Genomic DNA, 56,671 nt, shown 5'->3' with positions numbered 1-56,671 from the left:
AACAGAATGTCAGGTAATAAAAAGGGCCGACACATGTCGGCCCTTGATCTATTTGGCGTAGGTGCCTGACGATCAGAACGGGATTTCGTCGTCGTCGATGTTTTGCGAGGGGCCACCGCCACCAAAGCCACCGCCTTGGTTGCCGCCGCCACCGCCGCCGCCGTAGCTGCCACCACCACCGTAGCCGCCACCGCCGCCACCGTAATCGCCGCCGCCTTGACCACCGCCAAAGCCACCGCCGCCACCACCTTCGCCGCGACCATCAAGCATGGTGAGCGTCGAGCCAAAGCCTTGCAGCACGACTTCGGTAGAATACCGGTCCTGACCGCTCTGGTCCTGCCATTTGCGGGTTTGCAGTTGGCCTTCAATATAGACCTTGGACCCTTTGCGCAGAAATTGCTCTGCGACACGCACCAGACCTTCGTTGAAGATCGCAACAGAGTGCCATTCGGTTTTTTCACGGCGCTCACCGGTGTTACGGTCCTTCCACGTCTCCGACGTCGCGATCCGCAGGTTGCAGACCTTGCCGCCGTTCTGGAAGCTACGCACTTCCGGATCGCGGCCAAGGTTGCCGATGAGCATTACTTTGTTCAGGGATCCGGCCATGTGGGTCCTGTCCTTTGTTTCTTATCTATTCGTGAGCGATTGCGGCGCATCGCCAGAGCGGCATGTCGAATCCCGCCCATTGTCTGCAGGGCAGAGTAACGAGCCTGACCGTGCGATGAAAGAGCATCAGGCGCGGGATTGACGGTCAAACACCAGATTTACGCTGTTGGCAGGGCCGTACAGCGGCAAGGTGGTGCTGTTACCTTTCATTTTACGGACCGGGCCGCTATATTGTCGCCAGCTAAACCGACGAGTTTTCGATTTATCACATGCAACGTATTTCGACTGCTGCCCTCATCGTGACGGTTCTGGCCACACCTGCTGTGGCCGCTGATCTGTTCAACAACAATACCAAGCGCAAAGTATTTGCGGCACAGACCAAATTTTTGGACACCCGCGGCGCCAGCCAGTATCGCGGCTCAGAACGACTGAAACCAGACAGTCTCAAGGACGATGTCTTGCCCATTTACCGTGGCAGTTATCGTGGCGAGTATCTTGAGGTGGCCCGCAGTGCGGCGCGTGCAAATGGTGTTCCTGAGGATCTTTTCCTGCGTTTGGTGCAGCAAGAGAGCAATTGGAACCCTGCCGCCCAGTCGCACAAAGGGGCCTTGGGACTGGCCCAGTTGATGCCGCAGACCGCTCGTATACTGGGGGTCGACCCATTGGTGCCCGCAGAGAACCTGCGCGGCGGCGCCAAATACCTCGCGCAACAATATCGCAAGTTCGGCTCATGGCGGCTTGCACTGGCGGCATATAATGCGGGACCGGAGGCTGTGACGCGCCACGGAGGCGTGCCGCCTTACAAGGAAACCCAAAACTACGTGCGCAAAATTCTCGGCAGCTAATCGGCAAACAACCGCAAAACGCTGGCGGGATTCTGCCGAAGTTCGGGCGCTGGAAGTCAAAAAGTTACGACGCGTTAACCATTTGCCCCGCGACCTTCGTTAACGGGTCATTAATCTGCCTTAATCAGACGTAAATCTCTCCTCAACACGGAGGGAAGTGCAGTGAGTGGGAAATCGTTTGAAGGTCAGGTGTCACGCATGGGTTGGGAACCCGGCGCAAGACCGCGTCCTGAACTGATCGACAGAATTCTTGATCATCACGGTCATGATGCAGGCCGCGACATTGGCCCGTCTCTGCTTGGGGTCGCGCTGGGAGCGCTGCTTGGACTTCTCTTAAAAGGGATGGGGCTTGATGGCTCACCTTGGGGCGCAGGCACGGGCTTCTTTGGCGATCTGATCGGCGCGCTGGCGCTCGGCGGATTTGCAGCCGCTGTGTTGGCGGCGGTTCTGGGTGCCATGCGGGCAAAGTCCAATCCTGAACTTTTGCAATTTGCGTCGATCAACCTGCTGACCGTGTTGATTGTTTATCTGGTCTGAGCACCAGAGAGTGAGAATACCCGCGGGTGGGACTGTGGGAGTGAGAAAGGGCGCAGCTCTCTGAGGGCTGCGTCCTTTCTACATCTGGAATTTGGCCCGGAGCTGCGCTAGACCGCCTAGGCGATCCCGGAGACTACGATGTTCAAGCTTCTGTCCCAAACCACGTGCCTGTTGCTGAGCGCTGTTCCTTTGGCTGCGGCCCCCTTTAAGACGGCCGAGGAGTTGGGGGAGGCACTGTTTTTTGAAACAGACCTCTCACTTAATCGCACCCAATCCTGTGCCAGCTGTCATGATCCAAATGCGGGTTTTGCTGATCCGCGCCGGGACGCTGAGGGCGCGTTTTCGCGTGGGGACGACGGCCAGTCGCTCGGTGCGCGCCATGCGCCGACTGCGGCCTATGCAATGCTGTCGCCGGCATTCCATCAAAACGCAGATGGTGAATGGGTCGGTGGGCAGTTCTGGGATGGGCGGGCCGCTGACCTTGCGGCGCAAGCCGGAGGGCCGATCCTCAACCCGATTGAACTCGGGCTTGCAACAGAGGCGGATGCGATGGCCCGTCTGGCCGAGCAGGAAGATTATGTCACCGCCTTTCAAACCCTCTATGACGTCGACATTACAAAGGATGTAGAGGCAGGGTTTGAGGCGCTCACCGCAGCGCTTGCACGTTTCGAGAGCACTGAGACCTTTCAGAGCTTTGACAGCAAATATGACCGTTTTCTTCGCGGCGCGGCGGAACTGACAAAAGAAGAAGAATTAGGACGGCTGTTGTTCTTCTCGCAGCAGTTCACCAACTGCAATCAATGTCACCAGTTGCGCCGGAGTGCGATGGACCCGGCTGAGCCTTTCACTGATTTCCGCTATCACAATATCGGCGTGCCTGCGAACCTTGCTGGGCGATCCGAAAACGGGGTCGCTGCGGATTGGGTCGACAACGGGTTGCTCGATAATCCTTTGGTGAATGATCCAAAGGAGCGCGGCAAGTTCAAGACGCCGACCCTGCGCAATGTGGCGGTGACCGGTCCTTATATGCATAATGGGGTCTTTCAGGATCTGCGCACTGTTGTTGCGTTTTACAATCGCTACAACAGCAAAGCCGAGAGCGCGCAGATCAACCCGGAAACCGGCGCGCCTTGGGGCGATATTCCGGTGGCAGAGACACTCTCCGAAACAGAGCTGACGCATGGGCCTGCGTTGGATGACCGACGGATAGATGCGCTGGTTGCCTTTCTAAAAACGCTCACTGATTCCCGCTATGAGGCGCTCCTGAAAGAGTAGGTCACCTCTCATCAACGAATTGGGCGTTAAATTCCAAGAAAAAGACACATTTTCGAACCAAGCGCTTTACCGGGGATTCACTTCTGTCCAGCAATTTCGGCCCATCGTTACAGAAGGGCGAACAACACATGCTGGTAGAAAACAGCCACACTCCTGATGCCTTGACCGAGGCATTTGCAACAGTCGACGGTCTGATGGCCACGGGCAAATATGCGCGCTCTCTCAGCGTGATGCTGCCCTTTGTTCAATCAGGTGAGCTGGATGCTGGCCTGCTTGATCGCACCGCCGATTGCTTTTTTGAGATGCGTGATTACGACAACGCTGTCAACGTCATGCGCCACATCACCGAAAACGCGCCTGATGATACATCCGCCTGGGGTAAACTCGGACTGATGTTGCAGACCAAGGGCGATCTGCTGGGCGCAGAACAGGCCTTTGAAGAGGTGCTGAAACGCGATCCCAATTCTATTCCGGCGCTGACTGCGCTCAACGGGATTGAGACATTCTCTGTCGATAGCCTCTACGCGCAGCGCATGATTTCTCTGTCCGAGCGTGAAAACCTCGACAGCAAGCACCGCGCACTGATCCATTATGCGCTGGCGCAAATTGCCCATTCCGCGGGCGAGGTGGATGCTGCGTTCACCCTGTTCCAATCCGCGCGTCAAGAAGTCGCTGGTCCCTTCGCTCCGGCCATCTTTGACGAAATGGTCGCTGAACAGGAACAGATGTTTGAGCCGCGCCCGGCCTCTGAGGACGCCTCTCTTCTGCCAAAGCTGGTCTTTGTCGGCGGTATGCCGATGGCGGGCACCGGTCTGGTTGACCGCATCATGGCGCAGCATCCGGGCGTCTTTAGCGTTGGGGAAAACACGGCTCTGTCGCGCACCCATGGTGCCATCCGTATGCATCTGGCAAAAACCGGTCGTCCCTGTAACTACTGGGATTGGTTGGAGCAACTGAGTGCCGAAGAAATCGACATCTTCCGCCAGTACTATCTGGAGCGTGCTCTGGGTGGTCAGGTTGCCGGTGGCAAGACCATTGTTGACGCACACCCGCTGGGGTGTCTGGAGTTTGGTCTGGCGCAGTTCCTGTTCCCGGAGGCGAAGTTCGTCTTTATGTCGCGCCATCCGATGGAGACGGCGCTCGCCAATATCGCGTCTAACGTGCTGAACGGAAACGCGCTTGCGTCACGTCCGGAATGGATCGCGCAGGTGATGCGGACTGTCTATTCCTCCGCGACCAACTATGCCGCGAAACTTGGCGACACCATGCGTCTTCAGTCCTACGAGGCGCTGGTGCAGAACTCTGAGCGCGAAATCAGTCTGCTGCTGGAGCATGCAGGTCTGGAGTTCAACGCAGCATGTCTGAAGCCAAATGCACTGTGTGATGTGGACAATATCGCCACCATGCTGGGTCAGGAGGAACTTTCCACTGAGACCCAAAACCAGTGGCAGCCCTATGAGGCCCAGCTAAAGCCTGTCTTTGATGAGCTTGGCGGCGAGCGCTGGGTGTCGGCATGGGAAACCTTCGACGCAACGCTGCGCTGATCCTGTGACGGCTTGGCAGGCCGCGTATAGATACGCCCCTGCCGCATTCACCGGAGTGTAAGAAAATAAAAAGGCCTCACCCGAACAGGTGAGGCCTTTTCACGTCGCGATTTACCCTGCAAGGGCAGGTGCGGAGCCAAATCACTCGGCAGCGATTTTAATCACCGGCTCCATGCTCTCGAGCGTTTCATCGCTCAGGTGGCATTTGATTTGATGCCCACCGGCAAGTGTTTGAATCGGCGGCACCTCAACCTCGCAAAGCCCGCCGGGCACCTTTGATTTCCAGCGGCATCGGGTCTGAAACGGGCAACCCGATGGCGGGTTCATGGCCGACGGGATATCGCCTTCCAGCACGATATGGGTTTTCTCGACCGAGGTGTCGGCGATGGGAACCGCCGACAACAGCGCCTCGGTATAAGGATGATAAGGGGGCGAGAACACTTGTTCGGTGTCGCCCAGTTCAACCACATGGCCGAGATACATCACCATAACCCGGTCGCTTAGGTAGCGTACAATCGACAGATCATGGCTGATGAACAGCAGCGTTGTCTTCTCATTGCGCTGAATTTCCATCAACAGATCAGTGACGGCGGCCTGAACCGAAACATCCAGTGCCGAGACAGGTTCATCTGCGACAACAATCCGTGCCCCACCGGCGAAAGCGCGGGCAATACCCACCCGCTGTTTTTGCCCGCCTGAAAGCTGCCGGGGCATCCGGTCGGCAAAGGCACGTGGCAGTTTTACCAGATCCAACAACTCCAGCATCCGCTGCTTGCGCGCCGCATCATTTTCTCCGATGCCAAAGATCTCCAGTGCCCGGATGATCTGACGCCCCACGGTCATTGACGGGTTGAGCGTGTCAAACGGGTTTTGAAACACCATCTGTACATCGGAAATCGTCTTGGGATCGCGCGCCTCAATCGGGATATCCTCGATATTGCGGTTGTCCAGAAGGATTTCGCCGTCGGTGGCGGTCTCCAGCCCCATCAGCACTTTGGCAAAAGTCGATTTGCCGCAACCCGATTCACCGACAATCGCCAAGGTTTCGGATTCGCGCGCCTCGAAACTCAGCGTTTCATTGGCCTTGACCACCTTCTTGGCGCCACCGCCGAACAGCGCATTGGCGGTAACCTCATAATATTTCTTGAGCTTGTCCATTTTGAGCACAACGCGCCCCGGCTCATTCTTGGCCTTTTGCTCGCCCAGAGCGATGGGCGCGTCCCAGTCGATCTCCTGAAAGCGCAGACAGCGCGTATGGTGGCGCTCATTGCCGGGTACGGGTTCCATCAGGATGTCGCCTGCATCACAGCGCCCGGCCTCAAAGTAATCGCAGCGCGGCCCAAAATTGCAGCCTTTTGGGCGCTCGTGGGGCAGGGGAAAGTTGCCGGGAATTGCTACCAGTGGGCGTGCGTTCTTATCTGCACCGGGCAGCGGGATCGACCGAAACAGCGCCTGCGTGTAGGGGTGACGCATGTGATCAAACACATCCTCAATCGAGCCACGCTCCACCGCCTCGCCCGAATACATCACGCAAATCCGGTCACAGGTCTCCAGCACCAGCCCGAGGTTGTGAGAGATAAACAGCATCGAGGTGCCGTATTTCTTGCCCAGATCTTTGACCAGTTCCACTACAGCCGCTTCCACCGTCACGTCCAGTGCGGTGGTCGGCTCATCGAGGATCAGCAGCGACGGTTTCGACATCAACGCCATCGCAATAACGATCCGCTGCTGCTGACCGCCAGAGAGCTGATGCGGATAGGAATTCAGCATCCGCTTGGGGTCCGGTAGTTTAACGTCGGTTACCACTTCCAGGGCGCGGGCGTAGGCCTCTTTTTCGCCAACACCTTCGTGGATCATCGGCACTTCCATCAACTGTTTGCCGATCTTCATCGCCGGGTTGAGCGAGGCCATCGGCTCCTGATAGATCATCGCAATCTCATTGCCGCGTACATCGCGCAGCTCATCGGCACTCATCTGGGCCAGATCGCGCCCTTTGAATTTGATCGACCCGCCAACGATGCGCCCGTTCTTGCCAAGATCCTGCATCACGCCCAGCGCCACAGTGGATTTCCCGCAACCCGATTCTCCCACCAGCCCCACGGCTTCCCCCGGCTGCACCGCGACAGAGAAATCCATCACCGCCGGAATTTCGCGCAGGCGGGTGAAGAAGGAGATCGACAGCTTGTCAATCTCAAGGATCGGGCCGTCATAATCTGCAAGTTTGCTCATTTTTGTCTCCCTGGTGGGCGGAATGAGGCGTGATCAACCTCTTCTAACCCAAAATATCTCGGGGGTCCGGGGGCAGCGCCCCCGGCAGTGCTTTCATCAGTCCCGGAGGCTCTCTTCTCGCAGGCCGTCCGCCAGCAAATTGAGCCCCAGCACCAAACTCATCAATGCCACCGCAGGCGGCAAGGCCGGGTGCAGGTAGATCGACAGGAGTTTGCGCCCATCATTGATGGTGGACCCCCAGTCCGGGCTTTCCGGGGGCAGGCCAAGACCGAAAAATCCCAACGTTCCCAATAGGATGGTGGTGTATCCGATGCGCAAACAGAAATCGACAATCAGCGGCCCACGCACATTGGGTAGGATCTCCCAGAGCATGATATACCACGGGCGCTCGCCACGGGTTTGTGCCGCTGCCACATAATCTCGGGTCTTGATGTCCATCGCAAGGCCACGCACGATCCGAAACACTGTGGGTGAGTTCACAAAAACCACCGACACAAAAACCACCAACACGCCGCCCGGAATGTCAAAGAAGTCCAGGGGCCAGAAGTCGATCTTGGAGCCTTGGGCGTTGATCAGAGACATATAGAGAAGAAAGATTGGCCCCAGAACCAGCAGCAGCCAGAAGGTGTTTTTCGCCGGTTGCGTGCGAAATCTCGAATGGATCAGCACGCCGCAAAACACCATCGGAAAGGCAAAAAGCACAACCGCCATAAACTGTGGCAAGCCGGTTGCGACAATCTCAGGTGTGACCAGCAGGTAGAACAGCAAGATCACCGGAAAAGCCAGAATGAGGTTGGCGAGGAAGGACAAGAAGGTGTCGAGTTTTCCGCCGTAATACCCCGCAGGCAGGCCCAGCGTGATCCCGACCATAAAGGCAAAGAGCGTTGCAAGCGGGGCGTATTTCAGAACCTCCCAAGCGCCCTTGACCATACGCGAGAACACATCTCGTGCGAGATTGTCGCCGCCCAAGAGATACCACGCATATTCGCCTGCCTCCGCGCCACGCAATGGCGTGCCGGGTACTTTGTTTTTCATGCCAGAGGCTTGCGCCAGCGGATCGTGCGTGGCGATCAGATCCATCGCCGCAAACACACCGGTAAAGACCCAGAACATCACAAGGGTAAAACCGACCATGCCAATGGGGCTGTCAAACAGCTTTCCATAAAGACCCAAGCGACGTTTAAAGAGGATCGACAGGCTAAACAGCGTTACGAGCGCGAGCCATGTGGGCCACATCTGTCGCGACATGGCCCCAACAATTCCGGCCTCGGTGCCCATGATCAGGCCCATGACCAGATAGGCCAACCCAAGCGCCGCGACGGCGAGAAAGGCCAGACGCACCCCCAGTGCCGCCATCGCCTGCGGATTGCCCGCAAGCGACATGGTGCCATCGGCATTCGCCACATGACGGGTGCCAGCGCTGAAGATCGAAACAACAACCCAGATGGCGATGGTAGCTGCCAATAAAAGCAGTGCGATCATAAAGATCGGAGTGATGAAGGCGAGAGAGCCTGTCCAAGTCAAAGGGTCCATGAGATGCCTCCTGCCTTATGAGATGCGAATGCGAGGGTTCAGGAAGATGTAGCCGATGTCAGAAATCAGCTGCGTCAGCAGAACCACGACGACAGAGACAACGGAGATCGCCAGTAGCAGCTCAATATCATTGTTGCTAGCAGCCTCTACCAGCGACCAGCCGAAACCTTTGTAATTGAACAGGCTTTCGACGATCACCACACCGTTCAGCAGCCAGGGGAACTGCAACATGATGACCGTAAAGGGGGCAATCAACGCGTTGCGCAGGGCGTGCTTCAGGACGATATTGGGAAAGCTCACCCCCTTAAGGCGCGCGGTACGGATATATTGCGCGGTCATCACCTCGGTCATCGAGGCGCGTGTCATGCGCGCGATATACCCCATGCCATAAAGTGCAATGGTCAGAACCGGCAGGAAGAAGTTCTCAAACGTCGGGTTTTCCATCGCAGAGGTGGCAGTGCCTTTAAACCATTTGAGCCCCACGGTGGAGGAGGTGAACACCGCAATGAAGATCACGCCAGAGACATATTCCGGCGTTGCGGTGGTCATGATGGACAGCGTTGACAGCGACCGATCGGTGGCAGAGCCTTCGCGCATGCCCGCCAGCACACCAATAATGAGCGCCGAAGGCACCATCAGGATCAAAACCCACATCATCAGATAGCCAGTGTTGCCAAGCCGGGTCTGGATGATCTCGCTCACATCAGTCTTAAATCGGGTGGAGTACCCCCAATCGCCCTGCAGGATACCGCAGAAACGCGGGGCTTGCGCGGCCTCATCTTCTGAAACGGCACCATCAATACAGCGCCCGGTGACTCCCTCATCGCTCAGGCGTTGCCACCCCGGCACCACACCAAGCCATTGACCATATTTGACCAGCATCGGCTGGCCGTAGCCATTCTTGTCCAGCCAGCTTGCAACGGCTTCGTCCGACATTCGGAAGTTACCCTCGGTTTTGGCGAGCTTTTCGAGGTTCGGGTAGAGGTTGGTCATCACGAACACGATGAACGTCAGGCACAACGCCGTAATGATCATCACGCCCGAGCGGCGCAATATGAATAGTCCCATGTGTTCCCCTGCAGACTGGCGGTCAGCTGGCCCTGAGGTCGTTCGGTGCTGGGCGCACAGAACCGTGGGGGCCTCGTTGTCGTGAGCTTATTCTTGTTCTTGTTGGCCTGCTCCCGGTGAGGGACACCGAGAGCGGCCTTTTTGAATTGCGGTTCAGGCGGTCAGGCCGCCCAACCCCATTTGTAATGGTGGTGCTCATAGCCGATGTGCATATCGGCACCCTTCACACCTTCGCGCATATGGCGGAAGAGTGACTTCCAGTAAGGTTGGATCGTAACGCCTTCGTCCTGAATGAGCTTTTCGCCCTTGGCGACGACTTCACGACGTTTGTCGACATCCGCGATGGCAAGTGCCTCGGTGAGGATGGCGTCAAACTCCGGGTTGGACCAGCCAAACTCGTTCCATGCCTCGCCGGAACGATAGGCCAGCGCCCAGATCTGAACGCCAAGCGGGCGGTGGTTCCAGTTGGTGGAGCTGAACGGATATTTGGTCCAGTCGTTCCAGAAGGTAGAGCCGGGCAGAACCGTGCGCTTTACCTTAAAGCCGGCATCCCGCAGCTGTGCAGCCACCGCATCGGTGGTGTTCTTGCGCCAGTCATCGTCAATGGAGATCAGCTCATGCTCGAAATCCATCATCCCAGCTTCTTCCATCAGGGCGCGGGCGCCTTCGGGATCCGCTTCTTGTTTGGGCAGTTCGGCATATTCAGGATGTGCCGGACCCACGTGGTGGTTTTCGGCGGTGACACCGCGGTTGCCATAGCCAAGTTCAAGGCAGATGTCGTTATTGACGGCCATCTGCAGCGCCTTGCGGACGCGCTGATCCGCGTAAGGGTTCTTGCCGTCCACCTCAGCGAGCTGGTTCGGGCGCACCACGATGGTGGACATGGTAACAACTTCGGATTTCACAAAGCCGAGCGAGTCCATCACGTCGATGAATTCCCCAACGGATTCATAGAGCATGTCAACTTCTTCGGATTCCAGTGCGGCCAGCCACGAGGACGGGTCGGTGCCGAAATCGATATATTCGATGCTGTCGAGCGCAGGTTTGCCAAACACCTCTTCGCCCCACCATGTGTGGTCCTCGTTGCGCGTGAGGGTGCATTTTACGCCGACTTCCAGTTCAGAGATCAGGTAAGGTCCGGTGCCCACCGCATTTTGCGCGTCATCAGCGCTAAAGCTCGCGTGGGTGATTGCCGCCGGATAGTCCGCCATGCCCGGAATGATCGAGATATCGGAATTGGGCAGGTTCAGCTTCACGGTGTGGCTGTCGACGACTTCAATCGCACCTTCCAGCGCTTGATTGGTGTCAGGATCGATCAGGCTGCCAAAACGGCCAGCCATGGAGTTGCCTTCCATGTCCTTGTCGCACCAACCCTTGAGATTGCGCGCCACGTCTTCGGCGGTGAAGTCATCACCGTTATTCCACTTCACACCCTTGCGGACGTTCAGGATATATTCGTCGGCACTGTCGTTCACTTCCCAGCTTTCCAGCAGCATCGGGGTGAAAGAGCCATCGTTGTTGTACTCAACCAGATACTCGAGCGTGCCGCGCATCTCGTTGCCGATTTCGGACCAGTCGAACGTGCGCGGATCTTTCAGGCCACGTACATCCATCTGGACGCGCAGCGTGCCGCCTTCTTTCATGCCTTCTGCGGCGCGGGCCGGGGCACTCAGGCCGATCATACCATAGGCCGCAGTGGCTGAAACGCCCAGCGCAGTGGCGCGGGTCAGGAACTCGCGGCGCGAGATCTTTCCGGCCTTCAACTCCTGCGCATGCATCTCTGCCGCCCAATGGTGGGTCGTCGAGCTCTTGAGTTTGGTGGTGGTCATATATGTCTCCCTGTCTAGAGCGTCGTGGGGCGGCGACCTGTCGCATGACACCATCCTGACGTTCGCAGGCGGGCATCGTGTTGAGGTGTTTGAATTGTCACAAAGTTTCCCCATCCCCACTATACGGCACCAGTTGAGCAGGCAGGTCAATGCACAGTATCGGCATGAAAGTGTATAAAAGCGACATTTTTCCTGTCGCTTTTGACAAAAAGACACTTGTGTCCAGAAATCTGAAAATTTCAGCGAGTCAGTGATGCGTGGAGGCGCTGGTCGCTGGGCGGCGCGCTTTCTTGCGCAAAGCGCTCGGTGTGCTGCCTGTGTGCTGCGTGATGAACCGGGTGAAATAGGCGGCGCTGCCAAAGCCGAGGCTTTGTGCAATGTCACGCATCGGCAGCGAAGTGCGGATCAGAAGGCTTCGGGCGGCGTGCAATTGGCGTTCCGTGAGCAACGCGGCAGCGGTCTTTCCAGTCTCTTGTCGGCAGACACGGGTTAAATGTGTCGGTGTGACGCCCAGTGCCGCTGCGTGCCCGGCCATGTTATAGGCACCTTCGCTATCCTCGGCCAATCGCGCGCAGTAGGCGCGGCAGAGTTTGCGCGCCGCGGAAAGTTTGCTGTTTTCTGGGGCGGTTTGCCACAGACGCTGCATGTGAATCCCAATCAGGTCGGCGTAACTTCTGATTGCCTGAGCGGTATGGTCGTCGTTCACCTGCTGTTCGCGCAGTGCTGCATCAAACAGGGAGTTGATGCGGGCCTGTTCCTGCATATCATTGATACGGATCTGCATGGGCGTATCTGGCAGGCCGCAGGGGATATCCTCGCCGATCTGGAGAACCTGACCGATGCTTTGTCGGCCAAGCTCAAGCGAGAATAAAGTGCGCGCAGGAACGCAGATGGCGGTGTGCGGACCAAACCCCCGGCATTGGCCATCCAGCAGCATACGTCCCTGACCACGTGTCACCCATATCACCAGATGACAGTCGCGCTCATGCGCGAGCTCAATCTGCCAATTGCCAGCCGACATAAGCCGCAGCAGCGGGCTTACATCTAACGGCCCATGGGTGTTTGGATCAAATGGCATCTTGCGGTGAAAAGCTGTTCTTATTCTCGTTGAAATCGAGATTGGCCTGTGCCGGTGATTCGTTCAATTTTTTTGCAAAATTTGTTCAAGAAAGGCGAGTAAGGGCTGATTTTTACGCATCTATCGCGCTGCGCTTATGGCGAAGGGCTGACCCTTTGCCATTTCTTCATGCGTGAACGGAACCATGTGCGTTGACGTTTGGCATATTGGCGGGTGGCGACAGAGGCGCTTTCTTCGGCCTCGGCCAGACTGAGATCGCCGTTGAGATGGGCCATGAGTTCCGGCACGCCAATTGCCTTGCAGGACGGCAGGTTGGGATCATAGCGCCCTAGCATCGAGCGCGCTTCCTCAAGCGCGCCATTGGCGATCATCATCGAAAAGCGGCGTCTGATGCGCGCTTCCAGCCAGTCCCGGTCGGCCTCAACCACCAAGGCGGTGCAACTTTCATAGGGCAAAACCGGTGGCGGGGTGTCATCCTGCCAGTCGGCAAGCGCGCGCCCGGTGGCGCGAAGGACCTCCCATGCGCGCTGCACACGGGCGCGGTTCTTCATATCGATCCGCATACGGGTGGTGTCATCCAAGGCATCACTGAGCGCTTCAAGCGACATCTGGTCCCCTTCTGCCCGTATCGCAGCTGGCGTGGCGGGGATTTCGGCCATGCCTTCGGTTAGCGTCAAAAAGTAAAGCCCGGTGCCGCCAACGATAATTGGGCGTTCGGGGCCGTTGAGCAGGGGCGTCACCTCGCGCAGCCAGTGCCCGGCGGAGTAGGGCGCATCATAGGCCAGATGACCATAGAGCAGATGCGGCGCACGGGATTCGTCCTGGGCGGATGGGCGCGCGGTCACGACGCGCCAGCAGTCATAGACCTGACTGGCATCGGCGTTGATTATGACACCGCCATCTCGCTCCGCGATGCGAAGTGCCAGTTCCGACTTCCCCGACGCGGTGGGTCCGGCGATGAGTACAGGCCTGTCGGCGGGGATATTATCTATGTCCATCAAGGCTTTCCGCTGCGCATATGTAAGCCGGCCTGTGTTTGCGAGAGGCGTTCTGAAGAAGATCGGCAATTATCCGGCAGGTTGGATTGATCCTCGGCGGCTTTTGCTTCATTTTGCCGCGAGTTTTAACCCCGACATATTGCGGAGCGCAACATGCCCCAGAGCCCTGATCAGCCGGACGTCTCAACGGCCGCTAGTTATAAACGTGTGATGCTGAAGATTTCCGGCGAGGCCCTGATGGGAACGCAGGGTTTTGGCCTGCATCCGCCGACCGTTCGCAGAATCGCCGAAGAAGTGAAATCCGTTCACGATCTCGGTGTTGAGATTTGTATGGTGATCGGGGGCGGCAATATCTTTCGTGGGCTGTCGGGTTCTGCGCAGGGTATGGAACGCACCACTGCGGATTACATGGGGATGCTTGCCACGGTGATGAATGCGCTGGGGATGCAATCCGCGCTCGAAGATCTGGGCGTTTATACCCGGGTGATCTCGGCCATTCGCATGGATGAGGTGGCGGAACCCTACATCCGACGCCGGGCCGTGCGCCACCTTGAGAAGAAACGGGTCTGCATCTTTGCCGCGGGCACAGGTAACCCCTATTTCACCACCGATACCGCCGCGACCCTGCGCGCCAATGAAATGAATTGCGAAGCGATCTTCATGGGTAAGAACGGCGTTGATGGGGTGTACGACAAGGATCCCAAAACCAACGACGATGCCAAGCGGTATGACAGCGTGAGCTACGACGATGTTCTGGCCAAACGCCTGAAGGTCATGGATGCTTCGGCCATCGCGCTGGCGCGTGACAACAATCTGCCTCTGATTGTGTTTGGTCTGGATGAACCCGGCGGTTTCCGTGGCGTTCTGGCAGGCGAGGGCACTTATACCAAGGTGCACGGCTAACCCCGCGAGGCTGACACCCTGCGACACGCGTCGGCAATCTGGCGCGTGTTTTGCGTGGGATTTCACCGAGTTCCGAAGGTTTCGCGGGTGTTTGTCCGCCGAGATCGCTATACAATACACATGTGATGGCGTAAGAGCCGTCCTCAAGACCGCCTCAAGCAAGGGGAGAGCAGCATGTCTGAAGAGTTTGAACTGGACACCGACGATCTGAAACGCCGCATGGATGGCGCGATGGCCAACCTGAAAACCGAATTCGCGTCCCTGCGAACCGGTCGTGCCTCCGCTTCGATGCTGGAGCCAGTGATGGTTGACGCGTATGGATCGCAGACTCCGATCAACCAAGTCGGCACCGTGAACGTGCCTGAGCCGCGCATGGTTACCATCAACGTCTGGGACAAGGGTCTCGTCGGTAAGGTGGAAAAAGCCATCCGTGAGTCTGGCCTTGGCATCAACCCTCAGCTCAACGGTACCATCATTATGTTGCCGATTCCGGAGCTCAATGAGGAGCGCCGCCGTGAGCTGACCAAAGTTGCGGGCCAATACGCTGAACACGCACGCGTCTCTGTTCGTAACGTACGCCGTGACGGGATGGATCAAATCAAGAAAGCCAAGTCCGAGGGTATGTCCGAGGATGACCAGAAGTTCTGGGAAGCCGAGGTGCAGGATTTGACCGACAAGATGATCAAGGCCGTGGACGCCGCGCTGGAGACCAAACAAGCCGAAATCATGCAGGTTTGATCAGCGCATATGTCACTCGTCACGGATAGCGAAACCCCGGTTGCGGCTGGTGCGGAGAATGCGGCGCCGGGCATTGGTGACGGGCCTAGACATGTTGCGATCATTATGGACGGCAATGGCCGCTGGGCGCAGGCGCGCGGGCGGCCACGGCTTTTTGGGCATCACGCAGGCGCGCGTCGTGTGCGCGAAGTGGTGGAATGCTGCCCCGCATTGGGCATCAAATATCTGACGATATTTGCGTTCTCGACCGAAAACTGGAAACGCACCCAAGTTGAAGTCGCGGGGCTCATGAGCCTGTTTCGTCGTTATATTTCCAAGGAAATGAAGGCACTGGCGGCCAAGAACGTGCGCGTGCGGTTCATCGGAGACCGGGTGCGGCTGGACACTAAGCTTGTGCAGCTGATGGATGCGTTGGAGCACGAGACCGAAGGCAACGATGGCACCCATCTGACCATTGCGCTGAACTACGGCGGTCGCGATGAGGTGGCCCGTGCCACCCAACGTCTGGCGCAGGATGTGGCCGATGGTAAACTCGATCCTGCTGATGTGGATCAGGAAACACTGCCACGATATCTCGATACACATGTGTTGCCTGACCCGGATCTGGTGATCCGCACATCCGGCGAAGCGCGGATTTCGAACTTTCTGCTCTGGCAGTCGGCCTACTCGGAATATGAGTTTATCGATACGCTCTGGCCGGATTTCTCCTCAGATGAGCTGGCTCGGCTCTGCCAGAATTTTGGCAATCGCGACAGACGCTTCGGGGCTGTAAAGAAATGAAAAACTCCATGTCCTCGCACGCTGTGAAATCCAGTCGTTGGGCGGATCTGGGGCCGCGCACTGCGTCGGCTCTGGTTTTGCTCTTGGTGGGTGGAGGGGCCAGTTACCTGGGCGGGGTGGCCTTTGCGTTGTTTGTATCGCTGAGCGTCGGTGCGGTGTTCTGGGAAGTGACCCGAATGTATCGCAAAGACAACAGCTTGGCCGCTCTTGGATATGGCGTTGCAGCAGCTGCTTTGGTGTTTCTTGCCTGTTTTATGCCGCTGATTGTGGCGGTGCCGGTTCTCGCGCTGCCTCTGTTGCTCGGCATTCGTGTTCTGGAGCAGCGAAAGACATCCTTTCTGATCATTCTCGCATGGGTGCTGCTGGGTGGCTTTGGGCTGGTATGGCTTCGTGATGCCTTCTGGGTCAGTTGGACCGTCTGGTTAATCTGCGTGGTGGTGGCGACCGATGTCGCTGGCTATTTTGCAGGAAAATATTTCGGCGGGCCAAAGTTCTGGCCAGCTGTCAGCCCCAAGAAAACATGGTCCGGCACCGCTGGCGGTTGGGTGGCTGCAGCGGGTGTCGGTTTGATCTTCTCTGTTTTCGCTGGACTGCCTGCAAACCTCATCTGGATTTCAGTCCTCGTGTCGATGGCCAGTCAGGCAGGCGATATCGCCGAAAGCGCTCTGAAGCGGCGCATGGATGTCAAAGACTCCAGCCAGCTTATTCCCGGTCATGGCGGTGTGTTTGATCGCTTTGATGGGATGCTGGGGGCAGGCGCGCTCTGCTTTTTGATCGCTGTCATCTGGGGATGACCTCACCCTCGGGAGACCGGGGAGAGGACGACGACGAATAGGTTCTAGATGAGAAAAATATCCATTTTCGGTGCAACGGGTTCTATTGGTCAGAGCACGATTGACCTGATCCGCCGGGCGCCGGAAGGCTATGATGTCGTGGCATTGAGCGGTGGTCACAATGTGGCGCAACTGGCGCGTGATGCAATCGAGCTGAACGCCGAAATTGCGATCACCGCGCATGAAGCGCGCTTGCCGGAACTGCGCGCTGCGTTGGCCGGAAGCAACGTGGAGGCCGCCGCGGGCGCGCAGGCCTTGGTGGAGGCTGCCAGCCGCCCGGCTGATTGGATCATGTCAGCGATTGTGGGCGCAGCAGGTCTTGCACCGGGCCTAAAGGCGCTGGAGCAAGGAACGACACTGGCGCTTGCCAACAAGGAATCGCTGGTCTGCGCGGGACAGTTGTTGATGCGAACCGCCGCACAGCATGGCGCGCGCATCCTGCCCGTAGATAGCGAGCATTCCGCAGTGTTTCAGGCTCTTGTCGGCGAACAGATCGAGGATGTGGAGCGGATCATCATCACGGCCTCTGGCGGGGCATTTCGGGATTGGCCGCTTGCGGATTTAAAAACCGCAACGCTGGCGCAGGCCTCGTCGCATCCCAACTGGGATATGGGGCAGCGGATCACCATAGATAGCGCGTCTATGTTCAATAAGGCGCTCGAAGTCATTGAAACCAGAGAATTCTTTGGCATCTCGCCCGAGCAGATTGAGGTTCTGGTGCATCCGCAATCGCTGGTGCACGCGCTGGTGGGCTTTCGCGATGGTGCGTTGATGAGCCACCTTGGCGCGCCTGATATGCGCCACGCTATTGGATATGCGCTGCATTGGCCGCATCGCAAGGAACTGCCGGTTGAGAGACTGGATCTCGCGGCTGTCGGGCAGCTTGAATTCCGCGCACCGGACCTGCAGCGCTATCCGGCGCTCCGTCTGGCGCAGGACGTGATGGCGCGCGGCGGGTTGAGCGGCGCGGCCTTTAACGGGGCCAAAGAGCGGGCGCTTGATCACTTTATCGCGGGTCGCATTGGCTTTCTCGATATGGCCACCATAACTGAACAGGTGTTGGAGGCGCTTGAGGCTCAGCCGGGCCTTATTGACGCCTCAATGACACTTGAAAACGTCACCCAAGTTGACGATCTGGCGCGACAGGCGGCGGATCAGGTCGTGACGCAACGAACAGGATAGAGTTTTGGACGCAGTATTTCTGGTCTCGCAACTGGGCGGGTTCCTTTACACGATTGGCAGCTTTGTCGTGGTGCTTTCGATCATCGTGTTCGTACATGAATACGGACACTATATCGTTGGGCGCTGGAGTGGCATTCATCCGGAGGTCTTTTCGCTTGGGTTTGGTCCGGTATTGGCCAGCCGGGTCGATAAGCGCGGCACGCGCTGGCAACTGGCGGCGTTTCCCTTCGGCGGGTTTGTGAAATTCCTTGGCGATGCGGATGCCGCGTCGGGCAAGGATTCCGGTGCGATAACTGCGGCGCAGAGTGACCCGGAAATGCTACGCAAGACCATGCATGGCGCCCCGCTTTGGGCGCGTGCCGCGACAGTTGCTGCGGGTCCGGTGTTCAATTTCATCCTCGCCGCCGTCATCTTTACGGGTGTGAACCTGAGCCGGGGGCAGATGCAGGAGCCACTCGCGGTGGGGGCGGTCAAAGACTTGCCTGCAGCGGGTTATACCTTGCAGCCCGGAGATGAGATTCTTGCAGTGGCAGGGATTGATACGCCTGATTTCGCTGATGGCGTTGCATGGGCCGCCTTTGAAGACAGCATTCCGGTTGAAAAAGTGCTGGAGTACCGCGTGTCTCGCAATGGTCAGGAGACCATCGCGCAGGGGCCATATCTAACGCCCAGCATTGTAACCGGCGTTGCGCCCCGCAGCGCGGCCTCGGACGCCGGATTGCGCGAGGGCGATGTGATTGTTGCGGTCGATGGCGAGGAGATCTTTGCCTTTTCTCATCTCAAGGAACGGGTTGAGACTGGCGCGGGCGAACCGCTGGAGCTGACCGTCTGGAATAACGGGCAAACGCGCGACCTGATCCTAAGCCCACGGCGCACCGATGAGCCCACTGCCGAGGGTGGTTTTCAAACCAATTGGCGGATCGGCATCGCTGGCGGTCTGGCGTTTGATCCGGCCCGCGAATCTGTGTCGCCGCTCGCGGCTGTCGGGCAGGGGGTCACGCAGGTCTGGATCATGATCGAGCAGTCCCTCTCTGGGTTGAAGCACATGATCACCGGGCAGATCAGCACCTGTAATCTCTCCGGTCCAGTGGCGATTGCGGAAATCTCCGGTACGCTGGCAAGTCAGGGCGCGATGAACTTTATCTGGCTAATTGCGGCACTGTCGACGGGCATTGGGCTTTTGAACCTGTTTCCAGTGCCAGTGCTGGACGGCGGGCATCTGGTGTTCTTTGCCTATGAGGCGGTGACCGGAAAGCCCCCCAACGATCGCGCCATGCAGATCCTGATGATGATTGGCCTCACGCTGATCCTTGGTCTGATGATCTTCTCGGTCAGCAACGATCTGTTGTTCTGCTAAATCTGGCGATGTCTCCTTTGCGTATCTGGCGGGTATCTGGGCAGGATGAGGCGGGCTCGCCTTTCTCCTGCCCAGATGTCGCCACAAATCTTGCCTAGACTGACCCACGGGTGAGCGATTCCGATCAAATCGGGATCTAACGTGAATAGTGGGAGCAAGCATGCAATCGCTGCAGCAATCTTATGCAGGGCTGGACCTGTTGGTCCGCCTCAACGCCGACCGTTTCCTGTTCGTAGGGGCGATTTCGGCGGCGATACTGTCAGGTATCTGGATCGCGTCCATTCTTTGATTGACGGGGGTGAAACGCGGATTTCACCGGGCGCAAAACGTGTTACGTGAAACACTAAAGCAGCGGCATGGTGCCCGCTGCTTTTCTTGTTTTTGACAAGCGGGTCCAAACCCGGTACGCAGCTTATCAAGCTGCTATAATAATTGGGTTATAATTGATGGTCTGGGGGAAAAACGCGGCACTTGCCCGCGAAGTGCGCCGGGAGAGTGCTATGTCCGTTTCTTTTAAAGGCTTTCTTGGTTCTACCGCGCTTTCTGCGGTTCTTGCGGTTGGGCTTGGAATAGCGCCTCTGCCGGTTCAGTCCCAAGAGTACCGTTTCACTAACGTGCGCGTCGAAGGGAACCAGAGAATCCAAAGCTCGACCATCGTTGCCTACACCGGGCTGTCGAGTGGCGAGCGGGTGAGCGGTGGTGCGTTGAATGATGCCTATCGCGGCGTGTTCGACAGCGGATTGTTCGAGTCGGTTGAACTGGTTCCGCGTGGCAATACGCTGGTGATCAAAGTGGTCGAATATCCGACCATCAGCCGGATCAATTTTGAAGGCAACAAACGCCTCAAAGATGATGCTTTGGCCGAGGTGATTCAGTCTTCGCCCCGTCGTGTGTTCAGTGCCGATCAGGCGGAGCGCGACGCTGGCGCGATTGCGGAGCTTTATCGCGCACAGGGGCGTTTGGCCTCGCGTGTGACGCCGCGCATCATCCGTCGTAACGACAATCGCGTCGATCTCGTCTTTGAAATTTCCGAAGGTGACACCGTCGAAGTCGAACGCGTGTCCTTTGTGGGGAACCGTGCCTATTCCGACCGCCGTCTGCGCCGCGTGTTGGAAACCAAACAGGCAACCTTCCTTCGTGCATTGATCAACCGCGACACGTTGATCGAAGATCGCATTCAGTTCGACCGCCAGGTCCTGACTGATTTCTATCGCTCACGCGGCTATGTCGATTTCCGAGTCAACAGCGTCAACGCTGAAGTCACCAAGGAACGCGACGCGGCCTTCCTCGTGGTGGATGTCACTGAAGGGCAGAAATTCGAGTTCGGTGATATTACCGTCACCAGCGAATTTGCCGATGCTGATCCGGATGTGTACCGCAGCCAGTTGCGCGTCAAACGGGGTGTAACCTACTCGCCGCTGGTGATTGAGAACGCCATTCAGACGTTGGAACAGTTGGCAGTACGGCAGGGGATCGATTTTCTGCGGGTTGAGCCGCGTGTCACCCGCAATGACCGTGATCTGACACTTGATGTTGAATTCGCGATGGTGCGCGGTCCGCGTATCTTTGTTGAACGCATCGATATCGAGGGCAATACCACCACGCTTGATCGGGTGATCCGCCGTCAGTTCAATATTGTTGAAGGCGATCCGCTCAACCAGCGTGAGATTCGTAACAGTGCTGAACGTATCAAAGCCCTGGGGTTCTTCTCCCAGTCGGAAGTGGACGTGCGTCAGGGCAGCACACCGAGTGAGGTGATTGTTGACGTCGACGTCGAGGAACAGCCAACGGGGTCTTTCACCCTAGGTGGGTCTTACTCGGTTGATGACGGTATCGGTGTCGCCATCGGTATTTCCGAGAACAACTTCTTGGGCCGTGGTCAGCAGTTGTCGTTCAATATCTCGACTGCACAGGACACCGAGGCGTATAACATGCGCTTTGTAGAGCCCAAGCTGTTGGGCCGTGATCTGCAGTTTGCCATCGACTTGGGTCTGAGCGAGACGGAATCGAGTTATTCGGAATATGACACCAAATCGGTGATCTTCCGTCCGTCCATCACCTTTGACGCGAGCGACACTACATCGCTGCAGCTGCGCTATGGTTTCGAACAAAACGAGATGGAAAGCCGCGGGCCAAATAGCAGCGGTCTACCACGTGTCGGGCCTGTTTTGCAGCGAGAGATCGCAGCAGGTAAGCGCACCACCAGTTCGATTGGCGCTACTTTGACCTACGATAGCCGTCGCACCGGTCTTAACCCGACCGCTGGCTTCCTGATCCAAAGTGGCGTCGATTACGCGGGCCTTGGAGGTGACAACGAATATATCCGCGCAACCAGTAAAATCGTCGCGCAGAAGCTCGTGTTTAATGAAGAGGTCACACTGCGGGCCACTGTGGAAGCGGGATACCTTGGATGGCTCGGCGATAACAAAAGCCGCACCGTCGACCGTTTCCTGCTGACATCGGAGACGCTGCGCGGTTTCGAGCCGGGCGGTATCGGCCCACGCGACATGAGCCCCGGTTATGACGACGCTCTGGGCGGGAACCTTTATGCGGTTGCACGTTTTGACGCGGAGTTCCCGTTGGGACTTCCAGAAGAACTCGGTCTGCGTGGCGGTGTCTTTTATGATATTGGCAACCTCTGGGGGCTTGAAGATACGAATGCGGCTGCTGGCGGTGGTAACGTTGTTGGTCGCGATGGCTCTTTCCGCCACGTCGTTGGCTTCTCGCTTTTGTGGACCACGGGTCTTGGCCCACTGCGGTTCAACTTCTCCAAAGCGCTGGTCAAGGAAGACTTTGACAAGGAACGCAACTTCGACCTGACCATTCAGGCGCGGTTCTGACCCTGTTGCGACGCGTTAGACCACTAAAAATCATCTGGACAGCAGGGGTTGTGACCCTGCTGTCCAGCAGCATTTTGCAAGCGCAAGAGGCAGCGCCCAATGTCGGGTTGGGTGGGTTTTCTCTCGAACAGAACCTCGGAATCCCCAAGAGCTTGCTGCTCACAATCCATTCTGATCGCATGTTCTCCGAGAGTGAGTACGGTCAGCGCATCGCGCGCGAAATGGAAGGGCGCAGCGCTGTCCTAATGGCCGAAAACCGTCGTATAGAGGCGGAGTTGCGCGCCGAAGAGCTTGATCTGGCAGAGCGGCGATCCACAACGGATCCGGACGCTTTCAGAGCGCTTGCTCAGTCGTTCGATCAAAAAGTTCAAGAAACGCGCAGCACACAAGAAGCGAAGTTTCTCGAAATCACCAATGCCCGCGATGAGGCACGGCGTGAGTTTCGGCAAACCTCGATCCCGATCCTTGAGCAGATCATGGCGGAGACGGGTGCCGCGGCTATTCTTGAGCAATCTACAGTTCTCTTGAGCGCTGACTCCATTGATGTCACCGACCTCGCCATCGCGCGAATCGATGCTATCCTTGGGGAAGGGCTCGATGAGAACGCTCCCGACAGCAACCAGCCCTGAGCTTGCTCCAAATAGCTGCAATTGCTACGACACACATCTGATGAAACCAACGGAACGTGACCCATGAGTGCTGACGCCAATCCTGACCTCAAAAGTGCCGATATCGGCCTGATCCAACAGATCCTGCCACATCGCTATCCGTTTTTGCTGGTGGACAAGGTGGTTGATATCGACGGCTATCAATCCGCGCGTGGCATCAAGAACGTCACCATGAACGAGCCGCATTTCCAGGGCCATTTCCCGGGCACCCCGATCATGCCGGGTGTCACCATCGTTGAGGCTATGGCGCAGACCTCGGGCGTGATGCTGGGGGTTGGCATGGATCTGATCGGCACCGATATGCTGATCTATTTCATGAATATCGACAAATGCAAATTCCGCCGCAAGGTTGTCCCCGGAGACGTGCTGGAAATGCATGTGGAAACGGTGCGCGGCAAGCCCGGTGGCAAGATCTTCAAATTCTCCGGTCGCGCCACTGTTGATGGTGAACTGGCGGCTGAGGCCGAGTTTACCGCGATGATCGACCGGGACGGAAAGGACGGCTGATGAACACTATTCACCCCAGCGCCATTATCGAGGATGGCGCCAAAATCGGCGAAGGCTGCGAAATCGGCCCCTTTTGCATCGTCGGCGCTGAGGTGGTGTTGGGCGACCGCGTGATCCTGAAATCCCACGTGGTGGTCACCGGCGACACCGAGATCGGCGATGACACCGTTGTATTTTCATTTTCTGTGCTGGGCGAAATCCCGCAGGACCTGAAATTCAAAGGCGAGAAATGCCGTACTGTCATCGGCAAGCGCAACCGTATCCGCGAGCATGTGACTGTGAATGCGGGCACCGAGGGCGGTGGCGGTATTACCCGTATCGGTGATGATGGGCTGTTTATGGCGGGTTGCCATATTGCGCATGATGCTCAGATCGGGGACCGGGTGATCGTTGTGAACTCTGCCGCCGTGGCCGGCCATTGCGTGCTGGAGGATGACGTTATCATTGGGGGGCTTTCGGGCATTCACCAATGGGTGCGCATCGGGCGTGGTGCCATCATTGGCGCTGTCACCATGGTGACCAATGACGTCATTCCCTACGGTCTGGTGCAGGCCTCACGCGGGGAGCTTGACGGGTTGAACCTTGTTGGCCTCAAACGTCGTGGGGTGAGCCGTGCGGACATCACCGCACTCCGGGCCGCGTTTCAGATGCTGGCGCAGGGCGAGGGGACGTTTTCCGAACGCGCCCGCCGATTGGGCGACGAAAACGACAGCGAATATGTGCAGGAAATCGTCTCCTTTATTACCGGTCAGAGCGACCGCCATTTTCTGACCCCCGGCGGCTGAGAAAGGTCCCGACATGATTGCACTGATTACCGGACGCGGCGCTTTGCCAGCCGAGTTGATCGCACGTTTGCCGGAGCGCCCCATGGTGTGTGCCATGGCAGGGTCTGAACCCGACCTCGTCGAGGCGGACGTTACCTTTCGCCTCGAACAACTCGGCAGCTTTCTGGAACAACTAAAAAGCCAAGGTGTGAGCGAGGTCTGCCTGGCGGGTGCCGTGACGCGACCTCAGATAGATCCGGGCGCGATTGATGCTGCCACTTTGCCTTTGGTGCCGGTGTTGCAGGCGGCCATTGCCGCAGGCGATGACGGGGCGCTGCGGGCGGTGATCGGCATTCTCGAACAGAGCGGCTTTGCCGTGAAGGCCGCCCATGAAATCGCACCGGATCTGTTGATGGATGAGGGCGTCCCGACCAAGGTACAGCCGGGCGAGATCGACAAGGCGGATGCAGAGCGTGCCTCGGTCATCGCCTTTGGCCTGAGTGCAGCCGACATCGGGCAGGCCTGCGCGGTGCGGTCTGGTCAGGCGATTGCAATCGAGACCCTGTTTGGCACGGATTGGATGCTCGCGAGCCTCGCCAATCGTCCGGACGGGCAGGGTGGTTTGTTCTACAAGGCCCCAAAAGCCGGGCAGGACCGGCGCGCCGATCTGCCGACCATTGGTCCGGCCACCGTCGAAGGTGCGGCCATGGCCGGTCTGAACGGCATTGTCCTTGAGGCCGAGGGCGTGATCGTTCTGGACCGTGAAGAGGTCATCGCCGCGTGCGACCGCCGGGGCATGTTCCTCTGGCTGCGTCAGGCCTGATCCCATGAGCCTTCGGGTGTTTATTCTCGCTGGTGAGCCTTCGGGCGACCGGCTCGGTGCCGCATTGATGCGCGGCCTCAAGGACCTGTCTCCGGCTGTGTCCTTTGAAGGCATCGGCGGCAGCCTGATGCAGGACGAGGGGCTCCGCTCGCAATTCCTGATGGAGGAACTCTCCGTCATGGGAATCGCTGAGGTTCTGCCAAAGTATTTCGACCTCAAGCGCCGCATTCAGGAAACCGCCGATGCTGTGGTGGCCATGCAGCCCGACGTGTTGATCACCATCGACAGCCCGGATTTTTCACTGCGCGTTGCAAAGTTGGTAAAAGACGCCAGCGATATTCGCACCGTGCACTATGTCGCGCCCTCCGTCTGGGCCTGGCGTCCGGGGCGCGCGACAAAGATGGCGAAGGTCATCGACCATGTGCTGGCGCTGCTGCCGTTCGAGCCACCTTACATGGAAGCCGCTGGGATGGAGTGCGATTTTGTCGGCCATCCGGTGGTGGCGGAACCTCAGGCGACAGAGGCTGAGATTTCGGCCTTCCGTGCGGTGTTCAATCTGGGCGATGCGCCGGTGTTGCTGGCCCTGCCGGGCTCGCGCCGCTCAGAGGTTGCACGGCTTGCGGATGTCTTCGGCGCAGCCCTGCGTGAGTTCCACGCCAAACACCCGGAGCACCGGATCGTCGTTCCGGCAGCCGCGCATGTGGCGCCCTTGGTGCGTGAAAAACTCACCGACTGGCCCGAGGGCTGTATCGTGCTTGATCCTGCTGATCATGCGGTCGCTGAGTTTGCCGCGTACAAACGCGCAGCCTTTGCCACCGCAAATCTGGCACTGGCTGCATCGGGAACGGTGTCTTTGGAACTTGCCGCCGCGCGTACCCCGATGGTGATTGCCTATCGGTTCAATTGGCTCACGTGGCAGATCATGAAGCGCATGGCGCTGATTGATACGGTGACATTGGTTAATCTGGTGAGCGAGACCCGCGTGGTGCCGGAATGCCTTGGTCCCGAGTGCACCGCCGAAAATATCGCGGCGCGGCTGGATCAGGTGCTGAGCGCGCCTGACGCACAACAGGATGCCATGCGTCTAACGATGGATCGGGTTGGCGAGGGGGGCGATGCCCCCGGCCTGCGTGCCGCGCGCGCGGTCCTTGAGAGATTGCCGCAGGTTTGACGCGACACTAAAGAGTCTGAGCAAATCAAAAGGGAGCCCGGAGGCTCCCTCGTTTTAGTGACCTCTCCAGATCCAGCCACCGCCAAAGATGCGGCTGCCGTTTGGATCATAGAACACACAGGCCTGACCGGGCGAAATGCCTTCCTCGGCGGAGAAGAGTTCCACCTCCGCCTCGGTGTCCGAGATCGGCCGGATGATCGCATCGCGCGGTGGGCGGGTGGAGCGCACCTTGACGCTCAGATGCCATTCCGTGCGGCTGGTAATAGGCTCATCCCCCAGCCAGTTGATCTCGCGCACCGGCACCCGGCGGGTGGCCAGCATGTCCTTTGGTCCGACGATGACCTGTTTTTGGTCCACATCGAGCTTCACCACATAGAGCGGCTCGCTCAGCCCGCCGATGCCAAGGCCGCGACGTTGACCAATGGTGTAGTGAATGACACCGTTGTGGCCTCCCAACACGCGGCCATCGGCGTGCACGATCTGTCCCGGCTCCGCCGCACCGGGGCGCAGTTTTTCGATCACCGAGGCATAGTCGCCATTGGGGACAAAACAGATGTCCTGACTGTCCGGTTTATCCGCAACCGACAGGCCATATTGCGCCGCCATCTCACGCGTTGCGTCCTTAGAGGGCAGGTGACCCAGCGGAAAGCGCAGGAAATCGAGCTGCTCGGGCGTGGTGGAGAACAGGAAATAGCTCTGATCGCGGTTGGCATCCTCGGCGGAATGCAGCTCCGGCCCGTGTTCGCCCATCTTGCGCTGGATATAGTGACCGGTTGCCATGCAATCAGCCTCCAGATCCTTGGCAGTTTCCAGCAGATCCTTGAACTTCACCCGCTCGTTGCAGCGGATGCAGGGCACCGGCGTCGCCCCGGCCAGATAGCTGTCGGCGAACTCGTCAATCACGGCATCCTTAAAAATGTTCTCATAATCCAGAACATAATGTGGAAAGCCGCGCTCCTCCGCGACTCGGCGGGCGTCGTGAATATCAATGCCGGCGCAGCAGGCGCCTTTTTTGGCCAGTGCCGCCCCGTGGTCGTAAAGCTGTAGCGTCACGCCGACCACATCATAGCCCTGTTCCGCCAGATATGCCGCCACAACAGAGCTATCGACGCCGCCAGACATAGCAACGACGACACGCGTCTCGGCGGGAGATTTTGCAAAACCTAGCGAATTCACTGGTGCCTCATTGTCCAGTGCCATGGCGTACTCCTTACGGGTCCGGAAGAGGAGATGGAAAGCATCGAAGAATATAGGAAAATGCTAAGTATTCTCAAGGGGCCGATTTCACTTACCGTTAATGCCTCCACGCCACTCTGCCCTGACCAAGCTGAATACGCATCCTAGTAAGGGCATAGCGATGTTTTTAAAGAAAGTTGATGGCCCCCGTGCGGTCACTCTACCGGACGGAACAGTCATGACTCGTGCGGATTTGCCGCCTCAAACAACAAAACGGTGGGTGGCGTCGCGTAAAGCGGCGGTCGTTCGCGGCGTTTTGTATGGATTGATTCCCCAAACCGAAGCGCTACGTCTCTACAATCTGAGCGAAGAAGAGTTCAGAAGCTGGGTCGCGGCGGTTGCAGACCATGGAGAAGACGCGCTGAAAACCACCCGGTTGAAGGATTACCGTAATCCCTAAGGTAAAAACCGCCGTGTTAACTTGTACGAATTGCGAAAATTAACCATCATGGTAACGGGACATTAACCTTTTCCCAGCAAGGTTAACGCAACCTGAGGACAACAGAGTACAGGCGGAGACCCAATATGCGCATTCTTCTGGTCGAGGATGATCCCACGACGGCGAAAAGCATCGAGCTGATGCTGACTCATGCAAACTTGAACGTATACACGACTGACCTCGGCGAAGAGGGCATCGATCTGGCAAAACTTTACGATTATGACCTGATCCTGCTGGATCTGGGCCTGCCAGATATGAACGGTCATGAGGTTCTGCGTCAGCTGCGTCTGTCGCGCATCGAGACCCCAATCCTGATCCTCTCTGGCGCTGATGACACCGAGAATAAGATTAAGGGCTTTGGTTTTGGGGCGGATGATTATCTGACCAAACCTTTCCACCGCGAAGAGTTGGTGGCGCGTATCCACGCGATCATCCGTCGCTCTAAGGGACATTCCCAGTCGATCATTAAGACGGGCAAAATCTCGGTTAACCTTGATGCCAAGACTGTGGACGTTGAAGGTAAATCCGTGCATCTGACTGGTAAAGAATACCAGATGCTGGAGCTTCTCTCCCTGCGGAAGGGCACAACCCTTACCAAGGAAATGTTCCTGAATCACCTCTACGGTGGCATGGATGAGCCAGAGCTGAAAATCATCGACGTCTTTATCTGTAAGCTGCGCAAGAAACTCAGCACGGCAACCGATGGTGACAACTACATCGAAACCGTTTGGGGCCGTGGCTATGTGCTGCGCGATCCGCAAGAAGATCACGCCACAGGTGGTCCACGGATGGCAGTCGGCGCTTAAGCGCACCGCGCATTAGCGAGCATTAATTTTCTAAACCCCGCCGGGCTGAGCATCCCGGCGGGGTTTTTCGTGTCTTGGATCTGGCACTGGACCTCCTCCATATCGGGCACTATCACCAAGATAAGACAGACACCCCGAAGGGCGGAGCCAGGATGACAGAGCAGGATCCCCGGTCGATGAATGTGACCGATGCGCGCAAAGAACTTGAGGCGCTTCAAACCAAAGTTGAAGCTGCGGATCTCGACTATCACCAAAAAGATGCGCCCACCCTGTCGGATGCGGAGTATGACCGTCTGAAACGGCGATATCTGGCGCTTGCTGAGGCCTTTCCAGAACTCGCCGAAGAAGGCACGCGTGTCGAAAGCGTAGGTGCGCCCGCCGCCTCCGGATTTGGCAAGATTGCGCATGCCGTGCGCATGATGTCGCTGGGAAATGCGTTTGAAGATCAGGATGTTGAGGATTTTGCTGCCGGGTTGCGCCGCTACCTCGGTCTGTCCTCCGACGCCCCGCTTGCCTTCACGGCAGAGCCTAAAATTGACGGTCTGTCGCTCTCTCTTCGCTATGAGAATGGCACGCTGGTGCAGGCGGCGACGCGGGGGGACGGTGCTGTGGGGGAAAATGTCACCGAGAATGCCCGCACCATCGAAGATATTCCGCAGCAGATCATCGGCGCGCCGGAGGTGTTGGAGGTTCGTGGCGAGGTCTATATGAGCCACGCGGATTTTGAGGCGCTGAACGTCCGCCACGCGGAAACCGGCGGCAAGATCTTTGCCAACCCGCGCAACGCGGCCGCCGGCTCCCTGCGCCAGCTTGATGCCGAGATCACCCGCGCCAGACCTTTGCGGTTCTTTGCTTACAGCTGGGGGGAACTGTCTGAACCTCTCGCAGAAACGCAAATTGACGCGATTGAGAGATTTAAATCCCTCGGCTTTCAGACCAACCCACTGACCCGCTGCTGTCAGACCATTGCGGAATTGCTGACGCATTATCACAGCATCGAAGAACAGCGCGCGGATCTGGGCTATGACATCGATGGCGTGGTCTACAAGGTAAACGACCTTGCGCTTCAGGAGCGTCTCGGCTTTCGCTCCACCACACCACGCTGGGCCATTGCGCATAAATTCCCGGCCGAACTGGCTTGGACGCGCCTCGACGGTATCGACATTCAGGTTGGTCGTACCGGGGCGCTTAGCCCGGTGGCGCGATTGCAGCCGGTGACGGTGGGCGGCGTGGTCGTGTCCAACGCTACGTTACACAACGAGGATTACATCGCGGGCCTCGACTCCAAGGGAGCGACAATCCGGGACGGCAAGGACATCCGTGTTGGCGATTGGGTGCAGATCTATCGCGCGGGCGATGTGATCCCAAAAGTTGCTGATGTCGACTTGAACCGGCGTCCCGACGGCGCAGAAGTTTATGCATTCCCGACCCATTGTCCGCGCTGTAACAGCCCGGCGGTGCGTGAGGAGGGCGACGCAGTACGACGGTGCAGCGGCGGGTTGATCTGCCCGGCGCAGGCTGTCGAAAAGCTCAAACATTTTGTCTCCCGCGCGGCTTTTGATATCGAAGGCTTGGGGGCCAAGCAGGTCGAGCAGTTTCACAGCGACGGTTGGATCAAAGAACCCGCCGATATCTTTGAACTAAAAGAAAGATATGGCAGCGGGATGCAGCAGCTCAAGAACCGTGAAGGCTGGGGCGACAAATCTGCAACCGCCTTGTTTGCGGCGATTGATGACAAGCGGCGCATCGAGTTTGCGCGACTGATCTTTGGCCTGGGCATTCGCCATGTGGGCGAGGTGGCCGCAAAAGATCTTGCCCTGCATTTCCGCAGTTGGGCGGCGCTTTCTGAGGCCGCAGATCTGGCACGCCCAGCAGCGCTGGCGCATCGGGCCGCAGATGAGGCAGAACTGTCGGAGCGGCAGACCGCTCAGGCTGAGGAACGCCGCGCCAAGATTTCCGAAGTACGCAAAGCGGCGATTGCCGCTTGTGAGGTTTCCCCCGATGCGCAGGCGGCCTGGGACGATTTGATCAGCGTCGATGGGCTTGGCCCGACTGTCGCGCTGTCGTTTTCCGATGCCTTTGCCAACCCCGAAGAACGCGCGGCCTTTGACCGGCTGATAGCGCATCTGGAGGTGATCGAACCGGACGCCCCGACAGAGGACAGCCCTGTCGCGGGCAAGACCGTGGTGTTTACTGGCACGCTGGAGAAAATGACCCGCGCCGAAGCCAAGGCCCGTGCAGAAGCCTTGGGTGCGAAGGTATCTGGCTCGGTGTCCAAAAAGACCGATATTCTGGTGGCCGGTCCGGGTGCCGGGTCCAAGGCGACCAAAGCAGCAGAGCTTGGCGTTCGAACCATGGATGAGGATCAATGGCTGGACTTGATCGGGCAGGCGTGAGCACATCATGAGCGGACGTCCGGAACAACTGTTCCCGCTTTTTGCGGAATTAGAAACTTTGCAAGGTGTCGGGCCGAAAATCGCCGAGCACTTTGCACAGTTGCAGATCACGGCACCACGGGATCTGTTGTTCTCTCTGCCCTATAGCCTTGTGGATCGGCGTCGGCGCGAGACCATTCGAGGGCTTGAGTTACCTACGACGGCGACGGTTGAGATCACGGTCGGACGCCATCGCCCCGCGCGCAACAAGGGCGGGGCCTACCGGATCGATGTGGCGGATCAGGAAACGGAGTTTCAACTGGTCTTTTTCCACGGGCGCAGCCGCTATCTGACCGCGCAATTGCCGGAAGGGTCCCGCCGTGTGGTTTCGGGCAAGCTGGAACTGTTCGACGGCATGGCGCAGATGGTCCACCCGGATCACATGCTGCCGCTGGAGGAGGCGGGCGATATTCCGGATTTCGAACCGGTGTATCACCTGACCCACGGCATCACGCAGAAAACCATGTTCAAGGCGGTGCAGAGCGCCTTGCAAAGGGTGCCCGAACTCACCGAATGGATGGATGCATCCTATAAGACCAAACGGGGCTGGGCGGATTGGCACGAGGCCATCGCCACAGCCCATGCGCCGGGGCACCTGAGCGATCTGGAGCCCGAAGCCCCGTCGCGGGCCCGGCTTGCCTATGATGAGTTGTTCGCCCATCAACTGACGCTGGCCATTGCCCGCTCGATGGAGCGTGAACAGCCGGGGCGCAGCTCAGTCGCCACGGGAAAACTGCAAAGCAAAGTGCTCTCTGCACTGCCGTATAAGCCCACGGGCGCACAGGGGCGCGCGATTGAAGAAATCACCGCCGATATGGCCTCCGGGCGGCGTATGAACCGGTTGCTGCAAGGCGATGTCGGGGCGGGCAAGACGCTGGTGGCCTTTATGGCGCTGCTGGTGGCCGTGGAGGCTGGTGGCCAGGGTGTGATGATGGCGCCGACAGAAATCCTTGCGCGTCAACACCTTGAGGGGCTGAAACCCCTGGCCGATGATGCGGGAGTGGTGCTTGAGATCCTGACCGGGCGTGACAAGGGCAAGGACCGGCGCGCCAAGACCGAGGCGCTGCAACGTGGCGATATTCATATCCTTGTCGGCACCCACGCGGTGTTTCAGCAGGATGTTGTCTTTGACGATTTGCGGCTGGTCATTGTCGACGAACAGCACCGCTTTGGTGTGCGGCAACGGATGGAACTGGCCGAAAAGGGCAAGCGTGCCGATGTGCTGGTGATGACCGCGACGCCGATCCCGCGCTCGCTGGCGTTGACCCAATACGGCGATATGGAGGTCTCGATCCTCGACGAGAAGCCACCGGGACGTAAACCGATCAAGACCGCGATCCTCAGCACCGAACGTATGTCCGAGGTGGTGGACCACCTGCGCCGCGCCATTGCCGAGGGACGGCAGTGTTACTGGGTCTGTCCGCTGGTCGAAGAATCCGAGGTCATGGATCTGACCGCTGCCGATGAGCGGTTCAAACACCTGCGGGCGGTGCTGGGCGATGATGTGGTGGGGCTGGTGCATGGTCAGATGCCCCCGGCAGAAAAAGACGCGGCCATGGCCGCTTTTCAGGAGGGGCGCACCCGGGTTCTGGTCGCAACGACGGTGATCGAGGTGGGGGTGAATGTGCCCAATGCCTCCATCATGGTGATTGAGCGTGCCGAAATCTTTGGCCTTGCGCAATTGCACCAGCTGCGCGGACGTGTCGGGCGCGGTACGGCTCAATCCACCTGTCTGTTGATGTATCAGCCACCGCTCACCGAGGGCGGGCGCAGGCGGCTTGAGGTGCTGCGCGAGAGCGAGGATGGTTTTGTCATTGCCGAAACAGACCTTCAGATGCGTGGCGCGGGGGATGTCATCGGCACCGCCCAATCCGGCCTGCCGCGTTTCCGGATCGCGGATCTGGAACGACAAGCGGATCTGATGGCAATCGCCCAGAGTGATGCACGCGCCCTGATGACCTCTGATCCGGATTTGACCAGTGACCGGGGGCGCGCGGCGCGCACGCTGTTGTGGCTGTTGCGTCAGGATGAGGCTATCCGACTGATTTCAGTGGGATAATCTGCCCCTCCGGGAAGGCGCTCTTGTCTTTGTTCTACTTTGTTCGCAAATGTTCTCAAAAAGTTCTTTACACGACTCGCGCAAAATGAGAACAAAAGGACAACAAGGCGTCACGAACGCATGACAGAGATCGAGGAGGTTTCCAGATGGTTACGCAATTCAAATCCGCACTGCGCAATTCACAGTCCACCCTGCTGCAGGATGCCGTTGGCGCAGCCTCGCTGGTTGTGATGCTGGTTGTTGGTCTGCACCTGCCGGGCCTGATCTAAGCGACGTCTTCACGCCTTTTGTAACCCGTTCACAGTTTCCTTTGTGCTGTCATGCCGGGAACACCAGCCTCAAGTCCCGTAAGGATCGATTGCCTGTTCGATCCGCACCAGAGTTTTCCCTCCGGTGTTTGGTGTCTCCCGGGTCCCGCATGACCGTGCTTTGACTTACCGCCGCCATCTGCCCGGATGTGCGGCGGTTTTTTCTTGTTTACTGCTGTTTAGGAGAGAATGGCACCGCGGCAGGTCAGGCGCAGTCGGCCTTTTGTGCGGTCTGCATTGCCTCCAGCGTGGCCTCTAAGGCCAGCATAATTGACGCGTGCCGGTTCTTGAATTCCCGGGCCGGGATCAGGACTTCGAGTCCCTCAAATGGGGCATCCGGGGCAGGGCAGCCTTCGGTCAGCATCGCTTTGAGCTGATCGCGCGCTGTTTCAACCTCACCCGTGCTGCGCCCGATGATCGCCGCGCCGACAACCGCGGCTGAGGCTTGCCCGAGCGCACAGGCTTTGACGTCCTGTGCAAAACGCGCGACTTTGCCATCCTCCAGCGCCACATCCACCGTCACAGTTGATCCACACAGGGGCGAGCGGCGCTTTACCGTCGCATCGGCATGTTCCAGCCGTCCCTGATGCGGGATATCCGCCGCAAGAGCGAGGATCTTGGTGGAGTAGAGCTTGATCAGGTCGGTTTCGCCGGACATGTCGTGTTCCTGGGTTTCCCTAAGGCCGTGTTCCCCATACATAGGGGCGCGCCCCTGAGATGCAAAAGGTTTTTGACATGCAAGATCTGGTGAAATTTTCGCCCGAAACACTCACTTACAATGAGGCCGGTCTGGTGCCCTGCATTGCGCAGGACGTGGAAAGCGGCGAAATCCTGATGATGGCTTGGATGAATGCGGAAAGCGTTGCCAAGACTTTGGAGACCGGGCGGGTGACCTATTGGTCACGCTCACGCCAATCGTTCTGGATCAAGGGCGAGAGCTCCGGCCACGTTCAGGAGTTGGTAGAACTGCGCATCGACTGTGACCGGGATGCGCTGTTGGCGATGGTGCGGCAAACCGGTCCTGCTTGCCACACCAATCGACGCAGCTGTTTCTACACCGCAGTGCGCGATGGGGACGAAGTTGAGATTATGACGCCAATGGCCTGATAATTCTCTCTTTTCAATCCAATCCGACGAGCGCTCTGATGTCTTGCGGACTGGCACCTTCGGCACGATATTTCGCAATCGCGCGGGCGTCATCCCGCTTGGCGAGGCGCTTGCCCTGCGGATCGCGGATCAGTCGGTGGTGGTGATAGCGCGGCACGGGTAGATCCAGGAGGGCTTGCAGAACCACATGGATTTGCGTGCTCTCAAACAGATCTGCCCCACGCACTACATCGGTAATCCCCTGATCTGCATCATCCACCACCACGGACAGGTGATAGGAGCTGCCCATATTGCGGCGCACGAGAATGATGTCGCCCACCGCCTGAACCAAGTGGTCCCGTTCGAGTGAAATACGCCCGCCAAGATCCTGCGATGTCTCAAAAAAAGCCAATTGATGGATCTGCTGCAGCGCGGCCGCCATATTGAGGCGGATCACATCATTCGGACCGGCCTCCGCCATGCCGCGCTGGCGACAGGTTCCGGGGTAGATCCGTCCATCGGGGCCGAACTGCGGCACGCCTTCTTGGGGCGCGCCCGCAGCCAGCTCAATATCGGAGCGATTACAACGGCATGGATAGGTCAGGCCACGCGCATTGAGCCGTTCCAACGCCGCACGGTATCGTGGCAGGCGATCTGATTGGCGCAAAACGGGTGTGGGCCACGTCAGGCCTAGCCACGTCAGATCCTCATAGATCTGCCCCTCCCAAGAGGCACGGGCGCGGGATTGGTCGATATCCTCAATGCGCAGCAGGAACTGACCGTTCTGCTGTTTGGCCATATCGGACGCGAGCAGCGCGGAATAGGCATGTCCGAGATGCAGTGGCCCCGTCGGAGACGGAGCAAAACGAGTGGTGAAGGTCACACTTTTTCAATCACATAGACGTCAGCGTTCAAGTTGAGGCCCGGTAGGTGTGGGCCATTTTCCTTGAATAGCAACCGGGCTGCCCCGCAATCAAGCCATTCATTCATCGCACCGATGTAGCTGGGATCGGCAAGCGCATGATCGTTCAGAGAAAATGCCAGTAGATCGCCACGGTTTAATCCATGCATCAAATGCCCAAAGACGGAGGCCGGTGCCGCCCCGGTACCCAGCACGCCACAGGCGACAACGGCTTTGTAGACACCTGATTTGAACGGCGTGCTGCTGTCGGGATCGATCTGTGTCAGGTTCCTGTGCGCGCCCTTGCTGCGGGCGACGTTCAGCATTTCCTGCGAGGGATCAACACCGTCTATGGTCTCATATCCAACCCGGCGCAGCGCAATCCCGGAGAGCCCGGTCCCGCAGCCAAAATCCAACAAAGGCACAGACGCATCAGGCAGCACGGACCAGAGCGCATCCGCAATCCGGCCGGGAGTCGCATAATTATTTTCAGCGATTTCCGCATCATAGCTGGCTGCCCAGCGATTGTAATGATCGACAGTCTCTTCAACTGTATTGAGACCGTAGACCTTTTCGAGGAACTTTTCAGTCATGATCCCAGTCTAAAGCCGGGATCATGCGCGCGTCCATCAAAAGTTTTGCAGCCAGTCCTGCCACGCCGCCTTGGCGCGGTCGGTATAGGCTTTGTAGCGGTCCTTGCGCCCGCGACGCCCACCTTTCAGCCCGTCAACAGGGCGGAACAGGCCGAAGTTCACATTCATCGGCTGAAAGGTTTTGGCCTCAGCGCCACCAGTAATGTGATGGATCAAGGCCCCCATGGCACTGTCCTGCGGCACGTGCGGTAACTCTTTGCCGAGGATTTCCGCAGCCGCAAAACGCCCGGCCAGCAACCCCATCGCAGCACTTTCGACATAACCCTCGACGCCCGTGACCTGACCGGCAAAGCGGATGTTGGGCTTTGATTTCAGCCGCATCTCGTGATCCAGCAATGTGGGCGAATTCAGGAATGTATTGCGGTGTATGCCGCCAAGGCGTGCGAAACTAGCGTTCTCCAGCCCAGGAATCATACGGAAAACATCAGCTTGTGCGCCGTATTTCATCTTGGTCTGGAAGCCGACGATATTAAACAGCGTACCCAGCGCATTGTCGCGGCGCAGCTGTACCACGGCCCAAGCTTTCTCGTCCGGTTTATGCGGATTGGTCAGGCCCACGGGTTTCATCGGGCCATGGCGCAGGGTCTCGCGCCCGCGCTCTGCCATCACCTCGATCGGCAGGCAGCCGTCGAAGTATCCGGCCGTCTCTCCCTCATGGAACTCGGTCTTATCGGCGGCCAGAAGCGCGTCGATGAAGGCCTCGTATTGATCCTTGGTCATCGGGCAGTTGAGGTAGGCGGTGCGCTCTTCCTCGGTTTCGCCCTTATCGTATCGCGACTGCATCCAGGCCTGCGACATGTCGATGCTGTCGGCGTAGACAATCGGGGCAATGGCATCGAAAAACGCCAGTCGCTCCGCGCCAGTCTCGCGCTGGATTGCCTCACCCAAGGCAGGCGAGGTCAGCGGGCCGGTGGCAAAGATCCACTGACCGTCCGCTGGCAGGTCGGTGACTTCCTCGTAAGAGATCCGCACGTTGGGCAGTGCCTTGAGCTTGGCCGTCACGGTTTCCGCAAACGGGTCGCGGTCTACGGCCAGGGCACCACCGGCGGGCAGGCGATGTTCGCCCGCTGTGGTCATGATCAGACCATTGGCCGCGCGCATTTCCCAATGCAAAAGGCCCACGGCGTTCTGCTCATCATCATCCGATCGGAAGGAGTTGGAGCAGACCATCTCGGCGAGGTTGCCAGTCTGGTGGGCAAAGGTTTCAACCTTGGGCCGCATCTCGTGGATCACCACGTTGACGCCCATGTGGGCCGCCTGCCAGGCGGCCTCGGATCCGGCCATTCCGCCGCCGACGATATGAAGCTCTTGTGTCATGACAGGGCACATAGGGCAGGTGGCCTGCGGGCGCAATATCGCCCGGTGGTCATCGGTGCGGGGAGGTGGAAATAATTAGGGCCGCAGCTTCGTGGACGTCAAACCCGGGTGAGAGATCCGGTAGGAGGGACGATCCGAAGCAGCGGCCCGAATTGCGGCAAGCCAGTTGGCCTGCCCAACTCTTGCCACTTTCTTGCCTTCTTTAGAAGCCTCAATATGGAAACAATATCGCGCCATTCGTAAACAAAGGCTGAATTGTCCGAAAATTTTAGGAAAAATCACCACAAGTTCTGAGGCCGTGAAAGGCAGGATCTGAAATGCCGTGGCGTTTTATGCAAAATTTCTTGAGCGCCGCTTCACTGCGTGCAGACTGACGATCAGTCAGCGGCGGAGGCTCCGGGATGGAATTGGTTTTTGAAAAAGAGGGGCTGAGCGCCTATTTGGAGGATGTTTTCCCCCAGATCCGGGGGGAGTTCAGCATAGATGAGCTGAGTCCCGGTGCGATCACCATGCGCCTGAATGTCCAGGATCGGCACCTGCGTCCAGGTGGCACCGTGTCGGGGCCTTCGATGTTCGCGCTCGCCGATGTTGCCGTCTATGCGCTGGTGCTGGCGCATCTGGGACGCGAGGCGCTTGCGGTCACGACCAATGCCTCGCTCGATTTCATGCGCAAACCCGAAAGCGGCTGCGATCTGCTGGGGCAGGCGCGACTGCTGAAGCTTGGCCGGACTTTGGCCGTGGGGGATGTACTGCTGTTCTCCGAAGGAAAATCCGCGCCGGTTGCCCGCTCCACCATGACATATTCGATCCCGCCGAAACGATAAAAGCGCCCGCGGGTTGCTCCGCGAACGCTCTTTAAGTGTCCTGTTCAACCTGTTTCAAGGGAACAGTTTTTTGACATACCCCGGCAGGGCAAACGCCGCCTTCTGCACCTCAGGCGTGTAGTAGTCGGGGGTGAGGTTCGCGGCGACAAAGCGCGCCTCGAGCGTTGCCAGATCTACATTGCGCGCCTTGGTCGAGTGGCTGCCCCAGCCAAGCGCCATCGGGCCGCCGACATAGGTCGGAATGGTGGCGAGATAACAGGTCGCGTCCTGAAACAGCGCCTGAAAGGCCCGCATTGTATTGGTCAGCTCGTCCCCTTGCATAAAGGGCACGCCATTCTGGGTGACGATAATGCCGTCCTCGGTCAGGACGCGGGCGGCATGGCCGTAGAATGTATCTGTAAACAGAACCTCACCGGGGCCGATCGGGTCGGTGGAATCAACAATGATGACGTCGAACTTATCATCGGTCTCCTTCATGAAGACCGCGCCATCGTTGATCACCAGATTGAGCCGCGCGTCGTCAAAGGCGCCCTGGCTCAGCGTTGGCAAGTATTCCTTGGAAAAATCGACAACGCCAGCGTCGATTTCCACCATGGTGACATGCTCGACCGACGCGTGTTTCAGCACCTCGCGGGCAATGCCGCCATCGCCGCCGCCGATGATCAGCACGCGTTTTGCGGCCCCATGCGCCAGGATCGGCACATGGGTCAGCATTTCATGATAGATGAAATTGTCGCCTTCGGTGGTCTGAACCACGTCATCGAGCGTCAGAACGCGCCCGAAGGTGCCGTTCTGAAAGACCTTGAGCCGCTGGTGCTCGGTCTTGCTGTCGTAATACATTTCGCTCACCCGTAGGGATTGGGCGAAATGATCGTGCAGGCGTTCGGTGTTCCAGACCTCATCCGTCATGCTGCGATCTCCTTGGCGACGATTTCCTCGCCGCGCAACAGTTCGCGCACCTCGACCACATCGGTCTCAAAGGCGGATTTTAGCACATCGACGGCCTTCCATGGCTCTGCATCGCCACACATGAAGACGTCAAATGCGCCGTAGCCAATTTCCGGCCAAGTGTGCACGGAGATATGGCTCTCGGCCAGCACGGCCACACCGGATACGCCCTGCGGCGAGAATTTATGGGTGTGGATATGCAGCAGGGTTGCGCCGCAAACCTCGACCATCTTGCGAAAAGCGTCCTCAATCCGGGTCTGACAATCCAGACCGGTGCCTTTCATCACTTCGATGATCAAATGGGTGCCGGCAAAGACCTTGCCGTCGCGACGGATGAAGTGATCCTCCCGGTCGGCGTCGACCAAAGAGTTCACAATAGCGGTGGGTACACCGCGGGCGGTATCTTCCTCATGGGCGCCTGTCTCCAGACCGATCCCCAGTTGGAAGAGGTTGGCGTCAGACATGACACTCCCCTTCGTTCCAGTAGATGACAATCCAGACGGTCCTTAGCGCCCCCCCGAATAAGAGTTCAGGGTTGGGATCGGTACCGAAAGTGAGGGGCAGATAGGAAAGCGCAAAGATTCGATCAAGGCAAAAATTTATGAAAGTCGCTTTGCACTGTCAGGAATGAAAAAAGGCCGGAGACGAGCTCCGGCCTGCCAGTTGGTTCTGTGCCCCGGGGATCAGGGTCTCCAGAACGGAAGAGTTCCTTCGCGCATGGCGTCCTCTCGTTGGAGGCCGATATCGCGCAACTGATGGGCGTCGAGGCGGCTCAGTTGGCGGCGGGTGCGCTTTCGGACGGACCATTTGGTGACCAGAACCGCAAATCCGATCGCCGCTTCAGCAACCATCGGCAGGGCCGGACGGTTGGTCAGATAGGCAAGGTGTGTCGGGTGTTCTGTCACATTTGTCATGGTCTGTCTCACATTTTGTATTGATGCAATCTGAATGTACTGGCATGTAATGCGTACAAAACGTGATACGGATTGTCTAAGCGGAGATTGTGATGGGTACAATTTGGCCCTCCACCTTGACCGGATCGTTGGCCGAAAAGCCCGGCCCGAAATACAAACGAGTCGCAGATACGATACGATTGGCGGTCGAGAGTGGTACATTGCAGGTGGGGTCGAAACTGCCACCTGTGCGGGAGTTGGCCTATCAGCTCAGCATTACACCGGGCACCGTCGCGCGCGCCTATACCATCCTGACTGACGAAGGTATCCTGCAAGCAGAAGTTGGGCGTGGCACCTTTGTCGCAGAGCGTGAAACGGCTGTTATGGATGACGTGTGGTCGCGCCAATTGCATCTGCTGGAGCGCTCCAACCCCAATCATGTCTCGCTCTTCAGTCCGCGTCTTGTGGATGTCGGACAGGTCAAACTGATCCGTGAAGCCCTGCGTAAAGCGGCGGATTGTGATCGTTTGGCACTGCTGAATTACCCGACACGGGATGCTTATCAGCCTGTGCGGCAAGCGGTGGTCGATTGGTTGTCAGATACGCCGCTTGGCCCCCTGACGGAACGAGATGTCGTGTTGACCCATGGCGGGCAGAACGCGGTTATGACCGTCATGCAGGCGATCCTCAAGGATAGCAATCCCACCATTCTGGTCGAGGATCTGTCCTACGCCGGGTTTCGTCGTGCGGCAGAGATACTGCGAGCTAAAGTTGTGGGCGTAGCCATTGATGAATACGGGATTGTGCCCGATGCGCTTGAGGCGGTGATCAAAAAATCCGGCGCGGCGGTGCTTTGTACCAGTCCCGAGGTTCACAATCCCACCGGTACATTCACGCCGCTTGAACGGCGAAAGGAAATCCTCGCGATCTTGCGGCGACACAATGTGCAGCTGATCGAGGACGATTGCTACCGTATGGGAGAGGCGCGTGCGCCGACCTACCGGGCGCTTGCACCGGAACTCAGCTGGCACGTGACCTCTATCTCCAAATCACTGACGCCGGCGCTGCGTGTTGGGTTTGCGATTGCGCCAGTTGGCAAGTCTGCGGATCTGCGCCGAGTTGCGGAATATGGTTTCTTCGGTCTGGCGCAGCCTTTGGCAGAGGTCACACGTGTGTTGCTGTCAGATCCGCGCAGCAAAAAACTGGTCCAGACTGTCCGCGATGAGATGGCCGAATATGTCCGGGTTGCGGTAAACGCGCTGGGGGCCTTTGAGTTAACGTGGGATTCACAGGTGCCGTTTCTGTGGCTTCGGCTTCCTTCGGGGTGGCGTGCTGGGGCTTTTACCCGTGCAGCCGAAGGGCAGGGGGTGCAACTGCGCTCTGCTGATGAGTTTGCCTTGCGCGATGGGCGAGCGCCAAATGCGGTGCGCATCGCCATCAACGGACATGTCACATTGGCGCGATTTGAGGATGCAATGCTGCGTTTGCGTATGCTTTTGGACAACCCACCTGAGCAAATCAGCGTTTGAACGCTCTAAAATGTGGGGTATTTTGATACCTATTTTTTAAACCATTGAAATTGCTAATTTTTATGTGGTTTTGCTATGTTGACTGTTGTGTGACAGCGCCGTAAACCCCGTCCATCGAATTCAGATGGAGTCGCTTGCGGCGCTATCGTCACGACAAACAGGATTGACCTGACATGAAAACCTTCTCTGCTACCCCGGCAGACATCGACAAGAAGTGGATCATCATCGACGCCGAGGGCGTGGTGCTGGGCCGTCTTGCGTCGATCGTTGCCACCCGCCTGCGCGGCAAGCATAAACCGTCGTTCACCCCCCACATGGACATGGGCGACAACGTAATCGTCATCAACGCTGAAAAGATCCAGATGACCGGCAAGAAGCGCGAAGAGCACTTCTACTGGCACACTGGCCACCCGGGCGGCATCAAATCCCGCACCAAGCAGCAGATCCTCGAGGGTGCACACCCAGAGCGCGTGGTCATGCAGGCCGTTAAGCGCATGTTGCCGGGCAACCGCCTGTCCCGTCAGCAGATGACCAACCTGCGCATCTACGCTGGTGCTGAGCACCCGCATGAAGCCCAGAGCCCCGAAGTTCTGGATGTCAAATCCATGAACAAGAAAAACACCCGGAGCTAATGACGATGGCTGATCAGATCAACACTCTCGAAGAGCTGGGCGCTGTCGCAGGCGTCGAAACCGCAGCCGAAGAGCTGGCCCCGCGTGAGCCCGTTCGTGACGAGCTGGGTCGTTCCTACGCCACTGGCAAGCGGAAAGACGCAATTGCACGCGTTTGGATCAAGCCGGGTTCCGGCAAGGTCGAAGTGAACGGCAAAGAGATCAACAAATACTTCGCACGTCCGGTGCTGCAGATGATCCTGCGTCAACCCTTCACCGTTGCCGGTGTGGAAGACCAGTTCGACGTCTACGCAACCGTCAAGGGCGGTGGTCTCTCCGGTCAGGCCGGCGCGGTTAAGCACGGCATCTCCAAAGCGCTGCAGCTTTATGATCCCTCCCTGCGTGGTGCACTGAAAGCCGCAGGCTTCCTGACCCGCGACAGCCGCGTTGTGGAACGTAAGAAGTTCGGCCGCCGCAAGGCCCGTCGTTCCTTCCAGTTCTCCAAGCGTTAAGCTGCTGGATCACATCAATATGCAAAAGGTCGCCTTTCGGGCGGCCTTTTCTTTTGTCGTGTCGGCCTGAAACCGCGTCTTTGCCGCGCCACTTGCCCTAGCAGCTAGGCTGGCTGATCGCAGGTTCAACTGGCACGGGGCAGAGCGATAGCCTCGTCGTCCGCTGAGGGCTCAGTCTGCGCAGGGGCCGAAGCCGTCTGATCACTGTGAATTTTGAACCGCTGCACAATGTCTCCCAACTGCTGGGCGTTGGTGTTGAGCATATTGCTGGCGGCTGTCGTTTCCTCAACCATCGCCGCGTTTTGTTGCGTGACCTGATCAAGTTGAACAACGCCGGTGTTGATCTCCTCCAGACCTGTGGATTGCTCCGCAGCACCTTCGGCGATTTCGCTCACCAGAGTCGAGATATGCGTGACCTGGGTTACGATGCTCTCAAGCGCCTGGCCTGCATTGCGCACCAGATCGACGCCGCGTTCAACCTGAAGCGAGCTGTTTCCAATCAGTGACTTGATCTCCATTGCCGCATCCGAGGATCGCTGTGCCAAAGCACGGACTTCGGATGCAACAACCGCAAATCCACGTCCCGCTTCGCCAGCGCGCGCGGCTTCGACGCCAGCATTCAAGGCCAGAAGATTGGTCTGGAAGGCGATATCGTCGATCACACCGATAATCTGTGCAATCTGTTCTGAGCCCTTTTCGATCTCCGCCATCGCCTTTACGGCGTCTCTGACCACCGTGCCGCTTTGGGTGGCTTCGGTCTTGGCATCCTCTGTGGTGCGTTCAACGGTACGCGCGCCATCTGCCGCAGATTTGACGCTGGCGGTCAACTCTTCTAGGGCGGCAGCGGTTTCCTCAAGCGTGGCCGCCTGACTTTCGGTGCGATGCGAAAGGTCGCTTGCCGCCTGATCGATTTCCGCAGCACCGGATCGCAGACTGCTGGCTGCCTCAATCACCCGTTCTATCGACTCACGTAGCCGTCCGATGGTTTGGTTGAAGTCTGCGCGCACATCTTCGTAATCAGCGGGGAAGGTGTTGTCGAATTTGACCGTCAGATCTCCGTCGGACAGGCGCGAGAATCCATTGCGCAGTTCACTCACAACAAAGTCCTGCTCTTTTTTGCGCTTGCCTTGTTCGACCTCCAGCGCCTTGGCGTCGCGGATCATTTGCAACGCCTCTTGCTTGAAGGTGTAGATCACACGGGCCATGCGGCTGAGTTCGTCTTTGCCATCGATACCATCGACGTGGATATCGTAGTCCCCCTTGGTGAAGCCTTCGACCACTGCGGTCAGCCCATGGATACGTTTGATGACTTTTTCAAACATGATGACGGCGAATACCAAACACCCCAAAGCGGCAACCGCACTCAGAATCGCAAACTTGCGAAATGCAGTGCCCGCGCGTTGTTCGATGCTGGTCGAAATCTGGTTGATTTCAGTGGCGAGACGTTCTTCTTCTGCCCTGAGGGCATTGATCCAATTGGTAGAAATGGCAAACCAACCCGGTGCTGTCAGATCGCCGAAGTCACCGCTTTCATAGCCATCCACAATCGTTTTTCGAGCCTGCGCAATCTGGGCGTATTCTTCTTTTGTCAAAAGCTCCGCCATCCAGACGTCCATATCAACCAATGCGTCCACCTCGTTAAGATGCGCCGTCTGCGCGCCGCCCAGAGAGACAAAACGATCATGCAAGGGCAGACCAAAACCGCCCCCAAGACCGGTAGCGCCCATAGCGCGTTCCAGCCCTGCGGCTTCTTTTGCTGCACCGAGTAACGTCCGCGCCTGAGCCAACATCTGCAATTTCTGAGAGGGCGATGCCGATTGTACAGGGCGCGCCAGATCGAGCATCATGCCAATGGTGGAAGTGTAGAACTTTGCCATTTCCGGCACGGTGAGTTCAAACCCATCAACCTGTTGACGCATATCTGCAAGCTGCTCCGTACGAGCGCGCACCATGTCCGACAGCTCAGGTTTTTTGAGCGCGAGAGAGCGCACGTCTGAAAGGACGGTTTTCAGTGCTTCATCCGTCATCTGCCGCTGTTCAGACAGCTCTTGTGGAAAGTTCTTGCCCTTCGATGCGATGAAGCCTGCGGAATAGCCGCGCTCTTTTTGCATCTCGTGAACAAGTGTGTTGACCAGCGTCTCTTCGAGCGTTTTTTCCCGTGTTTCGCGCGCAAGTGAGTAGTCGTCCCACTGCATCTGCAATTCGTCTACAGCAAAAAAACAGGCCAATGCGATCAGCGGGCCGATCACCAGAAACATTACCAATCGCAGACGCATAGCAGACTCCTCGAAATGACCGCGAACGGAGCCGAAACTAGGGAAGGGCTATTAACTCATGCTGAAACAAGAATAAGTCTAGCGTTAAAAGCGTCAGACCTTTTTCAAGTGCTTAATTGTTGTGCATGTAGGGAGGTGTCAGAGGTCTGGGTCAATCAATCCCAACCCGCGCAGATAGATCCCGATCCCCGTTTCCAACAGATCCTCCGGTGCATAGGGAGAAGCGGTGCCGGGGGCGTTTCGGGCGTAGAGCTCTACGACGCCGTGGCTCATGGCCATGATGTGGGCCGAAAACATCGAAGCAGGCGGGCGTTTTTCCGCCGGGATATGCTGGCTGAGTTTTGTCGCAGCATGTTCCAGAACCCCGCGCGCGCGGCTTGCTGCCTCTGCAAGTTCGGGTGTCCGATTTGCAGACACACCGCTTTCAAACATCGCAATATAATGACCGGGATGTTTGCGCGCAAAGGCGAGGTAGGCACGGCCAGTGGCCTCAAACGCCGCAAGGGCAGAGGGCTGATATTTGTCATAGGCATGCTGCATGAGATCCGCAAACATCAAGAACCCTTGGCGCGCAGCCTCGGCAATCAGGTCCTCTCGCCCCTCGAAATGGCGATAGACGGCAGCCGGGGTGACGCCGGCCTGCTTGGCGGCCTCAGAAAGGGTGAACCCCGTCGGGCCCTTCACCTCAATGAGGCGAAGCGCAGCCTCCACAAGAGCCTGACGGAGATTGCCGTGATGGTAGCCGCGTTTAGCCATCCCAGATTTCGGGGCCTCCGCAAATCAAAGGATCGGCCGATCCAATCGCGTCCTTGTCTTTATTGGCGTAGTCTACCGACTGTAGCACGTGGCGGATCGCTTCGAGGCGGGCGCGTTTTTTGTCGTCAGATCGCACGATTGTCCATGGTGCGTGGGGGCTTTGACTGCGCTCCAGGGTTTCCTCGATGGCCTTGGAATAGGCGTCCCAGCGTTTCAGCCCCTCAACATCGATCCAGCTGAGTTTCCATTGTTTGAGCGGATCACGCTCACGGGCGAGGAACCGGCGCAATTGTTCCGCGCGACCCACGTTCAGCCAGAATTTAAAGAGCTGGATGCCCTCATCCACCAACATTTTTTCAAAGTCTGGTACCTGAGAAAAGAAGTGCTCGCGCTGGCTATGGGTGCAAAATTCAAACACCTGCTCCACCACGCCACGATTGTACCAGCTGCGGTCAAAGAACACGATCTCGCCGCCTGAGGGCAGTTGCGAGATATAGCGTTGAAAATACCACTGCGTCGCTTCTGTCTCGGTGGGTTTCGACAGTGCGACGACACGGGCGCCACGCGGATTAAGGTTCTCGCGAAAGCGCTTGATTGTGCCGCCTTTTCCTGCGGCATCACGGCCCTCAAACACGATGGCGACACGTTGGTCTGAGGCCTTTACCGAGGCCTGAAGTTTGACCAGTTCGACCTGCAGCGCCTTGTATTGATCCTTGTAATCCCCTTTGAAGATTTCCGCGTCATACGGATAGCTCGGGTTCAGGATATCGTCCTTGCCCGCGTCATCGATCGCTTTGCGGATCTCTTTGGGCGCAGCTTCCTCAAAATACGCGCTGATTGCTCCGTCAAACGGCAAACTCATATCAGACCCATCCTTTTCTGCCCGCATATTCCTGAAGCATCACTCTTCAATGTTAAAGCGATTGACGCAAGTTTGCGCGTGCTGCGGCCCGGTTCACCGCATCCACAATGGATTGTGTATGGGTCTGATGCGGCATATGCCCAACACCCGGTAGCGGGGTGAGCCGCGCGGTGGAACTGTCCTGCACAAGTCGTTCTGCATGAATGGAAATTCCCACCGTTGTATCGGCCGTTCCATGCACGATCTCGATTGGCATCTCAAGTTGCGGATATAGCGGCGCTATGGCCTCAATCTCTTTCAGCAGGTTGGCGCGTTGTTTGGCATTGGCACGCAAAGAACTGCGGCGTAAGCTCATGGCCAGACCGAAATACTCCGCAAACCCCTCAGGCACCGCTTGCGGGGCAAACACCTCTTCCAAAGAGGAACGCACATAACTATTGGGGACAAAAGCAGTCAGAACGGGCACGATCAACGCGCCGCCAAGGCGCGAGGAGGTCAGTTTATAGAATGTCGGCAACTCCGCATCCCAAGGGTGGGAGACGCCAGAGACATTAACCACTGCGGCGGTGTGCTGAGGAAACTGTGTTGCCCATGCAAGAGCCACTGCACCGCCATAGCTTTGCCCGAGTACAATCGGGCGGTCCACGCCAAGGCTGGCGCTTGCTTTTTGCAGCACAGCGGCTTGGGTTTGGATGCTGGTGCCTTTTTCGGTCAGGGCATCGGAATAGCCCAGCCCCGGGCGATCAAAAATCAGGATGTGATAGGCATCTTCCAATGCAGGCGACAGTCGGAACGTCATGTCCCGGCTGCTGCCATTGGAGCCGTGGATCAACACCAGATCCGGAGCGCTGCCTTGGGGCTGACCACGCTCTACCACATGAACCTGATGGCCATCGACGGTGACAAACTGACCTTGAGGCGGGTGGTTGGCCATCGCCTGCGCTTCGCGCGCAGGTGCGCGCAGAGCGGTGGCAAGACCAAGACCCGCAACGCTGAGCGTCAGGCCAAGAGCAACAATTGCACTCATCCGCACAGATCAGGCCCTGAGGTCCGTGGTATCCAGACCGATGCGCTCCACATCATAAGGGGTGGTCTGGTAAATCTCAGACACCCAGTTGCCATAAAGAAGATGCGCATGGCTGCGCCAGCGGTTGAGCGGACGCTGGCTTGGATCGTCATCCGGGTAGTAGTTGATTGGTACGTTGATCTCGGTGCCGCTGGCGACATCGCGATCATATTCCTGCTTCAGCGTGTCGCTGTCATACTCAAAATGGTTGAAGATATAGAGCGCGCGGTGGCCTTTATCCTCGACGAGGCAGGGTCCGACATCCGGGCTGCCCAACAGCGTCGTCAACCCCGGAGCCGCGTCAATCTCGCGCTGGCTCATCTCGGTCCAGCGAGAGACAGGGATCACAAAATCATCAGAAAACCCCCGCAGGTAGGGCGAGGTCGGCTGCAGGTTCCGATGCCGGAAACAGCCAAAGGCCTTGTGATCCAGCATATGTTTGCGCACGCCGTGGAAGTAATTGATCATCGCCATGCCACCCCAGCAAACGCCAAAGGTGGAGTGTACATTGGTCTGGGTCCACTCGAACACCTCGCAGAGTTCCTGCCAGTAGGTCACATCCTCAAACGGCAAATGCTCAATCGGCGCGCCGGTGATGATCAGCCCGTCGAACTTTTCGTCCCGAACTTCCTCAAAAGGACGGTAGAACTCTTCCATATGCTCGGCGGCGGTGTTCTTTGTCTGGTGCTCGGTCATACGGATCAGCGAGAATTCAATCTGAAGCGGCGTGGCACCGATCAGACGGGCAAACTGGTTCTCCGTCTGGATCTTCTTGGGCATCAGATTGAGAAGGCCGATTTTGATCGGACGGATATCCTGACGCGCCGCGTGATCCGGCGACATGACCATAACGCCCTCGTCCGACAGGACGGAGTAGGCGGGCAGGTCAGCGGGGATCTTGATAGGCATGTCAGGTCCTTCTTTGGTGCGCTAGAGATAGCAGGGTGCTGTTAATTAAGTCTGTTCTGAGCGTGCCTCAAGGGCGGATGCGATCAACTCCTCGAAATCGAGTGTGCTTCGCACCTGTGCCACCTGATCGGCGGTGACGGTCACGCCCCAGTTCCTTGCCATCGCCTCATAGCGGGGCTGACGATGTGCCAATGCCTGAGCATAGGTCCAGCGCAAGAAGGAATGGGGATCAACATCTTCGTCTGAGATATTGTTTTCACTTAGATATTCTTCCCAAACGCGGGTCAGAAAGGCGGGCTGATACGCCATCGGCTTGGGCGCGCGATCAAAGCGACGGATCAGCTCTTGGGTGTGGTCTGCGGTGCCCTTGATCCAGACCAGAAGCGTGTGCGCACTGAGTTCTGTCAGGAGCTTATCGTTGGGATCATCGGCGTCCACCCATTCGCAAATGGAGCCTCCGGAATCGCAAATGAAATGCGGATAGCTATAAATCCGCTCCGAGCGGTCGATAAAGTAGCGCGTGTCTAGCAGTGCGTCGATTTCGGCGCGGCGGAACTGGTCCTGCCGGGTGCGATATTCCTCAATCGGCAAGCCCCCCTTACGCGCATCACCCGGCACCCCAAGATAGGCGGTCACAGCGCTTAGGTTTTCAAAGGTGATATTGGAGGAAATATCAATGGAATCTGACAGCAGCAGGTCGCGCAGGAAGGGAACTTTCATCGCCTCTGCCTTGGCGTTATCGGCGATATATTCACCCATATACCGGGTGCCAATACGGTAGTCGGCAGAGTAGTGAAACCATTGACCGGAATGGCGCAGGATATTGCTGATATAGGTCTTTCCAAGGCCGGACATGCCAAAGAAAAGAACCCGTTTGGAGGGCGCGTCGCGCCACGCCTGAGCTGAGGTATAAAGCATAAAACTGCTGCCTTTTTCGCGGTCTACGCTGCCTTGCTAGACAGGCTGGAGCGGCAGGTCAATTGTGCTTGGCAGGTAACGATGCGCAAGGCATTGCAGCAGCATCAAAAAAGCCCCGCTGATTAAAGCGGGGCTTTGAGCTGTCAACTGATCTTCTATTTAGAAGTAAAAGCCCACTTTGACCGCAAGGCTCAGAGCATCGTTGTCGTTGAAGTTGGCGCGCGCTGAGCCAGCGGTGGCCGCAGCGGCATCACCCAGTTTGGTGTAGCGTACGCCCGCAGCGACTTTCATCTTTTCGGTCTGATACTGCACACCGAGGCGGATGGCTTCCATTCCATGTGTGGGGGCCAGCGGTGACACCAGATTGTCGCCATCGGCATCCTCATAGATATAGGCAAGCGATGCGGACCAATTGTCATTGAAACGGCGGCCCACACCGATGGTGTAGGTGAAGGAGTCGTCGAGATCGATTAGATCACGTCCACCAATCCCAGCTAGAACATTCAGGTCCGTCACGCTATGTTCAGCCCAGCGCACATTACCAAACAGTATAGTGTCTTTGGCGATGCCAGATTGGAAATCGAGATTAACAGACTGAGGAGTTTTGGTCGTATCGCTCGTGTTGAGTGTCGCTCCGCCGAGAGCTAACGGGTTGTTTTCCACCCTATCAAAATTATGTTCAATCTCAGATTGATAGGTCAGCGCAAACCTAAGCGCGATATCTGGAATTTCATAAGCAACACCTGCGACCCAGCCAAAGGCGCCATCACGGTTAACCTTGACGTTGTAACCAGAGAGCGCACCGTAGCCTAAGCCACTGAGTGTGATATCACCGTCGATTTCTTGATAACGCAGGCCACCGTGGACGCTGAAGCGATCATTCAATTTGTAGCGCAGCAGTGCGGTGATCGCGTTGGAATCGGCCCGCGCCATGGTGCCACCGAGGAGGTCCGATCCACCGACGGGGTAGTTCACGTCTACGCCCCAGGGTTGATCGTAGATTACCGCCAAAGACAGCTCTTCGGTAATGTCTGTCTTGAATCCGCCGCTCAGCATATTGAAGCGTTCGCCAACGTCTCCGCTGGGAGCACCACCCCCTATATCTGTACCTGTCAGGTCAACATCTGTTGTCGCGAAAGAAAACTCCGCGTAGGTGCCCTCCTCAAAGATCAGACCGATGGGCTGTCCGGTGCGGTCAAGCCCGCTCGCCATGGCGCTGGACGCCAGAAGCGTCGTAGCAAAAGATGCTGCTATATAATGTTTCATAAATGTCCTCCCTCAGGCGCTTGGCGACATTTTGTGTCGCATCGCGTTCTGCTCTGAGCGTAAAGGGAATGTGACACACCTCGCAATGTTGACGGGACGGCAGCTTGTGTCGCGACAGTGCGTCAATACGGCTACTGTTGCCGGGAGGATACAATATTGATGAAATTGCCCGCGAGAATAAGTGCCGCACCCACGAAGAGCCAGATTTCAACCGACTCACCATAGATCAACCAGCCGAGCAGGGCGATAAAGGGCAGGCGGGCAAAGTCAATTGGCACAACCAATGCGGCAGGAGCCAGTGACAGCGCATTGGTGATGCAAAAGTGCGCACTGAGCCCCGCGCAGCCGATAATCAGGATGAATGGCAGGCTTTGCGCATCGGGTAGGGTGATATCAAAATCCCATCCCGCAAAGAGGATCCCCATGATCAATTGCATCGTGGTGAGCCAGAACATAATCGACCAAATGCTCTCATTTCGAGTTAGGCGTTTGGTGGCGATATTGGTCAGGGCAAAGAAAATTGCCGAACCCGCTGCGCAGGCCAGGCCAATGTTGAATGTCGTAGGGCTTGGCCGGGCCACAATCAGAATACCGATAAACCCAAGCGTGACGGCAATACCGCGCATACGTGTGAGTTTTTCGCCCAGCAACAACGGGGCCAACAGAATGACCCAGATCGGAGAGGTGAATTCCAACGCAAAAACCTGCGCCAACGGAATGACGGATACCGCATAAAACCAAAGGTTTTGACCGGTGAAATGCGCCATATTGCGCAGCCCATGCTGTGCAAGACGCTTGGTGGTGACCATATGCCAACGCCGCAGCACCGTGATCGCAGCAGCAACCACGATGACCCCCACAAAGCTGCGATACATCATGATTTCAAACGTATCGAGCGACAGGCTGGCCTCGCGACCTGCGATCGCCATCGCCGAAAAGGACAAAATCGCGCCGATCATCCAGATCGCAGCGCGCAATAGCGTGTTGTCCTGCTCTGACGCAGGTGTGGTTGCGCTGCCCGGCATGATGGTCCTCGCTGTACTTTTGTGCAGAAAGGGTTAAATGCCCAGCAGCGTCAACCCCGATCAGGCCGCGCGTTGGTCCTGCATCAGATCGAGATCACGCCCTGACGCGATATAATCGTCGACGATGGCCTCCGGATTGAAGTTCAAATTGTGGATATGGATCGCGATTTGCTCGACAAGTTCGGATTGGGCTGAGATCTGATTGGCGTTCTTTTTCTTCGGCAAAACCGGTTTCTGGTGAATGCCCAGCTCTGTCAGAAATTCGGAGGCCGCTTTCTCGCGGGTTACAGTTTCGAGCTGAATTGGCAGGAAGGTCAGGCGATCAGAATAAACGCGTTGATAGTAGACCTGTCGGCACTCCATTTCCAAGGTGTACCATATCGCACATCCCACTTGCCCAAGCTTAAGAAACGGCTCGGATTTCAAAATTCTGTTGGGGTACTGCGGGTCTAGGTACCACTGCCACAACAGCGATATATTGCTGAAATCATGCCGATTGATATAGCTGGCGCATTGCTTGGCCAAATCTCGGCGCAGCACGATGATTTTGGCGTCTTTCGCCCGCGGATGATCCGCAAGCGCCTCAATCAATCCGCATTTTCCCAGCGTATGGTTTGTTTCGCCATAAGGGGCATCCGTGGGTAAAGCGGCGAGCTTATTTGACCAGAACTGGCGCACCTCGGAATTATACCCATAGGTGTTGAAGCTGCGCATCAGCCGAATGCTTGGCATGCGGGTTTCGAAATCCTCGATCGCGAGCGGTTCGTGAATGACGGGAAAACCCAGATTGGCTGAGAGGAAATCTGCAAGCCAAGCCGACCCTGAACGACCCGAGGCGAGAGAAAAATAGAGATCGGAGATGGCACCACTCCCTTATTTGGTGTCCGATCTTCGTATCAGTCCGGGCGTTAATATCAGGTGTGCAAGTTTAGAAAAACAAGCGGGATTTCATGTGCCTATAAAAAAGCCCCGACGCAGTGCACCGGGGCTTGTAAGAGGTGAAGACCTCAGATCATTCCCACTCGATTGTACCCGGAGGCTTTGAGGTGATGTCATAGGTGCAACGGTTGATGCCTTTGACCTCGTTGATGATCCGTGTTGCGGTCTCACCAAGGAATTCATGGCTGAACGGGTAGTAATCCGCCGTCATGCCATCCACCGAGGTGACTGCGCGCAGGGCACAGGCGTAGTCATAGGTGCGGCCATCGCCCATCACGCCCACGGTGCGCACCGGCAGGATCGCCACAAAGGCCTGCCAGATCTCATCATAAAGACCGTGTTTGCGGATCTGGTCGATGTAGATGGCATCCGCCTCGCGCAGGATGTCCAGCTTGTCGCGGGTAATCTCGCCGGGGCAACGGATCGCCAGACCCGGTCCGGGGAAGGGGTGCCGTCCGATGAAACTGTCGGGCAGACCAAGTTCACGACCCAGGGCGCGGACCTCGTCCTTAAAGAGCTCGCGCAGCGGCTCCACCAACTTCAGCCCCATCTTTTCCGGCAGGCCACCGACGTTGTGGTGCGATTTGATCGTTACGGACGGGCCGCCAGAAAAGGAGACCGACTCGATCACATCCGGGTAGAGCGTGCCTTGAGCAAGGAACTCAGCGCCCTCGATCTGATCGGCGTATTTCTGGAACACGTCGATGAACAGCTTGCCGATGATCTTGCGCTTGGTTTCCGGGTCGGACTGACCTTCAAGCTCGCCGAGGAACAGCTCGGTTTCATCTGCGTGGATCACCTGCAGGTTCATGTGGTCGCGGAACATGCCGACGACTTCTTCGGCTTCGTTCTTGCGCAGAAGACCGTGGTCCACAAACACACAGGTCAGCTGATCGCCGATTGCCTCATGGATCAGGGCTGCTGCGACCGAGCTGTCAACGCCGCCAGAAAGGGCGCAGATGACTTTCTTGTCGCCGACCTGTTCGCGGATGGTGTCGACCATCTGCTCGCGGTAGGCCCCCATGGTCCAGTCGCCCGCAAACCCAGCCAGACGCACGAAGTTTTCATAAAGCGTCTTGCCGTTGGGGGTGTGGTGCACTTCGGGGTGGAACTGAACGGCGTAGAAATTCCGTTCCAGATCCGCCGTGATCGCAAAAGGCGCATTGGGTGAGGTGCCGTAAACCTTAAAACCGGGTGCGATTTCAGAGACATGATCGCCGTGGCTCATCCAGACTTGCTCGGTCTGGTCAAGGAACCAGCCGCTGAGCATGTCGATGCGCTCTTCGGTCGGGGTCACATAGGCGCGGCCAAATTCAGCGGTGCCGTGGCCGGACTGAACGGTGCCGCCCAGCTGATGCATCATCACCTGCTGGCCATAGCAAATGCCGAGGATCGGCACACCGTAGTCAAAAATCTCTTGCGGCGCGCGGGGAGAGCCCTCGCGCGTCACGCTGTCAGGACCACCTGAGAAGATCACCGCCTTGGGCGCAAATTCGCGCACGAAGTCCATGGTGACATTCTGATAGGGGTGGATTTCACAATAGACGTTCAACTCGCGCAGGCGGCGCGCAATCAGCTGCGTTACCTGGCTGCCGAAGTCTATAATTAAAAGGCGGTCATGGGCTGTCTCGGTCATGCTTGGCTCTTAGGGTCTGGCGGGACGTCTGGCAAGAGGTCAGATTACCTGCCACCGGGGTTTTCATCTTCTTTCAAGACTTCGCGCGGAACTTGGCAGTCCAAACCGGGCAGTTTGCCGTAAAATCCGGTCTCAGATGTCGCATTTATGCGAGAATAGCCGTTATCCTTCGGCGCGTCTTAATCTTGCTTCGGTAATCAGATTGCACAGAATTCATACTGTCGTGAGGAAGAACAATGACAGATGCAGCACCACGTCGTCGCAGCCGGGGTGGCGGTGGCGCCGCCCGTCGCGCCGAACGCACCAGCGTCAAAATCGAGACAGCGAAGTATATCGAGCGGAATATTCCGAACTACGAGGTGCTGACCGAAGAGGCGCTTGAGGTCATCGAGACCAACGCTGAAACCATCCTTGAGGAAGTCGGCGTCAATTTTGTCGATAATCCCGCCGCGCTGGATCGCTGGCGTGAGGCCGGAGCGGATGTGCAGGGCGAACGGGTTCGCATTCCGCGCGGTTTGGCGCGTAAACTTTGCGCAACCGCACCGAGCGAGTTCACCCAGCACGCGCGCAACCCCGAGAAATCTGTGGTGATTGGCGGCAAGAATCTTGTTCTTGCTCCGGTTTACGGCCCGCCCTTCGTGCGCGATGCCAACGGTGGCCGTCGCTATGCAACCTTGGAAGATTTCCAGAAGTTCGTGAAACTGGGCTATATGTCGAAGTGGTTGCACCACTCTGGCGGGACCGTGTGCGAGCCGACGGATGTGCCGGTGAACAAACGTCACCTCGACATGTTGATGGCGCATATGGAGTTGAGCGACAAACCCTTTATGGGATCAGTCACAGAGCCGAGCCGCGCGCAGGATTCCGTTGACATGTGCGGTATCCTGTTCGGCAAGGATTTTGTGCAGGAAAACACCGTGATGACTTCGCTCATCAACATCAACTCGCCAATGACGTTTGACGATGTGATGATGGGCGCTCTCGAGGTCTACGCACAGAACAACCAAGCCTGCATTATCTCTCCGTTTATCGTCGGGGGCGCGATGGCGCCGGTGACCATTGCGGGCACGCTGACACAGGTTTTGGCCGAGGTTTTGGCCGGTGTTGCTTACAGTCAGCTGATCCGTCCCGGCGCCCCTGTGATCTTTGGGGCGTTTGTGTCCTCAATCGATATGAACTCCGGCGCGCCGACCTTTGGTACACCTGAGGCATCGATGGTCACATATGGGGCAGGGCAATTGGCACGGCGTCTTAATCTGCCGTTCCGCTCTGCCGGGTCTTTCTGCGGCTCTAAACTGCCCGACGCGCAGGCCGCATATGAAACTGCAAACTCGCTCAACATGGGCTTGCTGGCGGGCGTGAACTTCATGCTGCACTCTTGTGGTTGGCTTGAGGGTGGTCTGGTCGCGGATTTTGAGAAATTCGTGATGGACGCCGACCAGCTTGGCGCCCTGCATGGGTTGGCCAAAGGCATCTATATGGATGAAAACGGGCAGGGCATGGATGCGATCCGAGAGGTTGGTCCGGGTGGACACTACCTCGGCTGCGCGCATACGCAGGCGAATTTCAAAACGGCATTCTGGAAGTCTAACCTCTTGGACTACAAACCGTTTGAACAGTGGGAAGAAGAAGGCGCGCGCGACACTTACAAGCTTGCAACTTCCCGCGTGGAGCACCTGCTTGCGACCTATAAGCAACCCGAGCTGGATCCGGCGATCCGCGAGGCTCTGGTTGCCTATGTGGCTGAGAAAAAGGCGTCTATGCCCGACGCCTTTATGTAAGCACAGCCCATTCAGACTGATCAGACGGCGCCCAGTGTGGCGCCGTTTTTTGTTGCCGTCCCTTTTGTGGCGCGCGAAGCAAGATAGACGCGGCTTTCTGCTACAAGCGCGATCAGGACCTCAATGTGGCGCGCAAAGGAATATCCGGGGTTTTGTGATTTGCGCGCGGCTTCTTGTGCGGCTTCGAGGTCCAGCAATTGCATCAGGATCGCAGCCAACCCCTGAGAGGCAGGGCTGCGCAGCAGGCGTTTCAGATCACGATGGCGGACATAATCATCCGCACCAAAGCGGGCGCTGCGCGCCAGCAGACGCGGACGGTTTAACAGTGTGAGCCGTGTATCGAGATCCTGCATGACATTCCCCAGTGAACTTGTGAACGATGAGGGGAATAATATTCAACCTAAGCGGGTGTTGCGAAAATTGACATGTGAGCGAACGGTCTATTTCCGATAGATTTGGCTCTATTGCGTAAATCCCGTGAAGGATTCATCTCGTGAATCCAGCGTGGTAGCTGGGATGCATGAGCAGACCTATGCCCCCGACCTACAGGACTAGGCTCCAGACTCATTGTT

General features: G+C 57.6%; 54 protein-coding genes. 28 read left to right on the top strand and 26 right to left on the bottom strand.

All coding sequences use genetic code 11. The annotated features are described in order from the left end of the window. Window positions 1–72: 72 nt before the first annotated feature. Window positions 73–606, bottom strand: coding sequence for a single-stranded DNA-binding protein (gene ssb, locus UB90_RS11500; protein ID WP_009176836.1), 534 nt, complete (start codon window positions 604–606; stop codon window positions 73–75). Window positions 607–875: 269 nt separating this feature from the next. Between ssb and UB90_RS11495 the strand changes: the two genes are divergently transcribed. The 4 genes from UB90_RS11495 (at window position 876) to UB90_RS11480 (ending at window position 4,807) form a co-directional block, all read left to right on the top strand. After that, the gene (locus UB90_RS11495) at window positions 876–1,451 is read left to right on the top strand and encodes a lytic transglycosylase domain-containing protein (protein WP_005617923.1); all 576 of its coding nucleotides are present in this window, start codon (window positions 876–878) and stop codon (window positions 1,449–1,451) included. 198 nt (window positions 1,452–1,649) lie between these two features. Further along, entirely contained in the window at window positions 1,650–1,988 is a 339-nt protein-coding gene (locus UB90_RS11490; RefSeq protein WP_065325879.1) for a hypothetical protein, read from the top strand. 138 nt (window positions 1,989–2,126) lie between these two features. Next, on the top strand, window positions 2,127–3,263 hold the full coding sequence (locus UB90_RS11485; RefSeq protein ID WP_065325878.1) for a cytochrome-c peroxidase: 1,137 nt from the start codon (window positions 2,127–2,129) through the stop codon (window positions 3,261–3,263). A gap of 128 nt (window positions 3,264–3,391) precedes the next feature. Next, on the top strand, window positions 3,392–4,807 hold the full coding sequence (locus UB90_RS11480) for a tetratricopeptide repeat-containing sulfotransferase family protein (protein ID WP_065331971.1): 1,416 nt from the start codon (window positions 3,392–3,394) through the stop codon (window positions 4,805–4,807). 141 nt (window positions 4,808–4,948) lie between these two features. On the opposite strand, the gene UB90_RS11475 is transcribed toward UB90_RS11480, so the two are convergent. The 6 genes from UB90_RS11475 to miaA all read right to left on the bottom strand — a co-directional run bounded on the left by UB90_RS11475 (window position 4,949) and on the right by miaA (window position 13,542). Continuing rightward, window positions 4,949–7,036 carry a dipeptide ABC transporter ATP-binding protein gene (locus tag UB90_RS11475; RefSeq protein WP_065325877.1) on the bottom strand — a complete coding sequence of 696 codons (2,088 nt, stop codon included), beginning with the start codon at window positions 7,034–7,036 and terminating at the stop codon, window positions 4,949–4,951. 96 nt (window positions 7,037–7,132) lie between these two features. Next, window positions 7,133–8,569: an ABC transporter permease gene (locus tag UB90_RS11470; protein WP_065321902.1), complete on the bottom strand. Its 1,437-nt coding sequence runs from the start codon at window positions 8,567–8,569 to the stop codon at window positions 7,133–7,135. 15 nt (window positions 8,570–8,584) lie between these two features. Next, entirely contained in the window at window positions 8,585–9,637 is a 1,053-nt protein-coding gene (locus tag UB90_RS11465; protein WP_005617913.1) for an ABC transporter permease, read from the bottom strand. A gap of 161 nt (window positions 9,638–9,798) precedes the next feature. Beyond that, window positions 9,799–11,466: an ABC transporter substrate-binding protein gene (locus tag UB90_RS11460; RefSeq protein ID WP_065325876.1), complete on the bottom strand. Its 1,668-nt coding sequence runs from the start codon at window positions 11,464–11,466 to the stop codon at window positions 9,799–9,801. A 247-nt stretch (window positions 11,467–11,713) separates the two neighbouring features. Further along, window positions 11,714–12,544, bottom strand: coding sequence for an AraC family transcriptional regulator (locus UB90_RS11455; protein ID WP_065325875.1), 831 nt, complete (start codon window positions 12,542–12,544; stop codon window positions 11,714–11,716). A 134-nt stretch (window positions 12,545–12,678) separates the two neighbouring features. Further along, on the bottom strand, window positions 12,679–13,542 hold the full coding sequence (gene miaA, locus UB90_RS11450; RefSeq protein ID WP_009177241.1) for a tRNA (adenosine(37)-N6)-dimethylallyltransferase MiaA: 864 nt from the start codon (window positions 13,540–13,542) through the stop codon (window positions 12,679–12,681). A 153-nt stretch (window positions 13,543–13,695) separates the two neighbouring features. On the opposite strand from miaA, the gene pyrH reads away from it, so the two are divergent. From pyrH to lpxB, 13 genes are all read left to right on the top strand, one after another. Continuing rightward, window positions 13,696–14,445 (top strand): UMP kinase, encoded by a 750-nt coding sequence (pyrH, locus tag UB90_RS11445; protein ID WP_009176732.1) that lies wholly within the window; start codon window positions 13,696–13,698, stop codon window positions 14,443–14,445. A gap of 174 nt (window positions 14,446–14,619) precedes the next feature. Then, window positions 14,620–15,183 (top strand): ribosome recycling factor, encoded by a 564-nt coding sequence (gene frr, locus UB90_RS11440; RefSeq protein WP_005617897.1) that lies wholly within the window; start codon window positions 14,620–14,622, stop codon window positions 15,181–15,183. Window positions 15,184–15,192: 9 nt separating this feature from the next. Then, window positions 15,193–15,963, top strand: coding sequence for an isoprenyl transferase (locus tag UB90_RS11435; RefSeq protein WP_204161374.1), 771 nt, complete (start codon window positions 15,193–15,195; stop codon window positions 15,961–15,963). A gap of 8 nt (window positions 15,964–15,971) precedes the next feature. Beyond that, a complete protein-coding gene (locus tag UB90_RS11430; RefSeq protein ID WP_065325874.1) occupies window positions 15,972–16,757 on the top strand; it encodes a phosphatidate cytidylyltransferase in 786 nt (261 codons plus the stop codon). Between the two features lie 48 nt (window positions 16,758–16,805). Continuing rightward, window positions 16,806–17,978, top strand: a complete 1,173-nt coding sequence (dxr, locus tag UB90_RS11425; protein ID WP_065325873.1) for a 1-deoxy-D-xylulose-5-phosphate reductoisomerase — start codon at window positions 16,806–16,808, stop codon at window positions 17,976–17,978. A 4-nt stretch (window positions 17,979–17,982) separates the two neighbouring features. Beyond that, the gene (gene rseP / locus UB90_RS11420; RefSeq protein ID WP_065325872.1) at window positions 17,983–19,335 is read left to right on the top strand and encodes an RIP metalloprotease RseP; all 1,353 of its coding nucleotides are present in this window, start codon (window positions 17,983–17,985) and stop codon (window positions 19,333–19,335) included. Window positions 19,336–19,495: 160 nt separating this feature from the next. Next, window positions 19,496–19,624 carry a hypothetical protein gene (locus UB90_RS23255; RefSeq protein ID WP_009177217.1) on the top strand — a complete coding sequence of 43 codons (129 nt, stop codon included), beginning with the start codon at window positions 19,496–19,498 and terminating at the stop codon, window positions 19,622–19,624. A 211-nt stretch (window positions 19,625–19,835) separates the two neighbouring features. Further along, window positions 19,836–22,175 carry an outer membrane protein assembly factor BamA gene (gene bamA / locus UB90_RS11415; protein WP_065325871.1) on the top strand — a complete coding sequence of 780 codons (2,340 nt, stop codon included), beginning with the start codon at window positions 19,836–19,838 and terminating at the stop codon, window positions 22,173–22,175. A gap of 50 nt (window positions 22,176–22,225) precedes the next feature. Next, window positions 22,226–22,804 (top strand): OmpH family outer membrane protein, encoded by a 579-nt coding sequence (locus UB90_RS11410; protein WP_065325870.1) that lies wholly within the window; start codon window positions 22,226–22,228, stop codon window positions 22,802–22,804. Window positions 22,805–22,867: 63 nt separating this feature from the next. Further along, window positions 22,868–23,350 carry a 3-hydroxyacyl-ACP dehydratase FabZ gene (gene fabZ, locus UB90_RS11405; protein WP_005617880.1) on the top strand — a complete coding sequence of 161 codons (483 nt, stop codon included), beginning with the start codon at window positions 22,868–22,870 and terminating at the stop codon, window positions 23,348–23,350. After that, a complete protein-coding gene (gene lpxA / locus UB90_RS11400) occupies window positions 23,350–24,135 on the top strand; it encodes an acyl-ACP--UDP-N-acetylglucosamine O-acyltransferase (RefSeq protein WP_065325869.1) in 786 nt (261 codons plus the stop codon). Before fabZ ends, lpxA begins: the two co-directional genes overlap by 1 nt. Before the next feature lie 13 nt (window positions 24,136–24,148). Then, window positions 24,149–24,937 carry an LpxI family protein gene (locus tag UB90_RS11395; RefSeq protein ID WP_065325868.1) on the top strand — a complete coding sequence of 263 codons (789 nt, stop codon included), beginning with the start codon at window positions 24,149–24,151 and terminating at the stop codon, window positions 24,935–24,937. A gap of 4 nt (window positions 24,938–24,941) precedes the next feature. Next, window positions 24,942–26,108 carry a lipid-A-disaccharide synthase gene (lpxB, locus tag UB90_RS11390; protein WP_065325867.1) on the top strand — a complete coding sequence of 389 codons (1,167 nt, stop codon included), beginning with the start codon at window positions 24,942–24,944 and terminating at the stop codon, window positions 26,106–26,108. A gap of 54 nt (window positions 26,109–26,162) precedes the next feature. Here the strand turns inward: lpxB and mnmA are convergent, their stop codons facing one another. Continuing rightward, entirely contained in the window at window positions 26,163–27,308 is a 1,146-nt protein-coding gene (gene mnmA, locus UB90_RS11385) for a tRNA 2-thiouridine(34) synthase MnmA (RefSeq protein WP_065331970.1), read from the bottom strand. Window positions 27,309–27,465: 157 nt separating this feature from the next. Between mnmA and sciP the strand changes: the two genes are divergently transcribed. From sciP to UB90_RS23250, 5 genes are all read left to right on the top strand, one after another. Further along, on the top strand, window positions 27,466–27,744 hold the full coding sequence (sciP, locus tag UB90_RS11380; RefSeq protein WP_005611705.1) for a CtrA inhibitor SciP: 279 nt from the start codon (window positions 27,466–27,468) through the stop codon (window positions 27,742–27,744). Between the two features lie 125 nt (window positions 27,745–27,869). Beyond that, complete coding sequence (gene ctrA, locus UB90_RS11375; protein ID WP_005611702.1) at window positions 27,870–28,589, top strand: response regulator transcription factor CtrA; 720 nt, start codon at window positions 27,870–27,872, stop codon at window positions 28,587–28,589. A gap of 176 nt (window positions 28,590–28,765) precedes the next feature. Beyond that, window positions 28,766–30,985, top strand: a complete 2,220-nt coding sequence (gene ligA, locus UB90_RS11370) for an NAD-dependent DNA ligase LigA (RefSeq protein ID WP_065326095.1) — start codon at window positions 28,766–28,768, stop codon at window positions 30,983–30,985. A gap of 7 nt (window positions 30,986–30,992) precedes the next feature. Continuing rightward, window positions 30,993–33,083 carry an ATP-dependent DNA helicase RecG gene (gene recG / locus UB90_RS11365; protein ID WP_065325865.1) on the top strand — a complete coding sequence of 697 codons (2,091 nt, stop codon included), beginning with the start codon at window positions 30,993–30,995 and terminating at the stop codon, window positions 33,081–33,083. A 146-nt stretch (window positions 33,084–33,229) separates the two neighbouring features. Beyond that, window positions 33,230–33,352 (top strand): hypothetical protein, encoded by a 123-nt coding sequence (locus UB90_RS23250; RefSeq protein WP_005611692.1) that lies wholly within the window; start codon window positions 33,230–33,232, stop codon window positions 33,350–33,352. A gap of 244 nt (window positions 33,353–33,596) precedes the next feature. On the opposite strand, the gene UB90_RS11360 is transcribed toward UB90_RS23250, so the two are convergent. Beyond that, the gene (locus UB90_RS11360) at window positions 33,597–34,049 is read right to left on the bottom strand and encodes an iron-sulfur cluster assembly scaffold protein (RefSeq protein ID WP_065325864.1); all 453 of its coding nucleotides are present in this window, start codon (window positions 34,047–34,049) and stop codon (window positions 33,597–33,599) included. 59 nt (window positions 34,050–34,108) lie between these two features. Between UB90_RS11360 and hisI the strand changes: the two genes are divergently transcribed. Further along, complete coding sequence (hisI, locus tag UB90_RS11355; protein ID WP_065325863.1) at window positions 34,109–34,498, top strand: phosphoribosyl-AMP cyclohydrolase; 390 nt, start codon at window positions 34,109–34,111, stop codon at window positions 34,496–34,498. Window positions 34,499–34,511: 13 nt separating this feature from the next. On the opposite strand, the gene gluQRS is transcribed toward hisI, so the two are convergent. From gluQRS to trmFO, 3 genes are read right to left on the bottom strand one after another with little or no spacing between them, the layout of a single operon-like run. Then, on the bottom strand, window positions 34,512–35,360 hold the full coding sequence (gene gluQRS / locus UB90_RS11350; protein WP_065325862.1) for a tRNA glutamyl-Q(34) synthetase GluQRS: 849 nt from the start codon (window positions 35,358–35,360) through the stop codon (window positions 34,512–34,514). Continuing rightward, window positions 35,357–35,971 (bottom strand): class I SAM-dependent DNA methyltransferase, encoded by a 615-nt coding sequence (locus tag UB90_RS11345; RefSeq protein ID WP_065325861.1) that lies wholly within the window; start codon window positions 35,969–35,971, stop codon window positions 35,357–35,359. The genes gluQRS and UB90_RS11345 overlap by 4 nt, the downstream gene beginning before the upstream one ends. Before the next feature lie 36 nt (window positions 35,972–36,007). Next, the gene (gene trmFO / locus UB90_RS11340; RefSeq protein WP_065325860.1) at window positions 36,008–37,348 is read right to left on the bottom strand and encodes a methylenetetrahydrofolate--tRNA-(uracil(54)-C(5))-methyltransferase (FADH(2)-oxidizing) TrmFO; all 1,341 of its coding nucleotides are present in this window, start codon (window positions 37,346–37,348) and stop codon (window positions 36,008–36,010) included. Between the two features lie 401 nt (window positions 37,349–37,749). Between trmFO and UB90_RS11335 the strand changes: the two genes are divergently transcribed. Continuing rightward, on the top strand, window positions 37,750–38,172 hold the full coding sequence (locus UB90_RS11335; protein WP_065325859.1) for a PaaI family thioesterase: 423 nt from the start codon (window positions 37,750–37,752) through the stop codon (window positions 38,170–38,172). A gap of 54 nt (window positions 38,173–38,226) precedes the next feature. On the opposite strand, the gene speE is transcribed toward UB90_RS11335, so the two are convergent. The 3 genes from speE to UB90_RS11320 all read right to left on the bottom strand — a co-directional run bounded on the left by speE (window position 38,227) and on the right by UB90_RS11320 (window position 40,034). Next, complete coding sequence (gene speE / locus UB90_RS11330; protein ID WP_065325858.1) at window positions 38,227–39,081, bottom strand: polyamine aminopropyltransferase; 855 nt, start codon at window positions 39,079–39,081, stop codon at window positions 38,227–38,229. Continuing rightward, window positions 39,078–39,584: an adenosylmethionine decarboxylase gene (gene speD, locus UB90_RS11325; protein ID WP_009176470.1), complete on the bottom strand. Its 507-nt coding sequence runs from the start codon at window positions 39,582–39,584 to the stop codon at window positions 39,078–39,080. Before speD ends, speE begins: the two co-directional genes overlap by 4 nt. 219 nt (window positions 39,585–39,803) lie before the next feature. Continuing rightward, window positions 39,804–40,034 (bottom strand): DUF1127 domain-containing protein, encoded by a 231-nt coding sequence (locus tag UB90_RS11320; protein WP_005611666.1) that lies wholly within the window; start codon window positions 40,032–40,034, stop codon window positions 39,804–39,806. Between the two features lie 92 nt (window positions 40,035–40,126). Here UB90_RS11320 and UB90_RS11315 point away from each other — a divergent pair, with 92 nt between their 5' ends. The 3 genes from UB90_RS11315 (at window position 40,127) to rpsI (ending at window position 42,665) form a co-directional block, all read left to right on the top strand. Continuing rightward, complete coding sequence (locus UB90_RS11315; protein ID WP_005611664.1) at window positions 40,127–41,542, top strand: aminotransferase-like domain-containing protein; 1,416 nt, start codon at window positions 40,127–40,129, stop codon at window positions 41,540–41,542. 173 nt (window positions 41,543–41,715) lie between these two features. Next, the gene (gene rplM / locus UB90_RS11310; RefSeq protein ID WP_005611662.1) at window positions 41,716–42,174 is read left to right on the top strand and encodes a 50S ribosomal protein L13; all 459 of its coding nucleotides are present in this window, start codon (window positions 41,716–41,718) and stop codon (window positions 42,172–42,174) included. A gap of 5 nt (window positions 42,175–42,179) precedes the next feature. Then, window positions 42,180–42,665 carry a 30S ribosomal protein S9 gene (gene rpsI / locus UB90_RS11305; protein ID WP_005611659.1) on the top strand — a complete coding sequence of 162 codons (486 nt, stop codon included), beginning with the start codon at window positions 42,180–42,182 and terminating at the stop codon, window positions 42,663–42,665. A gap of 125 nt (window positions 42,666–42,790) precedes the next feature. Here the strand turns inward: rpsI and UB90_RS11300 are convergent, their stop codons facing one another. From UB90_RS11300 to guaA, 10 genes are all read right to left on the bottom strand, one after another. Next, window positions 42,791–44,941 carry a methyl-accepting chemotaxis protein gene (locus UB90_RS11300; protein ID WP_065325857.1) on the bottom strand — a complete coding sequence of 717 codons (2,151 nt, stop codon included), beginning with the start codon at window positions 44,939–44,941 and terminating at the stop codon, window positions 42,791–42,793. A gap of 138 nt (window positions 44,942–45,079) precedes the next feature. Continuing rightward, entirely contained in the window at window positions 45,080–45,697 is a 618-nt protein-coding gene (locus tag UB90_RS11295; RefSeq protein ID WP_005611651.1) for a TetR/AcrR family transcriptional regulator, read from the bottom strand. After that, window positions 45,690–46,559, bottom strand: a complete 870-nt coding sequence (gene ppk2, locus UB90_RS11290) for a polyphosphate kinase 2 (RefSeq protein ID WP_065326094.1) — start codon at window positions 46,557–46,559, stop codon at window positions 45,690–45,692. Before ppk2 ends, UB90_RS11295 begins: the two co-directional genes overlap by 8 nt. Before the next feature lie 52 nt (window positions 46,560–46,611). Then, window positions 46,612–47,586 (bottom strand): alpha/beta fold hydrolase, encoded by a 975-nt coding sequence (locus UB90_RS11285; RefSeq protein ID WP_065331969.1) that lies wholly within the window; start codon window positions 47,584–47,586, stop codon window positions 46,612–46,614. A gap of 9 nt (window positions 47,587–47,595) precedes the next feature. Continuing rightward, complete coding sequence (metA, locus tag UB90_RS11280) at window positions 47,596–48,534, bottom strand: homoserine O-acetyltransferase MetA (RefSeq protein WP_005611646.1); 939 nt, start codon at window positions 48,532–48,534, stop codon at window positions 47,596–47,598. A gap of 45 nt (window positions 48,535–48,579) precedes the next feature. Next, the gene (locus tag UB90_RS11275) at window positions 48,580–49,452 is read right to left on the bottom strand and encodes an ATPase (RefSeq protein ID WP_065325855.1); all 873 of its coding nucleotides are present in this window, start codon (window positions 49,450–49,452) and stop codon (window positions 48,580–48,582) included. Window positions 49,453–49,611: 159 nt separating this feature from the next. After that, entirely contained in the window at window positions 49,612–50,718 is a 1,107-nt protein-coding gene (locus UB90_RS11270; RefSeq protein ID WP_065325854.1) for an OmpP1/FadL family transporter, read from the bottom strand. Between the two features lie 131 nt (window positions 50,719–50,849). After that, window positions 50,850–51,743 (bottom strand): DMT family transporter, encoded by an 894-nt coding sequence (locus UB90_RS11265; protein WP_065325853.1) that lies wholly within the window; start codon window positions 51,741–51,743, stop codon window positions 50,850–50,852. Between the two features lie 60 nt (window positions 51,744–51,803). Beyond that, window positions 51,804–52,475, bottom strand: coding sequence for a hypothetical protein (locus UB90_RS11260; RefSeq protein WP_065325852.1), 672 nt, complete (start codon window positions 52,473–52,475; stop codon window positions 51,804–51,806). 280 nt (window positions 52,476–52,755) lie between these two features. Next, window positions 52,756–54,318, bottom strand: coding sequence for a glutamine-hydrolyzing GMP synthase (guaA, locus tag UB90_RS11255; protein ID WP_065325851.1), 1,563 nt, complete (start codon window positions 54,316–54,318; stop codon window positions 52,756–52,758). A 236-nt stretch (window positions 54,319–54,554) separates the two neighbouring features. Here guaA and UB90_RS11250 point away from each other — a divergent pair, with 236 nt between their 5' ends. Further along, the gene (locus tag UB90_RS11250; RefSeq protein ID WP_065325850.1) at window positions 54,555–56,099 is read left to right on the top strand and encodes a trimethylamine methyltransferase family protein; all 1,545 of its coding nucleotides are present in this window, start codon (window positions 54,555–54,557) and stop codon (window positions 56,097–56,099) included. 20 nt (window positions 56,100–56,119) lie between these two features. Here UB90_RS11250 and UB90_RS11245 read toward each other — a convergent pair whose 3' ends face one another. Next, window positions 56,120–56,452 (bottom strand): DUF6477 family protein, encoded by a 333-nt coding sequence (locus UB90_RS11245; protein WP_065325849.1) that lies wholly within the window; start codon window positions 56,450–56,452, stop codon window positions 56,120–56,122. Window positions 56,453–56,671: the final 219 nt, after the last annotated feature.

The sequence above is a fragment of the Tritonibacter mobilis genome (assembly GCF_001681715.1).
GTDB classification, from domain to species: Bacteria; Pseudomonadota; Alphaproteobacteria; order Rhodobacterales; family Rhodobacteraceae; genus Epibacterium; species Epibacterium mobile.
Note: the sequence above shows the minus strand (reverse complement) of the source record. Positions and strands in the feature narration are given on the sequence as shown.

What these genes read in the sequence shown, in the direction of transcription:
- ssb (WP_009176836.1), bottom strand. Translation starts at nt 606, where the DNA reads ATGGCCGGATCCCTGAACAAAGTAATGCTCATCGGCAACCTTGGCCGC.
- UB90_RS11495 (WP_005617923.1), top strand. Translation starts at nt 876, where the DNA reads ATGCAACGTATTTCGACTGCTGCCCTCATCGTGACGGTTCTGGCCACA.
- UB90_RS11490 (WP_065325879.1), top strand. Translation starts at nt 1,650, where the DNA reads ATGGGTTGGGAACCCGGCGCAAGACCGCGTCCTGAACTGATCGACAGA.
- UB90_RS11485 (WP_065325878.1), top strand. Translation starts at nt 2,127, where the DNA reads ATGTTCAAGCTTCTGTCCCAAACCACGTGCCTGTTGCTGAGCGCTGTT.
- UB90_RS11480 (WP_065331971.1), top strand. Translation starts at nt 3,392, where the DNA reads ATGCTGGTAGAAAACAGCCACACTCCTGATGCCTTGACCGAGGCATTT.
- UB90_RS11475 (WP_065325877.1), bottom strand. Translation starts at nt 7,036, where the DNA reads ATGAGCAAACTTGCAGATTATGACGGCCCGATCCTTGAGATTGACAAG.
- UB90_RS11470 (WP_065321902.1), bottom strand. Translation starts at nt 8,569, where the DNA reads ATGGACCCTTTGACTTGGACAGGCTCTCTCGCCTTCATCACTCCGATC.
- UB90_RS11465 (WP_005617913.1), bottom strand. Translation starts at nt 9,637, where the DNA reads ATGGGACTATTCATATTGCGCCGCTCGGGCGTGATGATCATTACGGCG.
- UB90_RS11460 (WP_065325876.1), bottom strand. Translation starts at nt 11,466, where the DNA reads ATGACCACCACCAAACTCAAGAGCTCGACGACCCACCATTGGGCGGCA.
- UB90_RS11455 (WP_065325875.1), bottom strand. Translation starts at nt 12,544, where the DNA reads ATGCCATTTGATCCAAACACCCATGGGCCGTTAGATGTAAGCCCGCTG.
- miaA (WP_009177241.1), bottom strand. Translation starts at nt 13,542, where the DNA reads ATGGACATAGATAATATCCCCGCCGACAGGCCTGTACTCATCGCCGGA.
- pyrH (WP_009176732.1), top strand. Translation starts at nt 13,696, where the DNA reads ATGCCCCAGAGCCCTGATCAGCCGGACGTCTCAACGGCCGCTAGTTAT.
- frr (WP_005617897.1), top strand. Translation starts at nt 14,620, where the DNA reads ATGTCTGAAGAGTTTGAACTGGACACCGACGATCTGAAACGCCGCATG.
- UB90_RS11435 (WP_204161374.1), top strand. Translation starts at nt 15,193, where the DNA reads ATGTCACTCGTCACGGATAGCGAAACCCCGGTTGCGGCTGGTGCGGAG.
- UB90_RS11430 (WP_065325874.1), top strand. Translation starts at nt 15,972, where the DNA reads ATGTCCTCGCACGCTGTGAAATCCAGTCGTTGGGCGGATCTGGGGCCG.
- dxr (WP_065325873.1), top strand. Translation starts at nt 16,806, where the DNA reads ATGAGAAAAATATCCATTTTCGGTGCAACGGGTTCTATTGGTCAGAGC.
- UB90_RS23255 (WP_009177217.1), top strand. Translation starts at nt 19,496, where the DNA reads ATGCAATCGCTGCAGCAATCTTATGCAGGGCTGGACCTGTTGGTCCGC.
- bamA (WP_065325871.1), top strand. Translation starts at nt 19,836, where the DNA reads ATGTCCGTTTCTTTTAAAGGCTTTCTTGGTTCTACCGCGCTTTCTGCG.
- fabZ (WP_005617880.1), top strand. Translation starts at nt 22,868, where the DNA reads ATGAGTGCTGACGCCAATCCTGACCTCAAAAGTGCCGATATCGGCCTG.
- lpxA (WP_065325869.1), top strand. Translation starts at nt 23,350, where the DNA reads ATGAACACTATTCACCCCAGCGCCATTATCGAGGATGGCGCCAAAATC.
- UB90_RS11395 (WP_065325868.1), top strand. Translation starts at nt 24,149, where the DNA reads ATGATTGCACTGATTACCGGACGCGGCGCTTTGCCAGCCGAGTTGATC.
- lpxB (WP_065325867.1), top strand. Translation starts at nt 24,942, where the DNA reads ATGAGCCTTCGGGTGTTTATTCTCGCTGGTGAGCCTTCGGGCGACCGG.
- mnmA (WP_065331970.1), bottom strand. Translation starts at nt 27,308, where the DNA reads ATGGCACTGGACAATGAGGCACCAGTGAATTCGCTAGGTTTTGCAAAA.
- sciP (WP_005611705.1), top strand. Translation starts at nt 27,466, where the DNA reads ATGTTTTTAAAGAAAGTTGATGGCCCCCGTGCGGTCACTCTACCGGAC.
- ctrA (WP_005611702.1), top strand. Translation starts at nt 27,870, where the DNA reads ATGCGCATTCTTCTGGTCGAGGATGATCCCACGACGGCGAAAAGCATC.
- ligA (WP_065326095.1), top strand. Translation starts at nt 28,766, where the DNA reads ATGAATGTGACCGATGCGCGCAAAGAACTTGAGGCGCTTCAAACCAAA.
- recG (WP_065325865.1), top strand. Translation starts at nt 30,993, where the DNA reads ATGAGCGGACGTCCGGAACAACTGTTCCCGCTTTTTGCGGAATTAGAA.
- UB90_RS23250 (WP_005611692.1), top strand. Translation starts at nt 33,230, where the DNA reads ATGGTTACGCAATTCAAATCCGCACTGCGCAATTCACAGTCCACCCTG.
- UB90_RS11360 (WP_065325864.1), bottom strand. Translation starts at nt 34,049, where the DNA reads ATGTCCGGCGAAACCGACCTGATCAAGCTCTACTCCACCAAGATCCTC.
- hisI (WP_065325863.1), top strand. Translation starts at nt 34,109, where the DNA reads ATGCAAAAGGTTTTTGACATGCAAGATCTGGTGAAATTTTCGCCCGAA.
- UB90_RS11345 (WP_065325861.1), bottom strand. Translation starts at nt 35,971, where the DNA reads ATGACTGAAAAGTTCCTCGAAAAGGTCTACGGTCTCAATACAGTTGAA.
- trmFO (WP_065325860.1), bottom strand. Translation starts at nt 37,348, where the DNA reads ATGACACAAGAGCTTCATATCGTCGGCGGCGGAATGGCCGGATCCGAG.
- UB90_RS11335 (WP_065325859.1), top strand. Translation starts at nt 37,750, where the DNA reads ATGGAATTGGTTTTTGAAAAAGAGGGGCTGAGCGCCTATTTGGAGGAT.
- speE (WP_065325858.1), bottom strand. Translation starts at nt 39,081, where the DNA reads ATGACGGATGAGGTCTGGAACACCGAACGCCTGCACGATCATTTCGCC.
- speD (WP_009176470.1), bottom strand. Translation starts at nt 39,584, where the DNA reads ATGTCTGACGCCAACCTCTTCCAACTGGGGATCGGTCTGGAGACAGGC.
- UB90_RS11320 (WP_005611666.1), bottom strand. Translation starts at nt 40,034, where the DNA reads ATGACAAATGTGACAGAACACCCGACACACCTTGCCTATCTGACCAAC.
- UB90_RS11315 (WP_005611664.1), top strand. Translation starts at nt 40,127, where the DNA reads ATGGGTACAATTTGGCCCTCCACCTTGACCGGATCGTTGGCCGAAAAG.
- rplM (WP_005611662.1), top strand. Translation starts at nt 41,716, where the DNA reads ATGAAAACCTTCTCTGCTACCCCGGCAGACATCGACAAGAAGTGGATC.
- rpsI (WP_005611659.1), top strand. Translation starts at nt 42,180, where the DNA reads ATGGCTGATCAGATCAACACTCTCGAAGAGCTGGGCGCTGTCGCAGGC.
- UB90_RS11300 (WP_065325857.1), bottom strand. Translation starts at nt 44,941, where the DNA reads ATGCGTCTGCGATTGGTAATGTTTCTGGTGATCGGCCCGCTGATCGCA.
- UB90_RS11295 (WP_005611651.1), bottom strand. Translation starts at nt 45,697, where the DNA reads ATGGCTAAACGCGGCTACCATCACGGCAATCTCCGTCAGGCTCTTGTG.
- ppk2 (WP_065326094.1), bottom strand. Translation starts at nt 46,559, where the DNA reads ATGAGTTTGCCGTTTGACGGAGCAATCAGCGCGTATTTTGAGGAAGCT.
- UB90_RS11285 (WP_065331969.1), bottom strand. Translation starts at nt 47,586, where the DNA reads ATGAGTGCAATTGTTGCTCTTGGCCTGACGCTCAGCGTTGCGGGTCTT.
- metA (WP_005611646.1), bottom strand. Translation starts at nt 48,534, where the DNA reads ATGCCTATCAAGATCCCCGCTGACCTGCCCGCCTACTCCGTCCTGTCG.
- UB90_RS11275 (WP_065325855.1), bottom strand. Translation starts at nt 49,452, where the DNA reads ATGCTTTATACCTCAGCTCAGGCGTGGCGCGACGCGCCCTCCAAACGG.
- UB90_RS11270 (WP_065325854.1), bottom strand. Translation starts at nt 50,718, where the DNA reads ATGAAACATTATATAGCAGCATCTTTTGCTACGACGCTTCTGGCGTCC.
- UB90_RS11265 (WP_065325853.1), bottom strand. Translation starts at nt 51,743, where the DNA reads ATGCCGGGCAGCGCAACCACACCTGCGTCAGAGCAGGACAACACGCTA.
- UB90_RS11260 (WP_065325852.1), bottom strand. Translation starts at nt 52,475, where the DNA reads ATGCCAAGCATTCGGCTGATGCGCAGCTTCAACACCTATGGGTATAAT.
- guaA (WP_065325851.1), bottom strand. Translation starts at nt 54,318, where the DNA reads ATGACCGAGACAGCCCATGACCGCCTTTTAATTATAGACTTCGGCAGC.
- UB90_RS11250 (WP_065325850.1), top strand. Translation starts at nt 54,555, where the DNA reads ATGACAGATGCAGCACCACGTCGTCGCAGCCGGGGTGGCGGTGGCGCC.
- UB90_RS11245 (WP_065325849.1), bottom strand. Translation starts at nt 56,452, where the DNA reads ATGCAGGATCTCGATACACGGCTCACACTGTTAAACCGTCCGCGTCTG.